Raw genomic sequence first — 57671 nt, 5'->3', positions numbered from 1 at the left:
GTTTGGCAGCAATGGGCTAAAAATGAAGCAAACAGCGGATGGAAACGCCACCAATTGTCTTCAGCATTAATTTGTTGCAAGAAAATACCTTGTTTTTCAATTGCTTCTAATCTTACTCGGCTATTTGCCACGCCGGTTACTTGGCGTACCAAGGTTTCGTTCATGGAGCGCAAGATGGAACAACGCAACACAAATTTGCGGGTTTCATCGTCCACCTGATCGAGGACTTCATCATTCAAATATTCGTTAATATGAAAATTATTCCGTTTTGATAGCCTTTTGGCGGCATCTTGCAACGGCGTTTTATGCTGTTTGGCGGATAAGCTGATTAATTGCAGTGCAGTTGGCCAGCCTTCCACTTCGTCACAAAGTGCGGTGATTTCCGGCTCGGTTAAATGTTGTCCCAAGCGGGATTGAAAAAAAGTAATACTTTCTTGGTGATCAAAGGAAAGTTGATGTACGTCGATTTCTAAAATTTGCTCCTGCACGCGCAAACCGGCAATGCCCAGCGGCGGCACGGAACGTGAGATAAGAATCAGCGTCATGGACGGTGGTTGATGGCGGATCCAATATTTTAACGCCTCATGAATTTCTTCATTTCCGATAATATGATAGTCGTCAATGATCAAATAAATATGTTGTTGCAGATGAGAAAGTTTCACTAATTGCTGATTGAGACTTGCCAAGAGATTGGATTGACGAGGCAGACTGTCTTCTTCCGGCAGTTCTTGATGAATGGCGTAATGTAATGCGGAACAAAAATAAGAGGCAAATCGCTCTGTTTGATTGTCGCTTTCATCTAACGCATACCAGCCAACATTTTTTTGTTGCATCGCCCATTGGGTAATTAAGGTCGTTTTGCCATAGCCTGCCGGCGCGTTGACTAATACTAACGGATAATGTTTTGCTTTATCAAGTCGTTGTAACAGTACCGTGCGCTCAATACTATTTTGCAGTCGGTTTGAACACATCAATTTTGACGGGATCAACATACTTTCTCAGCCTCTCGGATTAGGATAGGAGGATGTCTCCTCCCTAAAAATTCAAATTACTTCTTATCTATCATACCGCAAAGATTATAACAGGGAGGATAAGGTTTTTGTGCAATTACTCATAATAAAACGCAAGAAATTTTATCTTCATCAAATCTTTCCCCGAAAGGAGTGTTTATGTCTCAGTTTAATCTTAATGATATGGCGTTATTTGACAAAAATGTACACAAATATTGTCGTTATTTTGACGTCGCATCACCGAAGCAATTCTCTTTAGCACAATGGTATCAAATTATTGCTCAAACTACGTTGGATATAACTTATGAAAAACCGGCGGTAAAAGGTCAAGAAAGCCGTCATGTCAACTATTTATCTATGGAGTTTTTAATCGGTCGTTTAACCGGAAATAACTTAATGAATTTAGGTTGTTACGAACAAATTAAAAACTATTTGGCAAATTTCAATGTAGAATTGGCGGACGTATTAGAACAAGAACGCGATCCGGCATTGGGCAATGGCGGATTGGGACGTCTTGCAGCTTGTTTCTTAGATTCAATGGCTGCCTTAGGGCAAAATGCCACCGGTTACGGATTGTATTATCAATACGGATTGTTCAAACAATCTTTTGAGAACGGTGAACAAAAAGAAAGCGCCGACACTTGGAATCGCAACCAATATCCATGGCATAGCTACAACCGATCAAAAACACAAAATATCAATTTTGGCGGTAAAATCAAACCTATCAAAGGCGATAAATACGAGTGGATACCAAGTTTGACCATTCAAGGTAAAGCCTTTGATTTACCGATTGTCGGCTATCAAAACAACATTATCCAACCGTTACGTTTATGGCAAGCGGACAGCGAGCAATCCTTTGATTTCGCCAAATTTAATGACGGGAAATTCCTCAATGCGGACAAAACTATCGTCAATGCGACCGCACTTACCCAAGTGTTATACCCGAATGATAATCATAAAGCCGGTCAGAAATTACGCTTAATGCAACAATATTTCCATTGTGCCTGCTCGATTGCGGATATTTTAGCGCGTCATTTTGCCGAAGGCTACGAATTAAACGAGTTGGCACAGCGTCAAGTCATCCAATTAAATGATACTCACCCGACGCTTGCCATTCCGGAATTAATGCGCTTGTTGTTGGATGAATATGAATTAAGCTGGGACGAGGCTTGGGCAATTTGTTCCAATACCTTTGCCTACACCAACCATACTTTGTTACCGGAAGCCTTGGAGCAGTGGGATCAGCGTTTATTTAACCAATTATTACCGCGCCATTATCAAATTGTGGAAAAAATTAACCATCTTTTCCATGAAAAAGTAAAAGCGCAGTTTGGGGATGATGCCAAAGTTTGGGAAAAATTGGCAATCCTATTTGATTACCGTGTGCGCATGGCGAACCTTTGCGTGGTGACCTGTTTTGCGGTAAACGGAGTGGCGCAAATTCACTCCGATTTATTGGTAACGGATTTATTTCCGGAATATCATCAATTATTCCCAACCAAATTCTGCAACGTAACCAACGGGATCACGCCGCGTCGCTGGATTCGCCAAGCAAATCCGCAATTAAGCGATTTATTGGATCGTACCCTAAAAACCGATTGGACTAAAGATTTGGAACAATTACGCGGCGTAGAAAATTTTGTGAATGATCCCGGTTTCCGCGAGGAATATCGTCGTATCAAACAAAGCAATAAATCGGTTTTAGCGGATGAAATTGAAAAAACCTTAGGTTTTTCCGTGAACCGAAATGCAATTTTTGACGTACAAATTAAACGTTTCCATGAATACAAACGTCAACATTTGAATTTATTGAACATTATTGCGACCTATCAATCCCTTAAAGACAATCCGAATCAAGAATATACTCCGCGTGTTTTCGTGTTTGCGGGTAAAGCGGCGCCGGGGTATTACTTAGCAAAAAATATTATTCATGCCATCAACAACGTGGCGAACATTATCAATAACGATAAACAAATGAAAGATTGCCTGCAAGTTGCGTTTCTGCCGGATTATCGCGTGTCTTTGGCGGAAAAAATCATTCCGGCGGCGGATGTGTCCGAACAAATTTCCATGGCGGGGAAAGAAGCCTCCGGTACGGGTAATATGAAATTAGCCTTAAACGGAGCTTTAACCTTGGGAACCTTGGATGGCGCGAACGTTGAAATTGCGGAAACGGTTGGCGAAGAAAATATCTTCTTATTCGGTCATACAGTTGAAAGCGTACGTGAATTATTGGCGAAAGGGTATGATCCGAAAGTCTATTATCACCAAGATCCGGTATTGAAAAGTGCGGTGGATTTTTTAGCTGAAGGTAAAGCGTCGCAAGGACATAAAGATACTTTCAAATTGATGTTGGACAGCTTGTTGGAACGCGATCCGTTCTTAGTGTTTGCGGATTTCGACAGCTATTTACAAGCGCAAAAACGTATCGGCGCGGCATATTTGGATCAAGAGGCTTGGTTACATAGTGCCATGTTAAATACCGCTCGTTTGGGGATATTCAGCTCCGACCGTTCTATTCGTGACTACCAAGCGCGTATCTGGTTGAAAAAATAACATTTCAAATTCCCGCCTGCGGGCGGGATATTCAAGCAAGGAGCGATTATGGCGCATGTACAACAAAAACAATTTGCTCAAGCAGGCATTATGCCGGATTTTTTGGATGCCGGCGGAATTCGAAAAATCATACCAAGCACCATCAAACAACGACTTTATCAAACTTTCAACGGTAACACCCGCAGTCGCCAATCTTGGCTGCCGCCGGTTAAAATTCTTTATGAAAATCAACCGCACTTTTTACCGCTCAATCTTGTGGATAAAAAACACGCGGTGCATGGAACATGGGTTTTGCAGTTGGAAAATGGCGAATGCCTGACGGGACGAGTGAAGCGCAATCAAATTGAATTGCCGCGCGATTTGCCACAGGGTTATCACCAATTACAACTGCGTTGTGAGAAAAAATCGCTTGCATGTCGCCTGATTGTGGCGCCGAGGCGTTGTTATCAACCGACAGAACTTACCGAACGCAAAAAATTGTGGGGAGCCTTTATCCAGCTTTATACCTTGAAATCAGCCCATAACTGGGGTATCGGGGATTTCTCCGATCTCAAAGATTTTCTACAACATATTCAACAATATGGTGCGGATTTTGTGGGGCTTAACCCAATTCATGCGTTGTTTCCGGCAAATCCGGAGGCGGCAAGTCCCTATAGCCCGTCTTCGCGCAAATGGCTGAATATTATTTATATTGATGTGGCAAGTTTACCGGAGTTTCAACAAAGTTCGCCGGCGCAACAATGGTTTAATCGTCCGGAAGTGCAAGCGAAACTGAGCAAAGTGCGCTCAGAAAATTGGATAAATTATGCAGAAGTGATGGCGTTAAAATTGCAAGGACTTTCCTTGGCATTTGATGAATTTGAACAAAATCCGACCGCACTTCGTCAACAAGCCTTTGTCGATTTTCTGGCGCAAGGCGGCGAAAGTTTGCAAGTGCAAGCGACCTTTGACGCTTTGCATCATCATTTAAGCCGGCAATTCGACAACCAATGGGGCTGGGATTTTTGGGATAAAAAATATCAAGATTATCACGCCGACGCGGTGCAACAATTCCGGCAAGAAAAAGCGCAAGACGTGCGTTTTTATGCTTGGTTACAATTTTGCGCCGCGCAGCAATTTGCTGCTTGTAATGACCTGTGCAAAGCACAAAAAATGCCTATTGGCATGTATCGTGATTTAGCGGTGGGCGTGACCAATAATGGGGCGGAAACGTGGAATAATAAAGATCTCTATTGTTTAAATGCCTCTGTCGGCGCACCGCCGGATATTTTAGCACCGCAAGGACAAAACTGGGGATTATCGCCGATGAACCCGCACGTACTGAAACAACAGGCGTATCAACCGTTTATTGAGTTGGTACAAGCCAATATGAAAGATTGCGGCGCGTTGCGCATTGACCATATTATGTCATTGTTGCGCTTGTGGTGGATTCCCAAAGGCGACAGCGCGGCAAACGGAGCTTATATTCGTTATCCGGTGGATGACTTGATTGGTATTTTGGCGTTGGAAAGTCAGCGTCACCAAAGTTTGATTATCGGCGAAGATTTAGGCACGGTACCGAAAGAAATCGTCAGTAAATTGAGAAATGCCGGTATTTTGTCATATAAAATTTTCTATTTTGAATTTGACCGACAAGGCGAAAGTCGCGGCTTGCAAGATTATCCATATCAAGCGATGACCACCTTAAGCACCCATGATTTACCGACGATCAACGGGTATTGGCGCGGTTATGATTTTGAATTAGGGCAACGTTTCGGCGTGTACCCGAATTCAACCGTGTTGGCGATGTTGCAACAGGATCGGGTGAATGCCAAAGCGAAAATTATCAAACGCTTACAAGAAAATGATATTGAAATTGAGGTGGGTGTGGATGAAAGTTTATCTTCTAAAGTGACGCTTAAATTCAATCATCAATTGCAATCTTATGTCGCGGGCGTAAGCAGTGCGCTGTTCGGTTTACAGCCGGAAGACTGGTTGGATATGAGCGAACCGGTTAATATTCCGGGAACCGCTACGGAATATGCCAACTGGCGACGTCGTTTAAGCCAAGATATCGAAAATATTTTCGCGGATAAATCGGTACAAGCGTTGTTAACCCAAGTAAATCGTACGCGAAAAGCCTAAATTCGGGTTACTGCCGAACAAACCCCGTTAAGATGCGTTAACGGGGTTTCTTTTTTCTGATAACAATCATCCATAACGTCGATGCCGTATTCCTGTTTCTATCCTCCTCCCCCGTTTAAGGCGAGATAACCCAAAAAAACGCTTGAAAGTCGGGGGGGGTGATAAGATTCCAGTTATTTTTCTTTGCCGACCGCACTTAGGTTCGGCACAACGCAATTACTATTCAATAAGAGAATTTCTATGAACAAAATCTTCAAAACCAAATACGATGTTACTACAGGTCAAACCAAAGCCGTTTCTGAATTAGCCAACAACCGCCAAGTGGCGAGCCGTGTTGAGGCGGCTGGAAGTCAGCCGAAGTGCGGTGTGTTTTTAGGCATGTTTAAGGTCCTGCCGTTGGCGTTGGTGATGTCGGGATTGTTGTCGAGTGCGGCGTATGGGGGTAGTGTATGGCTTGATCCCAATACAAATCCTAGTGGTAATCTTAGTAGTGGGGATAACTTGTCTACAACTGTTTGGTCTGATGACTCGGGAGGAGTTGGTGTTAAGCCAAACGAAGTAGTTATATTAGCTCATAAGGATAGTAAGACAGGAATAAATGCTTTATATAAGAATAAAGACTTTAAAAGAACTGTAGTTATAGGATCGCGTGCAGTAGGTGGAGGTAGTGACACAACTGCTATAGGTTACCGTGCTATTGTAGGTAAAAACCTTAGTACAGAGAATCCAAATCAAAGTCATCAAGGAACGGCAGTGGGATATAGAGCCTTTTCGTACGGTAATGAGGCAGTGTCGCTGGGGAACGATACCGTGGCTTATGGGGAGTCGAGTATTTCGATAGGATCGGATAATGTAGGTAAAGGAATAGGAAAATATAGTCAAAAAGGATTAAGTTATGAGATATGGAAATTATATCGTCAAAATGGAGCGAAGTTTAATTATACGGGTGAATATGCAGCAATAGATGGAGCTAGAGATAACGTTGATGAGACTGAATATAATAACTACTTAAAACAAAGGGATTCTAGAAAACCTTTTTATAAAACGCATAACTGGGCTTATGGAGACTCATCAATAGCAATTGGGAGTAGAAACGTAGCTTATGGACATGGTTCTACTGCTATTGGGACATTGTCAGTTGCAAAAGGAGACTATTCAACCGCATTAGGTACTGCTACTCTGGCATTTGGGGAGTCTTCTGTTGCTTTAGGAAATGAAAGTTATGTATATGCAAGTAATTCAATTGGTGTAGGTAATAGTGTACAAGCAATTTCAGTTGGGTCTATGGTATATGGATATCAATCTTATGCAGGAGGAGCTGGTTCTATAGCAATAGGTAAAAGGGCGTTAGCTAATGTTGAGTCATCAGATCATTTTAAACAAACTGTAGAGGATTTTGGAAATCTATGGTATGAAGGAGCAAGTACGGGAGAAGCATTAAATAAGTTAGATAATCCAAATCTTGGTGGAAAATATACAACTTTAGATACATATTTTTCACCTAAAACAGATACACAATTAGGAACAGGTGAAGACAAGGCAAAGAGAAAAAATGATGGAGCAGTAGCCCTAGGATATTACGTATATGCTCTAGGAGAGAACTCTATTGCATTAGGAAGACAAGCTTATTCTAAAGGAGATAGAGCTATTGCAATAGGACCTTATGCTTATGGTGGATATGAGAAAACAATTGCAATAGGATATGGTGCTAAGGCTCTTGCTGATCAATCTTTTGCTATAGGAAGTTTATCTCGTGCAGAAGGGAAAGATTCTATTGCATTTGGAGTTAACTCTAAAGTTTTAAAGGACAAACACAGTACTGACTTAAGTGGACAAAACTCAATAGCTTTAGGGAATGATTCAGAAGTTACTATGAAAAATTCAGTAGCAATCGGTAATATGTCAAATACGAGATATTATTACAAAGGAAATAAAAGTACTCCTATCCCTTCTATTACTGATACTAATAATAAGGCTATAACATTGCTTCCATATATACCTAAAGGAACAAGTTATAGTTATACATCAACTTCAGAAGATGGTGTTGTTTCTGTTGGTGGTTGGGATAAGAGCGGGGATATAGGACGTAGAAGAATAATCAATGTAGCACCCGGAGCTTTAGATTCAGACGCAGCGACTGTAGGGCAATTAAAAGCATTAGAATATGCATATAAAGAGGGAGTGGTTGCTTATTATACGGTAGAAAATGGTAAAAATTATAAAGTAGTAAAGCATACAGACGGTAAATTTTATAAGGCAAATACAGAAAATGGAACACCGTTAGATACTAATGCAATAGATGCCAATAATGTTTTTGTAGGTCCGAAAGGAGCAAGGGAACAAACAAGATTGGAAAATGGCAAAAATATTATTGATATGGGCGACAAAATTAAATTTGCACATATTAAAGATGGAGAAATTAAAGACAATTCAGACCATGCTATCACAGGGAATCAGCTTAAAAATGTTGGGGATATTTTAGGGATATCTATAAACAGTAATAATACAAAATTTGCTAATCCTAGTTTTGCAGATGTGAAATATGTTGGAGGAAATAAAGGCGCGCAAAACACTTTTAAAGATGCAATAAATGAACTTATTGCCGCAGTGAATAAAGGGTATAAATTTGCTGCTAATACAAACCAAAATAACGACACTTACTTTTTGGGTTCAACAATAAAAATTGTTTCTGGAGCGGTTGATACTGGTTATTCAGGTAAAAACTTAAAAACGAAATTTACGAAAGAAGGTACATCAACTGCTAAATTTGAAATTGGTTTAAGCGAGACGCCTGAGTTTAAGAAAGTAACTGTTACAGAGATCCCTACAGACAACAACCACGTTGTTAATAAAAAATATGTTGACGACAAATTAAAAGACGCCGGAAAATCTCATTATTTATCGGTAAAAGAACCAACAACAAAAGCTGCAAACTACAATAATGACGGAGCTAAAGGAGCTAATTCTGTTGCAATAGGGGTTGATGTACAAACTAAATCGGACGCCCATTCTGCGGTAGCAATCGGGCACAATCTGAGCACGGACGTAAAACACGCCGTGGTGGTTGGATCGAACATTAACATTGAACAAAATAACTCAGGCGACAAAAATAAAAAAGATGCGGTGGTTGCAATTGGTAGCGGGCTGAAACTGAAAAACGCGAAAAGCTCTATCGTGCTTGCTGCGGTGGACGAGCGAGGCAATACAAGCGACACCGAAGAAGGAAGAACTGTGGTTGACGGTGCGTCGTGGGCGGTGGTTATTGGTAACAAAACCAAAGTCAAAAACGGGACGGATATCGTGGCGTTGGGGAATAATATCAACGTAAGCGACAGCAATAACAACAGTTTGGTGATATTAGGTAACCAAGCGACAGCAAGTAGTGCTTTTAACTCTGTAGTTTTGGGTTACAAAGCATCAACAACTTTAAACGACGCGATAGCGTTGGGAAGTAACTCTGTGGCGAATACTAATGCGAATATTGTTGGATTTGATACGGTAACAGGGAGTGAAAGAGCAAGCGTAAATGATTACGGAGCATGGAAGTCTAAATATGCTGCTTTGTCTATTGGAAATGGAAATAACACACGTCAAATCACAGGACTTGCTGCTGGTAGACAAGATACGGATGCAGTGAATGTGGCACAACTTAAAGCGGCGACAATGCATTTTGTTTCAATAAATGGTGGAGGTAATACTGGCGGAAACTATGCTAATAACGGTGCGACTGGTGCTAATGCAATAGCAATAGGTGTTGAAACAAAAGCTCAATCAAATTCTGGTATCGCCATAGGATACGGTACGCAAGTACTAGGTGGAAGTAATAACTCTATCGCTATCGGTGCGGTAAGTGGCGGATCGCCAACGAAAATAGAAAACGCCGAATGGACGGTAGCTATTGGTAACAATACAAAAGTTACAGGTGGGAATGATATTCTTGCCTTAGGATCGAATATTAATGTGACGAAAACCAAGACTCAAAATAATGAAAACGGAAGTTTAGTAATTCTTGGTAATAATGCTACAGCAACAAACGCTGCAAATTCTGTAGTAATTGGTAAGGGTGCAAGTACACAAGCACAAAGTGCGGTGGCTATTGGAGAGGGTGCTATAGCAAGCGTTGCAAATAGTGTTGCAATAGGTAAAGATTCAAAAACAACGGGAGATATCTCGACAAAAGGATATGATCCATCAACTAAGAAAGCTTACGCAGGAAATGATAATGGAAGTGCATGGCTACCAAACAAAGGAGTTTTTGCTGTAGGTGATGGCTCAACAAGCACTAGAAGAATAACAGGAGTGGCAGCAGGGTCTGCTGATACAGATGCGGTAAACGTGGCACAACTTAAAAAAGTTGTAAGTGGTGCGGCTACTTTAAAATATAAGGCGAATGCAGGGGCTGAACAAAGTATTGACCTTACAAAAAATAGTTTAAATTTCACAAATGGAACTTATACAGAAGCTACTGTCGGAGTTGATGGTGTTGTTACTATTGGTTTAAATACAGCTACTAAAAATAAAATTGATGGTGCACTTCAAACAGCAGATGCAAATACTCAATATGCAAAAATAGATGCCTCTAATATAGGTGGAAAAGAAAGTACATGGAGAACTCAATTAAATGTGTACGATAAAGGAGAAACAGATGCCGCAATAGCAAAAGCAAAAGAAACGGTTGAACAGGGAGATGGGATTAATGTTACACCATCAGAGTCAACAGACGGAGCTAAAAAGTTTACTGTATCGTTGGATAGTAATCTTAAAACAAAAATAGACAGTATAGGTACTGGAGAGGTAGCACAAAATAATGATAATACTGTAACGGGTGCTAAAGTTCATACTGCTATTGAGAGTGCTAAAACAGCATTAACTGGACAAATAAATAAAAAAGTTGATACAACTACTTTTGAGGAAGCTAAAACACAGTTAGAAACTAAAATAAATGGAAAAGCTGACAAGAATTTAAGTAATATAGATGACGCCGGTAAAAATGTTATTAAAAATTTAATAACTGTAGAAGGAGAAGATAAAATTGAGGTTACAACTATTAATGGTAATACGGGTAGTGCAAAAACATTCACAGTAAAATTAAATGAAGATACAACAAATAAAATTAACAGTATAGGAACTGGAACTGTAACGAATAGTGATGAAAAAACTGTAACAGGTAAGGCAGTATACGAAGCGATCAAAAATTCTAAAGTAACTGTAAAAGCTAATGATAATGATTCATATATAACTGTAAATGGAAATAAATCGGATGATATATCAGGTAATGAATTTAAAATAGGATTGGATTTAAATGCATTAACAACGAAATTAGGAGAAACATTCTCTAAAAAAACGGATACATTTGGGTTAATAGGTAATGACAGTCAAGCAGTCACTACAACATTAAATAACACTTTAAAAATTGAAGGAAGCGAAAGTGTTGCTTCTAGTCAGACAAATATTTATGTATCTAAAAAGGATCAAAACGGTTTAGAAATTAAACTTGGAGAGACTTTAAGTGGTATTAGTTCTATTGGAAAAGATGAAAATAATAAGATTGGTTTTAATACAGATAATGCTAAGAATGAGATTACATATACTGTAGGAAATGCGACTGGAACTGCAACATATAAATTTGGTAAAGATGGACTAGATTTAGGAAGTAAGAAAATAACTAATGTTGCAAGTGGAATTGGAGACGTTGGTGGCACAACAACTAATCTTGATAACGTATTAAAAGGTACTCCTGAAGAAACGTATAAATTAAACGCTGCAAATGTTGAAGATCTAGCGAAAGTTGCTGCTGCTATTATTACAAAAGGTCTTGAATTTGAAGATGGTAATGGTAATAAAGTAAACAGAAAACTAGGAGAAACTTTAAAATTAGTTGGAGAAAAAGGAGCAACTGTTGCTTCAAATAGTTCAACGACTGTAGCAACTGCACCAGATAATATTACAGTTGTGGCTAAGAAAAGTAAGACTGGAGATTCAGAGCCTAATGACACATTAGAAATTAGATTGGCTAAAGACTTAAAAGGAATTGCAAGTATTGAAAATACAAAAGATAAATCAAAAATTGAACTAAAAGATAATGGAATTGATTTAACTACAAGCACAGGTAAAACTGTTAAGGTTAAAGATAATGCATTAGAGGGCGTAAATAAAATAAGTGCTGTAGGTGATGCTGATGCAAATTCTATTGATTTAGCAAAAGATAGTAATGGAACTAAAAATATTGAGATAACAAGCGGTGGAAAAACATTAACTATCGCTAAAGATGGAACTAATGGAAAAGAAGGAATATCATTAACAGGACTAGTAGATAGAAAAGTTGATGAGACAGGTTATGGAACTAATGGTAATGCCGGTAGAGCAGCAACAGAATCAGCATTATTAGACTTGAAGACAAAAGGGTTGACTTTTGAGGCTAATCAAAATAATAGTACTGAACCGAAAAAACTTCAAACAGCATTAGGTGAAACATTAAAAATAACTGGTAAAGATGGTGATATTACAGACTTTGATAGTAAATATTCATTAGAAAATGTTGCAACAAAAATTGATGTCGCAAATAAAGCGATTAGAATAGGGTTATTAAAAACTCCAAGATTTGATGCTTTAGAATTAGGTGCTGACAGTACTAAGAAAATATCATTAACACCAAATACTACTGGAGATACATTAGAATTGAAATTAACAGGAGCAGGAAACGATACAAATGTTAAAATTTCTGGTGTTGCAAATGGTACAGGTGATAATGACGCTATTAATAAATCGCAACTAAATTCTGTTGTAACGGCTTTAGGTGGCAGTGCTACTATAGAAACTGACGGTAAAGTTACAGGACCTACTTATACATTGGCTAATGGAGGGACTAAGAATGCGGTTGGAGAAGCGTTAACAGCACTTGATACTGCGATAACTACAACAAATAGTTCAATAACTACATTAGGAAATGCAAGCATTAAATTTAGTGATGGCATTAATGAGTTTACTAGAGCAAATAATGAATCAGATAAGACAGTTAAAATTGTGTCTGGGTCAAATGTTACGGTATTATTAGATAATAAAGCAGATAGTAATAAGACTGGTAAATTTACTATATCACTAAATAAAGAATTAACAGATATTAATTCTATAACCCTAAAAAGTAGTGGTGATGCTAACAGCAAAACAGGAAAAATTACTGTTGATACTACTGGAAATGTTAAAGTTCAACATGGAGAGGGAGCGGCTTCTAAAATAGTTGCTGAAAGTGATTTTAATGAGTTAAAAACTAGTGACGAAATAACTGTTACTGGTGGCGGAAAAGTATTTGGTGGAGAAACAAAACTTAGTCTAAACGATAACTCAATCGCTGGAACGAAGTTGAAAAATGCGACAATTAGTGAGGCTAAATTAGATTCTGCATTGTCAGATAAGATTAATAAAACATTTATGGTTAAGGCTGGAAATGATACTAGCGGAAACCTAATAGGAGATACTTTAGAATTTGCAAAAGATTCTAATTTAACTGTTGTGTTAGATAGTGCTAACAAGAAAATCACTTATGGATTAAGCTCAACATTAACCGGCATTACTTCCATAGAATCTGCTGCTGAGAATGGTGCAAAATCTAAAATCACCTTAAATGCTGATCATATAGTATCAGATAAGGATATATATGTAGGCTCAAAAGGAAATGATGAGAGTAATAAACTAGTTAAGAAATCAGAATTAGATACTTTAAATCAAACTTTAAATCAAACATTAAATAGTAACCAAACTAATATAACAAAAAATACAGCTGATATTGCTAATTTATCTAATAATAAGTTAACTTTTAAAGCTGGTTCAACAGAATTTGAAAGAGCAAATAATTCTAATAAAACTGTTGAATTTAAAGGGGAAGGTAACTTAAATGTTAAATTAGATACTGATATAACTAAAAACACAGGGACATTTACAATAAGTGTTAATGAAACAAGCTCAATTAATGTTGAAGCTGGAAAACAAAAAGAAGATGGAAGCATTACTGTAGAGGATAGATTAACAACAGAAAAAGCCGTTGTTGACTACGTGAAAGAGAGAACGTTCAAATTAGCTGGAAATGATGGAACGGCAGTATCAAGCGTACTTGATGGAACGATTAATATTAAGGGAGATGCAAGTACAACATCAGATCAAGGTAATATTTATGTTTCTAAAGGTACTAGTGATAGTGAGTTAAAAATACAATTAGGTAAAAACTTAACTGGAATTGAAAGCATTAAGAAAGCAGCTGATAAGGCTTCATTAACATTAGGAGATGATAAAATTGAATTAAGTCCAGTAAAAGATGTTAAGGTAACATTAGAAAAAGATGGAGAAAAATCAACTGTTAAAGCTACAGGGTTGTCAACTATTGGAAATGATGGTGACAATGCTTTAGTATTTAATACAGATAAGAGTGATAATACAACAGCAACTTTAAAAGTTGGTGGAAGTGATTTAACATTCACTAAAGTTAATGGTGGAATAAAACTTTCTGGATTATCAGATGGAACAATCGAAGATAAATCAAAAGATGTGATTACTGGAAATCAATTGAATGAATTAGGTGCAACGCATTTAGGATTGACAGTTAATGGTGCAAAAACAGGATTTGATGCTCTATCATTTACAGAAATTAAAGGATCAGATAATTCTAATAAAAAACAAACTACATTTAAAGATGCGATTGATGACTTGATTAGTGCCGTGAATAAGGGAATGAAATTCCAAGGAAATGATGAGCAAGCAGTTACGGTAAATCTTGACGGAACGCTAAAAATCGTAGGAAAAGGAAGCGATGCTAAGAATATCGACGTTGCGGACAATAATATTAAAGTGTCCCAAAATACAGATGGTGACGGGCTGGAAATCGGCTTATCGGATACATTGACCGGCATTAAATCCGTCGCCAACGGTGAGAATGCCAAGATTGCTTTAGGCGGAGAGAATGAAAAAGATAAAACCATTACTTTCACCTCAGGCGATAATAAAGACAATGTGACTTTAAAAGGAAGCACATTTACCGGCGTGTCTGAAATTAATAAAGAAGCGAATAAAGGTGCGTTAAAACTCGATAATGCTACCGCCACTTTAGAAAGTGCCAAAGAAAAGTCAAAACTTGAATTGAAAGATAGTGAAGCCAAATTAGAAAGCGTGAAAAACGGTTCAAATTTGGCATTGGATAATACCGGTGCAACCTTAAGTGCGGGCAATGGTAAAGGAAGCATTAAAGTTGCTACTGGCTCAGGTGATGGTGCTAACAAAATCGAGTTAAGTCCGGAAAACGGCTTAACCGTTATGTTGGAAAAAGACGCGACAAATGGCGGAGTGCAAGCCACCGGCTTATCTACCATCGGTAAAAATGATAGAAACGCCTTAGTGTTTAATGGCACCGGAAACACCGCGAAATTAAAAGTTGACGGAAATGAGTTGACCTTTACGAAATCCGATAGCGGAAATACCGTGAAAATCTCGGATGTGGCGGACGGTAAGCTGGAGAATAGTTCATCAGAAGCCATCACGGGCGGACAACTTCACGATTTAGCAAGTAAATTGGGTGTTGCGGTTGAGAATGGAAAAACTACGTTTACAGCACCATCATTTAATGCGATAAATGGCGGTACAACTCAAACAACCTTTAAAGGAGCGATTGATGATTTAATCACCGCCGTGAATGGTGGTTTGACATTCAGGGGGAATGATAATGGTAGCACCCCAAGTTCAACCACATTGCAGTTAGGCGGTACGTTGACCATTGATAGCTCAACGGTTGGTAGCGGTGCGAATGGAGCAAGTGGAACGACTGAAAAAGACATCACGGTAACATTAGCACCATCTAATGGTAGCGATCCTCAAAGTGCGGGTACACTTACGCTTACTTTAAATAAAGCCACGGCTGTTTCTGACAAGGACGAAAAAGTCATCACTTCCAAAGCGGTAGCGAAAGAGTTGACAAAATACACTACAACAGAAACTTTGGATAAAGACTTCTTAAAAGTTACCGGTGAGAATATCGGTGATACTGAAGAGAAGAAAGAACAAGGTAGAAAAACCTTTGGCTCAAATGTCGGTATTGCTGAAATTAAATTGGCTGATCCCGATAAAAGTTCAACGGAATTAGTACAGGCTGATGCGGTTATTAAGTATCTAAAAGGTACAGGTAAAAAATCAGTTAAAGTATCCGATAATCCAGAAACTAAGGCTGAAGGAGAGGGTTCTATTGCCATCGGAGATAAAGCCATTGCACAAAATGAAGGGGCGATCTCCATCGGTCAAAATTCCGGAGCGAAAAATAACGGAGCAATCTCTATCGGTAAAGGCTCTGATGTTACCGAAAAAGACGGCATTGCCATCGGAACAGGAACTAAAGTTTCAGGGCAATCATCAGTGGCACTGGGCGAAGGTAATAAGGTGAGCGGTGTTCAATCCTATGTCATCGGGTCGGATAACGATATCAAAGGGAGAGAAGTCGTTGCCATCGGTTCTAATATAACGGCGGATGAAAAAATTCACGATGCGGTTATTTTAGGCAACCGTTCAACAGGTGAGGCGAAAACTGTATCCGTGGGGAGTAAAGATACCAAAAGACGGATTATTTTTGTCGATACGCCAAAAAATGAGTATGACGCCGTTAATAAAAAATATGTTGATGATTTGACATTAACCTATAAATCGAATGGTGAAGACAAAACTAAACAAACCATTAACCTCAAAAATGGTGCATTGGACTTTGTGAAGTCTGAAAATATCTCTGTCTCTGTAAAAGCGGATGGAAAAATTACGCATACGCTGAATAATGAGCTTAAAGAGATTGGAAGTATTAGTGCTACCAAAGATGACGAAGGGGCTAAGATTACTTTATCAGATGGTAAAAATGGAAAACCTAAACAAGTAGAACTTAATGACGCTAAATTGACAGGTTTATCAGACGGTGACATTGATAAGGACTCAAAAGAAGCTGTTACAGGTAAACAACTCGCCGATTTAGCGGGTAAGTTGGGTGTTGCGGTTGATAAGGATAAAACGAAATTTACTGCTCCAATCTTTGAATATCTGTCTAATGTGGATGGCTCATTCAAAGAGAAGAACCCAACCACATTGAAAGGTGCTATTGACGAAGCAAGAGCGAAGTTAAACGAGGGCTTGAAATTCGGTGGTGATGTTCCAACAGGTACAAATAACGGCACCCACTACCTAGGCTCGACCATTAACATTGTTAGTTTAGGTACGCGGACAGGGACAGGTGCGGTAGCTCCAACATCAACCGATAGTTACAGCGGTAGCAACTTAATCACGCAATACACCAACGATAACGGCAATGCCAAGATCGAAATCGGTTTTAAAGACAAACCGACATTTAGCAAAGTCACGCTATCTCAAGAGCAAAAATATGGTGATAGTAAAGTTGGCAACGAAGACGTAATCACCAAGTCCTACCTTGAACAAGCATTAAATAGCTTTAAATTTAATGTGGAATATGGTGCTCAGAAAGTCCAAATCGGTCGCGGCGATACCTTGAAATTTGCAGATGGTTTGAATATTCAAGGTAGCTTGAAGCAAGAGGGAGCAACACTAGCCGCTCCTGCTCCGACACCGACAGCTCCGACGCCGGCTAATACAGCAACTGCAAGCACAACGCCAACTGCTCCGGCAAGCGGTGCGACAGGTGGCACAGCGGGTACCGTATCGAATGCTACAGCGTTGGTAACGATTGGCACAGCCGAGGCGTTAAAAAATATCACCTCGATTTCTTCCAAACCTAAAAACGAAGCGGGCGGAAATGGTACTGATACAGAAGTTACCAAACTGACTTTAGACGCAGAGAAAGGAGCCACATTCCAAGTAGGTAATCAGGGGTCGAAAGTGAGTGTAAATAGCGACGGTATAGCCCTCACACCGCAAACGAAAGGTACCGGTACAGGCAATCCATTTGCTGATCAGCCATCGATTACGATTAAAGCCGGTGCAACACCGGTAGATCCAAACAATTTAGACTTGGTTGATCCTAATAACGAACCTTCAATAGCGTTTGCAGCCAAAGGCGGTAGTAATGGTTCAGCAAAAGAAGGAACGGGGACGATTAAATACCTCAAAGACAGAACTGTTAGCAAAAACAATAGCAACGGCGATAAATACGGTGAGGGCGATAACAAAGGCAACGCTGCCACAGAAGGAGCGGTGAAAGAGCTTTATGACTCCGGCTTGAAATTCGCCGGCAATGACGGTCAAGATGTTCACAAAAAACTGGGTGAGACCTTGTCTATCAAAGGTGAAGGTAGCGTGGGGGCAACCGCGGCGGATAATATTGTGGTGAGAGCCAAAGACAATGGGCTTGAAATCGGTCTGACCAAAAATATTCGCAATATCGACACCATTGCTATCGCCGGCACAGGGGACGATAGCGGTAAGGATATATTTATTGATGCCGAGGGCATTACGACTACCGCCAAACTTGATGATGGTACAGTGTTAGTCAATGACCAAACGGCCAGTGGCAATGTGTTACGCAACGGTACTCACCAAACCGAGGTGAAAGCCGGCGAGGTCGCGATTAAGGATAAGAGCGGTCAAGAAGTAGTGAGTTTGAAAGTGGCTGAAGATGGTCAAGACGGCAACGCTCAATCTGCTACTCTTACTTTTGCTAAAGGGGCGGACGGTAAATCAGGCACAGGCACGATCACCGGCTTGGCGGACTTAGCGGACGATGCTGACGGCACCAGTGCGACCAATAAAAACTATGTTGATGGTAAAATGGAAGATTTGAACAATAACCGTCCGTTTGATTTCTATCTCGGCGATCAAAAAGTCGTCAAAGGTCAAGATGGTCAATTCTATAAGCCTGACGAGCTGAAAGGTGCGAAGTATGACGCAAACTCTAAAAAGTATATGAAAGAAGGCAAAGAAATTACGTCAACTGTAAAAGATCAAAACGCTGTTGTGATCAAAGCGGCACCTGTGGAAAGACCGATGACCGTGACCAATATTAAAGACGGGGATTTAACCGATAAGTCAACTGATGCGGTCAACGGTTCGCAATTAGTGAAAGCCACGGGGGCGAAGTTGATTGACGATCCAAGTTCTAACACTGATCCGAAAGCGAAGAAAATGGTCTTTGCGGACGGTAAAGATGGATTGTCAGGTCTTGAAACATCATCAAACGGCAAAGAACCGATGGCAAATAAAGGCTTAACCGCTAAAGATGGATTAAACGGCAAAAACGCCAATGACAAAGCGAACGCTTTACGCAATGGCGAAGCGGGAACGGTGGTATTTACAGATCATCAAGGCAATAGATTAGTCAAAGCCAATGATGGTAAATACTATAAAGCAGGTGATGTTGAAGACAATGGCACACCAAAAGCCGGCAGTGCGGTGGCAAAACCACAACTTTCGTTAGTAAACCACGAGGGCAATACAACGACACCAACTGTGTTAGGTAACGTGGCGAGCGGTTTGGGACTACCTGCCCCTGAAACTGATCCTGCTAAAGCAAAAGAAGCAAAAGAAAAAACAGCTCAGCTAGCAAAAGCGGCGGAAAATAAAAAAGCAGAGGTGAGTGACAAAGCCAAAGCACTTTCGGATAAAGCAAAAACCTTTACCCGTTTAACCTTAGCCGTGAACGATTTGGAACAAGCGGCAAATGCTTTACCGGATGGTAAGGCGAAAGCACAAATCGAAGCTCAGTTAAAAGAGACTCAAGAGGAACTTGCTAAGGCTCAAAAAGCACTTGAAACAGCTAAGACTGACTTACAAACAGCACAAAAAAGCTTGAAAACAGCGAATGCTGACTATGAAGCCAACTATGACGGCTATGCGAAAGTGGCTGACTTAGTCAGTGCTGATAGCACCGCCGTTCTTAGCAACGTAGCCACTATTGCTGACGTGCAGGCGGTAGCGAAATCCGGCATGAAGTTTAAAGGCAATGATGGTGTTGAAGTGCGTAAACAACTCAGCGAAACCTTAGCAATTACAGGCGAGGGAACATTTAACAGCGACCTCACCGCCGCCGGCAATATCAAAGTGGAAATGTCCCAAGACGGCAAAGGCTTAGAAGTTAAATTGTCCGATAAGCTACAAAACATGACTTCGTTTGAAACTCGTGAAGTTGAGGGTAGAAAATCTACTTTAGACAGCAACGGCTTGAGAGTGGTTGACCAAGACAGCGAAGCAGTAGTGACGGCACAAGGTACCCGTATTGCGGGCAAAGGAAATCATGCCGGTCAATCGGCAAGTTACACCCTTGACGGCATTGCGCTCAAAGACAAAAACGGCAAAGACGCCGTGAGCTTGAACGCGAAAGCCCTTTCCTTTGCCGTGACACAGGATCAGGCAGGCGCACCTGTCGGCACTGGCGTAATCACGGGCTTGAAAGACCTAGATGCCACTGCTGACGGTTCAAGTGCGGCGAATAAAAACTATGTGGATGAAAAAGTGTCCGATTTGGACAGCAATCGTCCGTTTGACTTCTATATCCAAGAGGGCGATGACTATACCAAAGTTGTCAAAGGACGTGATGGTAAGTTCTATAAGCCTGAAGACTTGAAAGGGGCGAAGTATGTCGCTGGTACGGCTGATGGTGATAAAGGTAAATACACCAAAAATGGTCAAGATGTTAAATCATCTATAGCGGACAAACAAGCCGCTGTGGTGATTAAGGCTGAGCCGACCACATCACCGATGACCATCACCAATGTCAAAGATGGGGATTTAACAAATACTTCGACCGATGCCATCAATGGGGGACAGCTTGTCAAAGCGACAGGGGCGAAATGGATTGATGATCCAAATTCTTCTGAAACTGCTCCAAAACCGAAGATAATGGTCTTTGCGGACGGTAAAGATGGATTGTCAGGTCTTGAAAAAACATCAGACGGCAAAGAACCGATGGCAAATAAAGGCTTAACTGCTAAAGATGGATTAAACGGCAAAAACGCCAATGACAAAGCGAACGCTTTACGCAATGGTGAGGCTGGAACTGTGGTATTTACCGATAAAGACGGTAATCGTTTGGTCAAAGCCAACGACGGTAAATACTATAAAGCGACTGACGTGGACGATAAAGGTAACGTGAAATCTGCTGCTAATGGTCAAGTTGCACCAAAAGCAGTGGACAATCCGCAACTTTCGTTGGTGAATACCGGCGGTGAAATCAATAAACCGGTGGTCTTGAGCAATGTCGCCAGCGGCTTGGGGCTTACAACACCAACAGATGACAAAAAAGAGACGTTAAACAAACTTGCCGACACAGTGAAGGAAAAAGTGAAGGTGTTAGGCGAAAAAACAAAAGAGCTTTCCGAGAAGGCAACAAAACTCGCTGATTTAGAGTTAATGGTGGACAGTTTAAAACAAACTGTTGATACCCTGCCTGATGGAGAAGCAAAAGACAAAATACGTGAAGAGTTGAAAAACTACGAACCGCAATTGTCAGCAGCCAAAGAGGCTAAAGAGAACGCTAAAAAAGCCGTGAAATCAGCACGCGACGCACTCATTGCAGCCAATAAGGATTATAAAAAGCAATATAACGACTATTCCAAAGCAACAGAAAAAGTCGCCGACTTAGTCAAACCGGACAGCAAAGCGAACCCGACCAACGTCGCCACTGTAGGCGATTTACAAGCTGTAGCTAGAGCGGGTTTAAACTTTGAAGGTAATGACGGTATCGCTGTGCATCAAGATGTAGGCGAGACGTTAACATTAAAAGGCGAGGGCGAGTTTAACAGCGACAACTCCGCCGCGGGCAATATCAAAGTGGAAATGGCTAAAGACGGTAGAGGCTTGGAAGTCAAACTGTCCGACAAGTTGAAAAACATGACGTCTTTTGAAACTCGTGAAGTGGACGGTAAAAAATCACGCTTGGACAGTAACGGTTTGAGAGTGGTCGACAAAGACAGCGAAGCGGTAGTGACGGCACAAGGTACCCGTATTGCGGGCAAAGGAAATCATGCCGGAAAATCGGCAAGTTACACCCTTGACGGCATTGCGCTCAAAGACAAAAATGGCAAAGACGCCGTGAGCTTGAACGCGAAAGCCCTTTCCTTTGCCGTGACACAGGATCAGGCAGGCGCACCTGTCGGCACGGGCGTTATCCGTGGTCTGAAAGACTTGGATGCACATGCGACGGGCGATATGGCAGCCAATAAAAACTATGTGGATGCGAAACATCACGAGTTGCGTCATGCGCTCAACCACTCAAATAAAGAGTTGCGAGCAGGGATTGCAGGCGCTAATGCAGCGTCAGCATTGGCATCCGTATCTATGCCGGGTAAATCCATGGTCGCGGTTGCGGCTGCAGGATATGATGGCGAAAATGCGGTGGCGATTGGCTATTCTCGGGTCAGTGATAGCGGTAAGGTGATGTTGAAACTACAAGGCAACAGCAACTCCCAAGGTAAGGTTGCCGGCGCGGTATCGGTAGGTTATCAATGGTAATCTATCAACACAGGTGAATCTGCCCGTATCCTAAAACCCCGTCCTTGAGGGCGGGGATATAAGGCAAAAACGACGAAACCGTTTCATGCTAATTTATCTGGTGTTTGTTGTTGCTCGATGAATTGATGAATAATTGAGAACGTGTATACGGAAAATGCCGATGTGGTGCATTAAATGTAGTAGCCTATGGGCAAGCAGTTTTTCAGCTTAAAATAAATCAGGGCGAAACACGACTTGAGTGGCGATGAAGTAAATCTCACAAGAAAATTGGCAGTAGAAATCCGTTGAGAATAGCCCTCGCAAAACGTGGGATCTGATAGGAACTCTCCCCAGCCTTAGGCGGGGAGGATGTCAATGTAAGTCTGTCGCGATAAAAGTGCGGTAGAGAAATTAAAGTTTTTCAACTAACTCAATGGCGGCGCCGATATAGGTTGCCGGAGTGAGTTGTTGGAGACGTGCTTTTTCTGCTGCCGGAATTTCTAATTTTTCGATAAATTCGCGCATAGCTTGTTCATCAACACGTTTTCCGCGCGTTAACTCTTTTAATTTTTCATAAGGTTTTTCAATACCATAGCGACGCATCACGGTTTGGATCGGCTCCGCTAACACTTCCCGGTTTTGGTTTAATTCATCACGTAAATGCGCTTCGTTAACTTCCAATTTGCTGATGCCTTTACAAGTGGCTGCGTAGGCAATTAAGCAATAGCCTAAACCGACGCCGAGGTTGCGTAATACGGTGGAGTCGGTTAAATCACGTTGCCAACGGGAAATAGGTAATTTGGCGCCTAAATGGGACATGATGGCGTTAGCAAGCCCCAAGTTGCCTTCGGAGTTTTCAAAATCAATTGGGTTGACTTTGTGCGGCATAGTCGAGGAACCGATTTCACCGGCGACAGTACGTTGTTTGAAATGATTTAAGGCGATATAACCCCATAGATCACGGTCAAAATCGATGATGATGGTGTTAAAACGAGCCACGTTGTCGAACAGTTCAGCGATATAATCATGCGGTTCGATTTGCGTGGTGTACGGGTTCCAAGTGATGCCTAAAGAGGTGACAAACTCTTCGCTGAACGTGTGCCAGTCAATTTCCGGATAGGTGGCTAAATGGGCATTGTAATTGCCTACCGCGCCGTTAATTTTACCAAGAATTTCAGTTTGTTGCAGTTGTTTGAATTGGCGTTTTAGACGGTAGACAACGTTTGCCATTTCTTTACCGACGGTGGTCGGTGATGCCGGTTGTCCGTGGGTACGAGACAGCAGCGGAATGGATTTGTATTCGTTTGCCAGACGGGTAATTTCGTTAATTAATTTTTGCCATTCCGGTAAAATGACTTCTTCCCGCGCGGTTTTGAGCATTAATGCATGAGAAAGGTTGTTAATATCTTCCGATGTGCAAGCGAAATGGATAAATTCGCTGATAGCCGCCAATTCCGGAAGTGCGGTGGTTTTTTCTTTTAAAAAATATTCGACAGCTTTAACGTCGTGGTTAGTGGTACGCTCGATTTCTTTAATTCTTTCGGCATCTTGTAGGCTGAAATTCGCCACAATGCGATTAAGGTAATCGTTTGCTTCTCCGGACAACGCAGGAACCTCGGTAATTTGTGCGGTCGCCGCCAGTTTTTGTAACCAACGAACTTCAACGGTTACACGGAATTTTAATAATCCGAATTCACTAAAAATTGAGCGCAAGGCGCCGGCTTTGTCTTGATAACGACCGTCAATCGGGGAAAGTGCGGTTAAGGCGTTAAGTTGCATATTAAGATTGCTCCTCAATTAAAGAGATGAATAAATTTGTTGTGCGGTGGCGACGAGTTTGCGTCGGGAAAATAGTAGTTGCCATTTGGAACCGCCCACTTGGCGCCAAAGTACAGCGGAACGAATTCCCGCCAGTAAACAAGCACGAATACGGTTGTGTATACCTAATTGTTGCAAATATTGCGACGAGCCTTTGACTTGAATGCGACTGCCTAAAGGGCTTATCACATCCACGTAGATGGAAGCTAATGTAGATAGCATTTGTTCGTCAAATAAATCGTAATGGACAAGTTGGGAGGGCAAATATTGGATACGCTTTGCTAATTCGGCTTTCGCTTGCGGATTTTTATTCAACTTTCCTTCTAATGCTAATAAACTTAACCAGTAACGACCGACATCCGCTTCGCTACCATTAAGTTGTTCCATTAAAATTTGTAAACCTAAAGCTAAATTTTGTTCATGGTTGCCATAAACCGAGAGCGTGTTTTCCGGTTGGATTTGTAATAGGCTGTTTAGACTGGCACGAAAAGCAGGCTCATCGGCTTGACCGTTAAGGGCGAATTGTTGTACTAATTTTGCGGATTGACATATGCCGGCAAGAGCGAGTGTTGCGTCGTAGTAATTTGCCATAATTATCGGTAAAATTGTCGAGCTAAAACGAAAAAAGTGTGAGCAATATAGCATTTTTCCATTTTTTTGGAAAGTACAATGACGAGTGATTATATCTTTCATGAGGATAAATACTATTGAAAATAGTAAAAACCGGTTTAATTTTAACCGCACTTTTGCCGCTGAATTTATGGGCAAAGGTAGTGGTGGGAAATGCGGTCATTTTGGGCATGATTTCCAACCCTATGTTTTGGCATAGGGTTGAATTTTTTAGGTAAGTTTTATCGTTTTGCGCGTAAAACTCGTAAGGTGAAAATACCTATTCCGGCGACAAAGATGATTAAACCTAAAATTTCTGCGGTCGTTCCCCAGTTTTCCAAGTTTAAAGCAAGCGGCGCGTCGGAACCGCCGGAGGTGACGGAAGCGGCGATAATAAAGGCTAAAATCACGCCAATCAAACTTTCGCCGACAATTAACCCGGCGGCAAAGAGCGTTCCGTAACGATCGGCTTTTTTCTGCATATCCTGCACGTTTTTACCGTTTCGTTGAGCAAAGCCGGTGAGGTGGCGGTTAATTAACCACGCCAAAATTGCCCCAATAACGATAGGCATATTTACAGACGGTGGCAAATAAATCCCCATGCACACCGCTAACGCCGGTAAAGCCAGACGATTTTGGCTGGATTTTTTCAATATGGCGTCAATGATGATCAAGCCTAATCCCAAGGCAATCCCCATGAAAATATAAGTCCATTCCAAATTATTGGAGAAAATCCCCTTGGCGATAGCGGTCATCAAGGTGGCTTGTGGCGCGGATAAGGCTTGTGACGGATCCATATCCGGACGCGGCATTGCGCCGGCAAAACCATAAGCATGATAGAGAATTTCCAATACCGGCGCGATCACTAAGGCACCCACGATACAACCGATAATAAGGGCTACTTGTTGGCGCCATGGTGTTGCTTTGACCAATAAACCGGTTTTTAAATCTTGCAGGTTGTCGTTGGAAATTGCTGCCGTACTGACGACAATTGAGCCGGAGAAGATGGTTAATGCGGTCAAAAATTGTTGTCCTTCTGCGCTATCTAATAAGCCGGATGCTTTGCCGATAAGCATTAATGTGATGGAAATTAATACTACGGAAATAATGCCGATACCGGAAATCGGGCTGGAAGAGGAGCCGACAAGCCCCGCCATGTAACCGCAAGCCGCGGCGACGAAGAAGCCGATAAGTACAGCCAACAGGGTGCAGGCAATAATTAATAGCATGGATAATTCTGCCGAAATTGGTGCGTCGGCGACGAAATTATGTAATGCCAAGACGATTAATAAGATAGCGGCTAAGGTGATATAAATCATGGTTTTCGGCGATAAATCCAACTGGGTGCTGTCTTTTGGGCGTAAAGTCGGATCTTTTAAGGCACGGAATGATTGAGCCAGCCCTTGAATCATTGGTTTCATTAATACCAATAATGTCCAAATAGCGGCGATACCGATCGTCCCTACGCCGATAAATCGCACTTTCCCGGACCACATGCTCAAGGCGTGATTAACTATATCGGCATCCGGTGTCATTGGGAACAGGGTGGTGAAATAAGGGACGCCGACTAACCAGGTTAAGGCGATACCGATTAAAATTGCGATTCCGCCGACAATCCCAACCAAATAACCGGCACCTAATAAAGCTAAAGAGAAACCCATCGGGATTTGGAATACCGCATTGCCGCCTTTAAACCATAAGCTGGCGCTGTCGGCGACCACACGCAATCCGTTAGTCAGAAAGCCGATAAGTGCGGCAATCACACCGCCGGTGGCAATTTCTTTAATCCCACTTTCGCTATTTTGACCTTCGGCATGATTACCGGCTTTTAAAATTTCTGCGGCGGCAACACCTTCCGGATAAGGCAGATCGCTTTTAACCACCATCACTTGGCGTAATGGAATGGTGAAAATCACGCCCAAAATCCCGCCGGCAGTACAAATTAACAGAGTTTGCAGGAATGGAAAGCCTTGCCAATATCCCATCATTAATAAACCGGGGATGACAAAGATCACAGAAGACAAGGTTCCTGCCGAGGAGGCTTGGGTTTGTACCATGTTATTTTCGAGAATATTCGAGCCGGCAAACATTTTTAACACTGCCATGGAAATTACAGCGGCAGGAATTGATGAAGCAAATGTTAAGCCGACTTTTAAACCAAGATAGACATTGGAGGTGGTGAAAACTACCGTAATTAATGCACCCAGTAACATTCCGCGGAACGTGAGTTCTTGCAAAGTGGGTGCTAAGTGAGATTTTTGCATAATTTCCTCTAACATAGCAATTGTTATAAAAGGGTTAACCATCTTACCGCACTTTCTCTAAAATAAAAGTAATTTGAGTGGAAGAAGTTACTAAAAGTGCGGTTAAATTTTATGAAATAACATAAAAAGATTATTTTTTTAGATAATCTCTAAGGGCATAAAGTGCGACCAGATTACGGGCTTCGCTGAAATCGGGATTTTGCAATAAGTCGTCGAGATCGCGCAAGGGATAGCGCACCACTTGCAAGGGTTCAGGTTCATCGCCCTCTAATTTAGATGGATAAAAATCTTGCGCGATAAATATGTGCATTGGGCTGTGCATAAAACTTGGCGCCATATTGACCGTGCGTAAATAGGTTAATTTCTTGGCGGCTAAGCCGATTTCTTCTTGTAATTCACGATTGGCACTTTGTTGTGGCGTCTCACCCGGATCCATCAATCCTTTGGGAAAACCCGGCTCGTAACGTTCGGTTCCCACCGCATATTCGCGCACCAGCAACAAAGTATCCCCGTCTAACGGCAATATCAGAACCGCGGCGCGAGTGGAGGGTTTAAGGCGTTCATAAACACGATATTCATTGTTGGAGAATTTCAGTTCAACACTTTGAATTTCAAAGATGCGGGATTTTGCCGCCACGGAAACGGACAAAATCTCCGGTTTTTTTAGCTCTTGCATATCCACTTCTTGTAAAAAATGATGGAATAACGATACCATAAAGCGTAACGAGTGAGAACGAAAAAGGAAAGCAAATGAAGAAAATAAATTGGACGCACATAGATACCGTGATTTTGGATTTGGACGGTACGCTCATTGATCTTTATTTCGACCACTATTTTTGGCGTTATCATGTGTCGCAATATTATGCGCAAAAGTGCGGAATATCGCCGGAGCAAAGTCAGCGCCAATTAAAGCAACGCTATGATGCCGTTGAACATAGTATTAATTGGTATGATATTGATTTTTGGGCAAAAGAATTAGATTTACCGCTACGCGAATTGTTGTTGGAACGTGGATCGCAGGTGCAAGTGCGGGAGGATGTGTATCCGTTTTTGGATATTTTACAACGTAAAGGTATTCGTCGTATTTTGTTAACCGACAGCCATCCATTTACGCTGGAAGTGAAATTAAAACATTGCGATTTAGCACCGCACTTTGATTTGTTATTATCCAGCCATCAATTTGGTGCGCCGAAAATTGAGCGGCAATTATGGCATAATTTGCAAAAAGCATATCCTTTTGAACCGGCGAAAACCCTGTTTATTGATGATACGGAAAAGGTGCTGGACAGCGCGCATCAATTTGGTATTGCTTATACTATTGGCGTGGAAAATCCCGACAGTTCCTTAGCAAATAAAACCTTTTTACGCCATGTCAGCGTGGATAATTATATGAAGTTGGTGAGTGAAGTATGACGAAACAAGCACATAAAGCAGAACCTAAAGACGAGGGTGTGCGTCTGGATAAATGGCTATGGGCTGCGCGTTTTTATAAAACCCGTACTATCGCGAAAGAGATGATTGATGGTGGAAAAGTGCATTATAATCAACAACGTACAAAACCAAATAAGATGGTGGAAATTGGTGCGTTGATTAAATTGCGTCAAGGTAATGAAGAAAAAGAAGTAAAAGTGACCGCACTTTCTGTTCAACGACGAGGTGCGCCGGAAGCGCAATTGTTGTATTGTGAAACCGAAAGAAGTGTTGAGATGCGGGAAAAATTAGCGATAGCGCGTAAAAATAATGCGCTTTCCATGCCGCATCCGGAAAGACGTCCGAATAAAAAAGAGCGGCGTGATTTACTCAAGTTTAAATATCAAGAATAGGGTTGTGATTTTTAAATTTACTCCCATATAGAGAAGCATTCGCATAGGGCGAGAGTAGAAAACATAGGAAATAAAATGAATTACAACAATGATAACGACAAACTTTACCGCTATTTATTCAAAAATCGCGCGGTACGCGGCGAGTGGGTGCGTTTAAATCAATCATTTTTAGAGACATTAAACACCCACCATTATCCGGCAGCGGTACAGAATTTGTTGGGTGAAATGATGGTAGCGACGGTTTTGCTGACCGCGACATTGAAATTCTCCGGTAATATTACGGTACAAATTCAAGGGGACGGTCCGCTTAAATTGGCGTTGGTTAACGGTTCGGATCAGCGGCAAATTCGCGCGTTGGCGCGTTTGCAAGGGGAAATTCATGACGACATGACCTTGGCGAAGATGGTCGGTAAAGGGGTATTGGTGATCACTGTTGCGCCGGAAGAGGGGGAGCGTTATCAGGGCGTGATCGCGCTGGATAAACCGACAATTACGCAATGTTTGGAAGATTATTTTGTCCGTTCGGAACAATTGGATACGCAATTGCTCATTCGTACCGGTGAATTTAACGGCCAACCGGTAGCGGCGGGTATGCTGCTACAAATTATGCCGGATGGTTCCGGCACGCCGGAAGATTTTGAACATTTGGCAACCTTAACCGCCACGGTAAAAGACGAGGAAATTTTCGGCTTAAATGCGGAAGAATTGTTGTATCGTTTGTATCATGAAGAAACGGTTGAGATTTTCACGCCGCAAGATATTGCGTTTTTCTGTGGTTGTTCGCAAGAACGTTCCGGTGCGGCGCTATTATTGTTGCCGGATGAGGAAATTGATGAAATTTTAGCTGAACATAACGGGAGCATTGATATGCAATGTGAATGTTGCGGTACCCATTACCTGTTCAATAAAGCAAGCATTAATCAATTAAAAACCGAACAATAATCGCGTTTGAAAAAGTGTTAACTTGATAACAAGTTAACGCTTTCCTTTATTTGGCTTTTTCTTCTTTTTTCACTTCATCCCATAGCACATCCATTTCCGGCAAAGAGCTTTGCTCAACAGATTTACCTTGTGCTTTCAGTTTTTGCTCCACTAAACGAAAACGTCGTTCAAATTTTAAGTTGGCTTGGCGCAAACTTTCTTCCGCGGAACAATGTAAATGGCGACTTAAATTGACGGTAGCAAATAATAAATCGCCTATTTCTTCAGCAATTTTTTGCGGATCTTGTGGGAATTTCTGAAATTCCGACCGCACTTCATCCAATTCTTCTTTCACTTTGTCAAATACAGGCTCAATTTCCTGCCAATCAAAACCGACTTTGGCGCAGCGTTTTTGCAATTTTTGCGCGCGCATTAAAGCAGGAAATGCCGACGGCGTATTGTCTAAAATAGACTGATGTCCTTTTTGTTGATTTTCGCCTGCTTTAACCGCATCCCAATTTTGCAAAGCTTGCGCGGCATTTTGTGCTTTTTGTTCGCCGAAAACATGAGGATGGCGCCGAATAATTTTACGACTGACATTATCGACCACATCCTCAAAGGTAAATTTTCCTTCTTCGCGGGCTAATTGGCTTAAAAACACCGCTTGTAATAATAAATCGCCAAGTTCTTCTTTTAAATCATCAACTTGCTCTTTCTCAATGGCGTCAACCACTTCATAACTTTCTTCCAATAAACAGGGGATCATACTGCGATAATCTTGTGCTAAATCCCAAGGACAACCGTTTTCTTTATCACGAAGTTGCGCAATTAGCCGGATAAAATCTTGTATGCTATGTGACATATTTTCATTCCGAAATGATAGACTATGGCGGAAATTTTATCCTAATCCGGCTGGAAGGCAAAATAAAGATGAAAAAATCTAACCTTTTTTTCGAAAACGTGATCAAGGGCATATTTTTTTTACAGGAAGAATGCTACTATGATTTCAACAAGAGGTAATTAAGTCCAAGATCAGATAAGGAGTCGATTATGTATAAACATGTATTAGTAGCCGTAGATCTTTCTGAAGAAAGTCCGTTTTTGTTGGAAAAAGCCGCCGGTGTCGCTGAAAGACATGAGGCGAAACTTTCAATTATTCATGTAGATGTCAATTTCTCTGATCTTTATACCGGATTAATTGATGTGAATATGTCTTCGATGCAAGATCGTATTTCAACGGAAACGCACCAAGCGCTAGTTCAATTAGCGGAAAAATCCGCTTATCCGGTATCTGAAAAACTAAGCGGTAGTGGTGATTTAGGTCAAGTTTTATCTGATGCAATTGAGCAATATGATGTGGATTTATTAGTGACCGGACATCACCAAGATTTTTGGAGCAAATTGATGTCTTCCACACGTCAAGTGATGAACACTATCACTGTTGATATGTTAGTTGTCCCTTTGCGTGAAGAATAAACGAGCTTTGAGTTATTAGATTTGAATAAAAATCCGCATATTTATTACGTGCGGATTTTTATTTGAAAAGCTTAAAACTATTTTCTTGCCAATGGCGGGACAAACGTAACTCCCATATCCCAAGGTTGTTCAATCCAAGTATTTTGTGGAATTTCTACCACAAAATCATCTACTAAGTTTTCACCGGCAGGTTTGGCAAAAACGGTGACAAAGCGCGCATTAGGATACAATTCACGGATTGCACGCGCGGTATTGCCGGTGTCTACTAAATCATCAACTACAATAAAACCTTCCCCGCCATTTTCTACTTGTGCGGCGTGTAATACGGTTAATTCACCTTGTTTGTTGTGATCATAGCTGGAAATACACACGGTATCTACGTGGCGTAAACCAAGTTCGCGCGCTAAAACTGCTGCAGGAAATAATCCGCCGCGGCTGACAGCAATAATTCCTTTCCATTGTGTTGCGGGAAGTAAACGTTCTGCTAATTTGCGGGCGTGCATTTGAAACATATCCCAAGTTACCACATATTTTTCGCTCATAATTCACCTTAAATAAAATGTAGGTTGATAACCGACTGATAAATAAAATTGCAATAGGATAACTCGAAATACATTTTTATGCTATTATTTTGACGAATTTTTTCACATTTTAAGGAGAAAAAAATGTCTGAAATTACACAATTACAACCAAAACTGTTGTGGCAATGGTTTGAGCAAATTTGTGCGATTCCGCATCCCTCATATCATGAAGAAAAACTGGCTGAATTTATTGTCGAATGGGCAAAACAAAAACAATTTTTTGTACAACGTGATGAGGTGGGGAATGTGTTAATCCGAAAACCGGCAACAGCCGGTATGGAAAACCGCAAATCAGTAGTGTTGCAGGCACATTTGGATATGGTGCCGCAGGCAAATGAAGATACTCAACATGATTTTACTCAAGATCCGATCCGACCTTATGTTGATGGTGAATGGGTTCGCGCCAAAGGGACGACCTTGGGTTCCGATAACGGTATTGGTATGGCGTCGGCGTTGGCGGTGCTTGCCGGCGATGATCTGGCGCATCCGGAGTTGGAAGTTTTATTGACCATGACCGAAGAACAGGGCATGGAAGGTGCGCTGGGATTGCGTCCGAACTGGTTACAAAGTCAAATTATGATCAATACGGATACCGAAGAAAACGGAGAGATTTATATTGGTTGTGCCGGCGGGGAAAATGCGGAGTTAACGCAGCCAATTGAATGGGAAACCAATGGATTTACTCACAGTTACCAAGTGAGCTTAAAAGGATTAAATGGCGGACATTCCGGTTGTGATATTCACACCGGGCGTGCCAGTGCAATCAAATTGATGGCGCGTTTTTTAGCGGAATTGCAGCAGAAACAACCGCACTTTGCTTTCGCGTTAAGTGAAATTCGTGGCGGTTCCGTACGCAATGCCATTCCGCGCGAAGCCTTTGCGACCTTATGTTTTGATGGGGACATTGAAATTTTGCAAAGTGCGGTGAAAAATTTTGCGGTGTTATTGCAAAGCGAATTAGCGTTAGTGGAAAAAAATCTTGCCTTAACGCTACAACCTTGTGCAAAACCGGTTCGAGTTTTTTCGGCGAAAACGATGGTATCAGCAGTGAATTTATGGAATTTGCTGCCAAATGGCGTTATTCGCTATAGTGATGTGGTTGAAGGTGTGGTGGAAACGTCGCTAAGTATTGGTGTACTTAAAACCGAGGAAGATCGCATCATCGGTACTATTTTGCTGCGTTCATTAATTGAAAGCGGACGTGAGTATGTGGAGTCTTTATTACGCTCTTTAGCAACTCTTTCCGGCGCGCAGGTGAGTTTTTCCGGTGCATATCCGGGCTGGGAGCCGCAAAGAGAAAGCGAAATTTTAGCCTTGACCGAACAGTCTTATGCGGAAGTGTTAGGCTATACTCCCGCGATCAAGGTTATCCACGCCGGATTGGAATGCGGATTATTGAAAAAAATCTATCCGGAATTAGACGTGGTTTCTATTGGACCGACGATTGTAAACGCACACTCACCGGATGAAAAAGTGCATATTCCGGCGGTACAAACCTATTGGCAATTATTGACCAAATTACTCGCCAATATTCCGCATAAATAATGCAAAAGACGACTTTGTCGGTAAAACCGGCAAGGTTTTTTCATCTTTGTTTATAGTACTTCGGCACGATAAACCAAAGGCGCAGGTGATCATAACTCCAATTGGAAATAAAACTCCACCATCAATCATCTTAAACTTGTTCAGAATTGACCGCGCTTTTGGCTTTTTTGTTTGCTTTTTCAGCGATATTGGCCTTTTCTGAATGTGCATTTTCAACGCTTGGTTTGCGACGTTTTCCGATATTTTTACTGTCTTTATGGCGAATTTTCACTTTTTTCTGTTTCGCCTTTTTCTTTTCTTCGCGTTTTTCTTTTAGACGCGCTTTTTGTTTTTTGCTCACGGTTTTGATTTCACCATCTTTTGGCGGTTTGGTTCGTGGCTCAAGTCCTTCCAAGATGCGCGCTTTTAAAATTTCCTGCGTATAACGTTTAATTTTTCCCAATAATTTATAATCATGAGCTTCCACAAAGGACACCGCTGCGCCTTTTTTACCGGCTCGCGCAGTACGTCCGATACGATGCAAATAAGTATCTGCGCTATAAGGCAAATCGAAATTCATCACGTGGCTGACATCTTCAATATCAATTCCGCGCGCCGCTACATCCGTTGCTGCCAAAACGGTCACCACGCCATTTTTCAGTTTATCGATAGCATTGTTGCGCTGGGTTTGCGCCATTTCGCCTTCCAAATACGTACTGCGAATTCCACGTTTGCGTAAGGTTTCCGACAGTTTGCGCACATCTTCCCGCCGACGCACAAACACAATACCGCGCGTCACCTGTTCTTGTTCGATAAAACGTGCCAGCAATTTGATTTTATGTTCTTGGCTGTCGGCGTGATAATACCATTGCTGAATTTTTTTGCGTTCACGACGACTGGGTTCTGCATCAATTTCAAGAGGATCGTTAAGTAAACGCGCGGCAAAATCGGTTAATAATTCGCCCTCTAACGTAGCGGAAAATAAAAACGTTTGTTTGCGCCAGCGAGTTTCGGCAGCAATTTTTTCCGCATCTTGCCCAAAGCCCATTTGCAGCATTCGATCGGCTTCGTCAAAAATTAAAATTTCCACGGCGCGACAATCAAAATTTTCTTCTTTGATGTATTGCAACAAGCGTCCTGGTGTGGCGACCACGATATCTTGATTATGGTTAAAAATTTCACCGTGATTTTGATAAGCCACGCCGCCGGTAATGGTGGCGATTTTTAATGAGGTAAATTGTGCCAAATCTTTAGTTTGTTGTGCGACTTGCATTGCCAATTCACGTGTCGGCGTGAGGACTAATACGCGCGGTGCACCGGGTTTGCGACGAGGATAATCGAGCAAGTGTTGCAGTGCGGGCAATAAAAACGCCACAGTTTTTCCCGTTCCGGTTGGCGCAGAACCTAAAATATCGCGCGCCTCCATTGCCGCTGGAACGGTTTGTGCTTGAATGGCGGTGGGGCGAGTGTAGCCTTTTTGTGCAATGGCGCGTAATAATTCCGGCGCTAAATCAAAATCTTCAAATTGTGTTATGGTCATATTTCTTGTTACTATAAGGTCAAATTTGACCCTGATTATACCGCACTTTGCTGATAAAGTGCGGTGGATTTTTGAGATATTTATGCACCAACCAAAAAGCGGATTTCGCTTTAAACAATTTTATGTTAATCATCAGTGCTGTGCTATGAAAGTGGGAACGGATGGGATTTTACTGGGCGCTTGGGCGGATATTACGCCGGGCGAACGGTTATTGGATTTGGGTTGCGGCAGCGGATTGATTGCTTTAATGTTAGCGCAACGTACGTCGGAACGTGCCCGTATTAGTGCGCTGGAATTGGATACTGACGCTTTTTTGCAAGCCCGAGAAAATATTCAGGCATCGCCTTGGGCAGAGAAAATGGCATTGTATCATCAAGATATTAACGATTTTTGCCAAAAGTGCGGTCAAAAATTCGACGTTATTGTGTCCAATCCGCCTTATTTTCCGCCGGCGCAACCTTGTGCCTCCTCGCAACGAGCGCTAGCGCGCTATACGCAACAAAGTCATGCCCATTGGTTGCAATTGGCGGCAAATTGTTTGAGCGAGCAAGGGCAAATTCATGTTATTTTGCCTGTTGATGCCGGCGAAACGTTAATAAAACAGACCGCACTTTCTTGTTGGCGACGTTGCGAGGTGATCACTAAACAAGGCAAAACGCCACAACGCTTGTTGCTCACCTTCGGTTTGCAACCCAAACCCACGCAACGATCGCAACTTTATATTTATAACGCGGAAAATCAATATACAGATGAATTTATGCAACTGACCAAGGCGTTTTATTTGAAGTTTTAGCAAAATTTATCTAAGAAGCGATAATATTGTGTCCCAATACGAGTTGCCACTTTTTTTATCCATTTTCCTCCATAAATAGAAGGTACTTTTAGCATTTCAAATATTCTTAGTCGTTCATCGTTACCAAGTATCGCTTCCGCGATAATACGTCCGGCCAAACCGGTTAATGCTACGCCATGACCGGAATAGCCATGAGCAAAATAGACATGAGGATTAATACGGCCAATATGAGGATTGGCATTTAAGGTCATATCAATTGGGCCTCCCCAACCGTAATCAATTTTAACTTGTTCTAAATGTGGAAAAACGTGCAACATATTTTTTCGCATTATATCGATCATGTGATGATCTGAGCTGGAATCGCTACCAAAGAGTAAACGGTTATCCGCACTTAATCGGTAATAATCAAGCAGATAATTGTTATCGCAAACAGACATTCCGTTGTTGATAATAGAATCTGCGACGGTTTGCGACAATGGTTCGGTGGCGATAATAAAACTTTCTACCGGCAAAATCTTTGTTGCAATACCTTGATGCAGAGCTTTAGGTAAGGTGGTAATATAGGCATTTGTTGCTAAGACGACATCTTTTGCAACGACGGAGGCAGAAGTGGTTTTTACGGTGATTTTGGATGTTGCAATATGTAAATCAACGACAGGCGATTGCTCATAAATTTGGACGCCCGATTGTAAACAGGCTTTAGCCAGACCTAAACAATAATTTAAGGGGTGAAGATGACCGGAATTACTATCAAATAATGCACCTTGATAAATTTTACTGCCTAAATGCTGTTCTAAGCGTGATTTATCCCATAGTTGCATATGAGGGTAATCAAATGCTTCACGACAGACTTGCTCAATGGCAATGAGATCGTCCATTCGGCGAGAATTAAGTGCCAAGGTAGCATATCCTTTTTTCCAGTCACATTGAATGTCGTATTTTGAAATTCGTTCATCAATGATGTCGATAGCTTCTAACGACATTTCCCATAACTTACGGGCGTTTTCAAAGCCGACTTGGGTGATATAGTCGTCTATACCGTCTTCAAACCCGTTAATCGCTTGACCTCCGCTACGGCCTGAGGCTCCAAATCCGACTCGTGCACTTTCTAATACAATAACGCTTTTTCCTTGTTCTGCTAATTCAAGTGCGGTAGATAAACCACAAAAACCGGCACCAATGACACATACATCGGCTGTTTGATTGTGTGTTAATGTAGGCTGTCGTAAGGACAGATTTCGAGTATCAAAATAATAGGATTTTATATGTTCTTGATAAGAGGATAAAAGTTTCATAAGCCTGTCTTGTTGCAAAGGGTGAAATGTTACACCACTGTAAAATATGTGAAATCTTCCACTATGAAAGGGGCTAAGATCTGCTATACTTGAGCGGAACATTATAGTCGTTCGCAGTAATTTGTAAAATTACTTTTTAACTACACTTTTTATCATCACAGCCTGTGATAAGGGAGAAATTTAAATTGAAAAAATCTATTTTTCGTTTACTTCAGTCGCTTTTTTGTATTTTTGTCTCTTTTTTTCATTATCCGGTTTTGCTAATGAAAAACTTTATGTATATAACTGGACAGATTATGTTCCCTCTAATCTAATTGCTCAGTTTACAAAAGAAACCGGTATAGAGGTTATCTATTCTACTTTTGAGAGCAATGAAGAAATGTATGCTAAATTGAAATTGCTGTCGAATAACGCCGGTTATGATTTAGTATTTCCGTCGAGTTATTATGTAGGGAAGATGGCAAAAGAAGGAATGTTGCAACCGCTGGATCATTCTCAATTGAGTAATTTTAATCAAATTCCAACTTACTTATTGGGCAACGATTTTGATCCACAAAATCAGTATTCTTTGCCTTATATTTATGGGGTGACAGGTATTGCTGTAAATAAAGAATATGTTCCGGTAGAAAAAGTGCAAAGTTGGGCTGATTTATGGAATCCTGCTTATAAAGGCAACGTTTTATTAACCAGTGACTCGCGAGAAGTATTTCATATCGCATTGTTATTAAATGGAAACTCGCCTAATACAACGAAAGAGCCTGAAATCAAAGCGGCTTACGATCGGTTACTTCAATTGTTACCTAATGTCGCAGTCTTTAATTCCGACTCTCCTGAAGTTCCCTATGTACAGGGCGAGGTATCACTTGGTATGATTTGGAACGGATCAGCTTATCTGGCGGAGAAAGAAAATCCAAATTTGGCATTTGTTTATCCAAAAGAGGGGGCGATTTTATGGATGGATAATTATGCAATCCCTAAGGGGGCTAAAAATGTACAAAATGCCTATCGCTTTATCGATTTCTTGCTCCGTCCGGAAAACGCCAAATTGATTATTGAACGTATGGGCTTTTCAATGGCAAATGAGGGGGTAAAAGCATTGTTATCGCCTGAAATCGTGCAAAACCCGGTGCTTTTCCCACCGGAAGAAGAAATCAAAAAAGGAGTTTTACAAGGCGATGTCGGAGAAGCGGTGGATATTTACGAGAAATATTGGAATTTACTGAAAGCGCACTAATATCAACTAATAAACTGTCGATAAAAATAAGCGTTAAGCTGATTAACTTCGTAAATTGAGTGCCTAACCGGCACTCAATTTTTTGATGTTTCTATTTTTGCTTTATAATGTTGGCGACAGACAGATAGATAACGTTCGTTACCACCGATTTGAATTTGTTCACCGTCTTTGACGACTTCACCTTGTGCATTGAGGCGCAATACAAAGTTGGCTTTGCGTCCGCAGTAGCAAATGGTTTTTAGCTCTTCTAATTGATCTGCCCATGCAAGTAAATACCGGCTTCCTTCAAATAATTCCGCTTGAAAGTCGGTTCTTAGTCCGTAACAAAGAACCGGAATACGCAATTTATCCACCACGTCACTTAACTGGTAAACCTGTTCTTTAGTTAAGAATTGCGCTTCGTCCACTAAAATACAATGCAGTTTTTGTTGTTCCAAATGGGTGGTGATTTCTAAAAATAAATCGGTGTTTTTGTGAAATAAATTGGCATCTTGATGAATACCGATGCGAGAAGTGACTTGCCCTTGTCCAAAACGATCGTCGATCGCGGCAGTGTAGACTAAGGTGTTCATGTTGCGCTCGCGATAGTTGTAATCTGATTGCAAAAGCGTAGTGGATTTGCCCGCGTTCATGGTGGAGTAGTAAAAATAGAGTTTTGCCATAATGTTGTTTGCCCTAAGGTACGGTCATTTTTACGCCGATTTTAACGGGAGAAGGTCGGTCATTATCCAGCGTGGTTTAACGTCGATTTCTAACGGTGTTCGTTCGCCTTGTTTTAAGCGCAAAAAGCCGGTGTAAGCAATCATGGCGCCATTGTCGGTACAAAATTGTGGTTGCGGGTAAAAGACTTCGCCACCCAGTTGTTGCATTAATTTTGCTAGGGATTGGCGCAGTTTTTTGTTGGCGCTGACGCCACCTGCGATAACTAAGCGTTTAAAACCGGTTTCTTTTAATGCTCGGCGACATTTAATCGCCAAGGTTTCGACCACCGCTTGTTGAAAAGCGTGCGCAATATCCGCTTTGCTTTGCTCGCTTAATTCGCCTTCTTGTTTGAGCGTTTGGGCGATAGTATTGGCAGCGAAGGTTTTCAGACCGGAAAAACTAAAATCCAATCCCGGGCGATCGGTCATTGGACGCGGAAATTGAAAGCGGTTTGGATTGCCTTTTTCTGCCAAGCGGGAAAGCGCTGCGCCGCCGGGGTAATCAAGTCCCAGTAATTTAGCGGTTTTATCAAAGGCTTCGCCTGCGGCATCATCAATACTTTCACCTAATACTTGATATTGTCCGACCGCATCTACGCGGACTAATTGGGTGTGACCGCCGGAAACGAGTAAGGCAATAAAAGGAAAGTGCGGTGCATTTTTTTCTAACATTGGCGCTAATAAATGCCCTTCCATATGATGCACACCAACTGCCGGAACATTCCAAGCATATGCGAGCGAGCGAGCGATGGTGGAGCCGACCAACAGTGCACCGACAAGACCGGGACCGCAAGTATAAGCAATACCGTCAATTTCTTGCGCGGTTAAATTAGCTTCTTGTAATGCCGCTTGGATCAAGGGCGCAGTTTTGCGGATATGATCTCGTGATGCCAATTCCGGTACCACGCCACCATAATCTGCGTGCAGTGAGATTTGGGTATATAATTGATTGGCGATCAAGCCACGATCTTCGTCGTAAATCGCCACGCCGGTTTCATCACAAGATGTTTCAATGCCTAAAATTCGCATTTTATTTCTCTTTTTCGTTGTTTATCAGTTAAAAATTTGTCGCTGATTTTACCGCGTTTTCTTCTTTTTCTCTAGTTGAGCACGGGGTTGTAATAAAAAGATCAATCTTTTCTTTACTTTTTACCGCTATTTAGATTAAAATTGCGACCCTTATTAAGTTATAAATAAGCCGTTTATCAAAACGGTCACTAGATTTTGCAAAATATTAATCCAATTGAGGTGATGGCTTATGCCTGTAATTAAAGTACGTGAAAACGAATCCTTTGACGTAGCATTACGTCGTTTTAAACGCTCTTGCGAAAAAGCGGGTATTTTAGCGGAAGTTCGCAGTCGTGAATTCTACGAAAAACCAACAACTATCCGTAAACGTGAAAACGCAACGCGCGCAAAACGTCACGCAAAACGCGTAGCTCGTGAGAATGCACGTAATACACGTTTGTACTAATTAAACATTCGTTCCATAACTCGAGTTAAACAAACCGTGAAACCGTTCGGAATCACGGTTTTGTTTCTTTTCAAGTTCAGCTTATAATTCTTCATATTTTCTCGACATGAGCAGAGGTGAAATTCGATGGCTGGTCTTATTCCACGATCATTTATTGACGATATTCTTGCCAGAACGGATATTGTTGAATTAATTCACAGCCGAGTGAAACTCAAAAAGGCAGGGCGTGATTATCAGGCTTGCTGCCCATTTCATCACGAAAAAACACCGTCGTTTACGGTAAGTCCGAAGAAGCAGTTTTATCATTGTTTCGGTTGTCACGCACATGGTAATGCGATTTCATTTTTAATGGAATATGATAAGTTAGAATTTATTGATGCGGTTGAAGAATTAGCGGCCATGCATGGATTAGAAATTCCTTACGAAAAATCACCGCACTTTGCCGGAAATTCTGTTAAGAATAAGCGTACATTATATGAATTAATGCGGGAAATTGCACAGTTTTATCAGCAACAATTGTTAAAGCATATTCCGCCACAACATTATTTGCAACAGCGCGGGTTATCGCCGGAAATTATTCAGCGCTTTCAAATCGGTTTTGTACCGAATACCTCTAATGCGGTGTTGCGAAAATTTGGCGCTAATGTCGAATTACAACAAAATTTATTTGATGCGGGGATGCTATCGCGCAATGAGCGTGGTGATGTTTATGATCGTTTTCGCCATCGCATTATGTTTCCGATTCGGGATCGGCGCGGGCGTTATATTGCCTTTGGTGGGCGGGTGTTAGGTGATGAAAAGCCGAAATATTTGAACTCGCCGGAATGTACGATTTATCACAAGGGCAATGAATTGTACGGTTTATTTGAAGCGTTGCAGGTCAACGATAGTCCCGAGATGTTGTTGGTAGTGGAAGGGTATATGGATGTGGTGGCGTTGGCGCAATTCGGGGTAGATTATGCGGTGGCGTCTTTGGGAACCGCGACGACGCCGGAACAAATTCAGGTCGCCTTTCGTGCCACGGAACAACTCGTGTGTTGCTATGATGCGGATCGTGCAGGGCGTGATGCGGCATGGCGTGCGCTAGAAAATGCCTTGCCTTTTTTAGAAGACGGTCGCCAGTTAAAATTTATTTTTTTGCCGGACGGTGAAGATCCGGATACGTTTATTCGGCAATATGGTAAAGCGGCATTTGAAGATTATTTGAAAAATGCACAATCGCTGAGTGATTTTTTATTTGCAACCTTGAGTGCGCAAGTGGATTTTTCTTCGCCTGAGGGGAAAACCAAATTGGCGGCGTTGGCGGTACCTCTCATTAAAAAAGTGCCGGGCGAGATGCTGCGTTTGTCATTACGCAATATGTTGGCACAAAAATTAGGGATTTTTGATCAATCACGATTAGATCATCTTATCCCACAGGCGGCTGATTCGGTTCACGTAGCAGAGGAGAAAAAATCCGAAGTGAAACGCACGCCGATGCGGGTGCTGATTGCGTTGTTGCTGCAAAATCCGCATTTAAGTCAGCTGGTACCAAATTTAGCACCATTGCGGGTGTTAAACGAGCCGGGGCTGGATTTGCTGGAAAAATTAACCGCACTTTGCCTGCAAAAAGTGGGGATTACCACGGGGCAAATTTTGGAATACTGGCGCGACGATAAAGAATATGGCTCGCCCCTTGAAATTCTGGCAGTTTGGGATCATTTAATTGATGATGACAAAGTTGAAGATACATTTCGTGAAACGCTGAAATATTTTTATCTTCAATTAATTGACAAAAATATTGAAAGGTTGATTGCTAAAGAGCGCGCTGAAGGATTGGAGCTAAACGAAAAGCAGGAATTGGCTCAATTATTGATGAAAAAACAGCAAAATAAATAGTTAATCAACGTTAACAATGGTAGAATCAAGCGTATTTTATCTTCCACAACATTATGAATCAAGGCGGATATTTGTATGGAGCAAAACCAACAATCTCAATTGAAATTGTTAATCGCACAAGGTAAAGAGCAGGGTTATTTGACCTATGCGGAAGTAAATGATCATCTCCCTGAGGAGTTGGTTGATACGGATCAGATCGAAGACATTATTCAGATGATCAATGATATGAGGATTCAAGTGCTTGAATCTGCCCCTGATGCGGATGATTTAATGCTAAATGAAGCGATTGCTGATGAAGATGTGGTTGAAGAAGCAACGCAAGTGTTGTCCAGTGTGGAAGCCGAATTGGGAAGAACAACAGATCCTGTGCGTATGTACATGCGCGAGATGGGGAGTGTCGAGCTCTTAACGCGTGAAGGTGAGATTGATATTGCAAAACGTATTGAGGAAGGCATTAACGAGGTACAAAGTGGTGTTGCCGCTTATCCTGAGGCGCTAAATTATTTGTTAGAACAATATGATTTAGTGGAAGAAGGCGGAATGCGTTTAGCGGATTTGATTACGGGCTTTGTCGATCCTAATGCGTTGACCGATACGGATATTGATGAGTTGGAGAAAGTACTTTCCGATGATGAGGATGAGGTCGGCGATATTGCTTTGAAAGACGACGAAGAAGAGGAAGAAGAAAGCGAAGAAGAGAGCGCAGATGATTCTGACTCGGATAATTCCGTGGATCCGGAAGTGGCGCGTGAAAAATTTGCCGAATTAAGATTACAGCGCCAAAAAACGCTGGAAGCTATTCAAAAACACGGTAGAAATAAAAAAGCAGCGAAAGATCAAATTCAAATTTTAGCAAATATTTTTACGCAATTTCGGCTTGTGCCAAAGCAGTTTGATGCGTTGGTGCTTTCAATGCGAAATATGATGAAACGGGTTCGTAATCAAGAACGTTGTATTCAAAAGATGATGGTTGATTATGCCAAAATGCCAAAATCAACATTCCAAAAAGAGTTTATTGGACATGAAACAACTGATATTTGGTTAGTGAAAGCGTTGTCATCAAGTAAATCTTGGTCGGATAAAATTGCACAATATGAAGATCAAATTCGTCAATGTATCGAGAATTTAATCCAAATTGAGCAGGATACAGGTTTAACGGTTCAGCAAATTCGTGATATTTGCGAACGTGTTTCGCAAGGCGAACTAAAAGCACGTCGTGCGAAAAAAGAAATGGTAGAAGCCAACTTACGTTTAGTGATTTCTATTGCGAAAAAATATACCAACCGCGGGTTACAATTCTTGGATTTAATTCAGGAGGGTAATATTGGTTTGATGAAAGCGGTGGATAAATTTGAATATCGTCGCGGTTATAAATTCTCCACTTATGCGACTTGGTGGATTCGCCAAGCGATTACACGTTCTATTGCGGATCAAGCAAGAACGATCCGTATTCCTGTGCATATGATTGAAACCATTAATAAATTAAATCGAATTTCCCGTCAGATGTTACAAGAAATGGGGCGCGAGGCTTCCCCGGAAGAATTGGCAGAACGTATGGGAATGCCGGAAGATAAAATTCGTAAAGTATTGAAAATCGCAAAAGAACCGATTTCAATGGAAACGCCGATTGGTGATGATGACGATTCTCACTTGGGGGATTTTATCGAAGATAGTACTTTGGAATTGCCATTAGATTCAGCGACCGCACAAAGTTTGAAAGCAGTGACTCACGAAGTATTGGAAGGCTTAACGCCACGCGAAGCCAAAGTATTACGTATGCGTTTCGGTATTGATATGAATACGGATCACACCTTGGAAGAAGTGGGTAAACAATTTGATGTAACGCGCGAACGTATTCGTCAAATTGAAGCTAAAGCCTTGCGGAAGCTACGCCATCCAAGTCGCTCTGAGCCACTAAGAAGCTTCTTAGACGAATAATTAAATGGGTCAGCAATGACTTAATCTGGTTATAGCTGACCAAAATTTAATCTGATAAACATTGTAATATAGACTTTATTTATATATTCCTCTATAATTTTCGCACTTTATTTGCCCCTATAGCTCAGTTGGTCAGAGCAGTCGACTCATAATCGATTGGTCACAGGTTCAAGTCCTGTTGGGGGCACCAATTTAACTTTCTTCCTCTTATTTTTTCTTTCGTTTTCTTAAACAAAACCCTTATTATACAAAGCATTATCTCATTTCTTCTTGCGTTTTATTGCGCGTTTTTATGTTTACAATCATTTATTTTAGTAGTGCTCTTAGTAGTCCTGTCGCACCTCGATCTCGTTTTCCTTTGCGACGACCACCAAAATAGCTTTCATCCACCTCAATTTTTCCTCAAAAATTTCGTGAGCTTCAATGGCTAAATGATGTTCAATGCCCAACCTGATTTTATGATAAAACAGGGCTGCAGTATTGGGTTGTATACTCGGCAAATCAGCAGCATTTCCGGCTGTTACTTCAGCAACAAAAAACTCAAGGAGCTTTTCTGCAAAGAGTTCTTTAATTTACAATGGATTATCTTCATTTTTGTAGTATATCAGCTATGCTAATCTGCTACAGTCTCAAATAATAATTCATTTTTTATCTAGAATTTCGGTATTCGGATGGATTAAGACCAGTATGACGCTTGAATAAGCGAGAAAAGTAGAGTTGATCATCATACCCTAATTGTCTAGCTATATAGTAAATTGGTGCATTTGACGTGTGTAACAGATGTTGTGCTTTTACCATTCGTTGTTCTTCTCTCCATTTTATAATACTAGTACCTATTTGCTGGCTAAATAAATGAGCAAGTCGGGATGGGGATATATGAATATGTGTGGCTATTTCTGCAATACTATGATTTTTATCTAGGTTATCTGTAATAAAATGGCAAGTTGCAAGAATTCGATGATCTAACATTGTTTGTTTATTTGAGGGATCCAACTTAAAACATTTGATTAATAATTGTTCTAATAAACACATGGACATTTCTTCTGAGAGTAGATCGTCAGAATTATATTCTTTTTCGATTTTTTGAAATAAAGTGAGAATATCTTGATACATCTTCTCGTTAGGAATACGTAAACGTCCGACATGATTAATGGTATTGCTCCAAACAAGCCAATTAAACCATAATCCACGCGGGCGAAAATATATCCATTGATGATGCCAGTAATTACAATCTTCTGCACGATGGTAGTAGTGGATAGCGTTAGGAGGAAATAGTAAAAGATCACCGATATGACAATCAAAAGTATTTTTATCATTAAAGACAGTCCCTTTACCTTTGATTGTGAGATTAATAATATAGCCTTTCATGCCATTCGGGCGATTTATGACAAAATCAAGCTCTTCACCTTTTTCGATTGGAGTACATCCTGCAACTAAATAGGCATCAAAATTATAACCGGGTAATAATGGGTTGGGCTGTTTATTAATCTCACTTTTGGGCATTGAGAAAACCTATGCTTTAATAATCTTTTGTTTATATTTATCAAAAATTACTGCAATAAGCAAAATTAGTCCTCTTACGACATATTGGGCAAAAGGTGAGATATTAAGTAAATTCATTGCATTTTCAATTGTACCTAGAATAAGAACTCCGGCAATGATAAAGGATATTTTAGCAACCCCTCCATTTAATGATACACCGCCGAGTACACAAGCTGAAATAGCTACTAATTCAAATCCAATGGAGGTCATTGGTTGACCGCTAGTCATTCTCGCTGCTAGAATGATTCCTGCTAGTGCAGAGACAATACCTGAAGCAATAAAGATGATTAATTTTGTTCTATCTACGTTAATCCCGGCTAGACGTGATGCTTCTTCATTACCTCCGATTGCTAACGTATTACGTCCATAAGTTGTGCGATTTAATAAGAAGCCAAAAATACCAATGCAGAAGATCGTAAATAATATTGGTAGAGGTATACCTAGTACGGTTTGGTAACCTAAATCGAAGAATTCTTCTGTTGTTATACCGACTGCTTTACCATCGGAAATAATATAACCTAATCCTCTAGCAATTTGCATGCTGGCTAAAGTGGTAATGAGAGAGTTAATTTTAAGCTTTGCAATAACAAAACCGTTAATTAAACCGATAAACGCACCTAACGAAAGTCCTGCGCTTACTCCTAGGAAAATACTTTGTGTCGTATTTAATACAACAGCAGTAACGACGCCTGCACAAGCTATGACAGAGGCTACTGAGAGATCAATTTCACCTGCCGCTAAGCAAAATAACATACCACAGGCAACCATACCGCTCATAGAAATAGATAATCCTAATCCTTTCATATTTATTATTGTTGCAAAATTAGGAATAAAAATGCAAGAGCCAATAAAAATAACAAAGAAAATTAATAAAATACCATAATGGTTCCAAATTTTGGTTAATGGACCTACAGTATTTTTTTGTGTTACATTTGCTGCATTCATATTACATCTCCTCAATTACGCCACTTTGGTTTCGACTATAGCAAGTTTTAAAATTTGTTCTTCTGTTGCATCTATACGAGCAATTTCGCCAGTAATTTTTTGATTACGCATAACCATGATACGATCTGAAAGACCAATCACTTCAGGCAAGTCACTAGATACTACAATAATGGCCAGTTTTTCTTCGGCAAGTTTAAAAATAAGATTATAGATTTCGGACTTTGCACCAATATCAATTCCTCTTGTCGGTTCATCAAGTAGAAGAACTTTTATATTTTCAGATAACCAGCGGCCGAGAATTGCTTTTTGTTGATTGCCACCGGATAAGTTAACAATTAACTGTTCAATTGATGGTGTTTTAACATTCATTTGCTGACGCTGTTTTTCAGCATTTTCTTTTTCCCATTTTTCATTAATGATAAATTTAAAGAAATTGTGTGAACGTCTAGCACTAATATTGATATTTTCTCCTACTGTTGCAGTAGGAATAATGCCTTCTTTTTTTCTATCTTCAGGACAGAGTACGATTCCCATTTCTATAGCTTCTTTAGGTGAGGTGATTTTTTGTGGAATACCGTCAAGTTTAATATTCCCCTTTGTCATTGGATCTGCACCAAAAATAATTTTAAGTAATTCTGAACGGCCTGATCCAACTAATCCGAATACCCCGAGTATTTCTCCTGCTTTGACTTCTAAAGTGAAGTTACCTTTTAACTTTGTACCAGACAGTGTAGTAATTTGTAGCCGAGTTTTATCTAACTGGCGAGGGTGATAATTATAAATATCTCCTAAATTTCGTCCGACCATACTGCGAACGAGGATATCATGATTAATTTGGGTTAAATCAGAAAATGTTTCAACAAATTGCCCATCTTTTAGTACAGTAATTGCATCGCTAATTCGGAAAATTTCTTCCATACGATGTGATACGTAAAGAATAACTTTTCCTTCCGATTTTAACTCATTGATGACACTAAAAAGTTTTTCAATTTCCGGTGCGGATAAACTGCTTGTCGGCTCGTCAAAAGCGATAATTTTAGCCCCTCTACTAAGTGCTTTAGCAATTTCAATCATTTGCCATTGACCAATAGAAAGCTCTTTAAGAGGCGTTGATGGATCTATATCAAGTTCTAACTTATCTAGATATTGCTGTGTTCTTTTAACAAGGTCAGATTTATTCACTATGCCGAAAGCATTTGGCAATTGACCTAAGCACAGATTTTCTGCAACAGTCATTTCAGGTATAATATTTAACTCTTGATAAATAATTGCGATACCGGATAAAAGAGCTTCTTTTGTATTTTTAAATGTAAGCGTTCTGCCACCGATATGCAATTTTCCTTTTGTGGGCAAATAATTGCCACTTAGAATTTTTAATAAAGTTGATTTTCCTGCCCCATTTTCTCCCATGAGAGCATGAACCTGCCCCTCGTAACATTTAAAGGAAACATTTTGTAGTGCGTTAACTCCAGGAAATGTTTTACTAATATTATCAAACTCTAAATAAGGAACATGCATGGTTAATTCTCCTTAATGAACTGAGTAAAAAGCTGTTGGTAACATTAATTTTGTGAGCCAACAGCTGTGCAGATGGATTATAGTCCTTTTTTTGCAAGTTCTTTTTTAAAATTGTCACGTTTTAAGAAAACAACATCTTGAACTGCAATGAATTTTTCAGGCTCTACACCATTTTTCACCCATTTGTATAGCATTTCTGTACTACGATAGCCGTGTACGTCCGGACTTGGTAATAATGAACCTAGGAATCCTGTTGGATTGGGTTTTGATAGCTCATTTACAGCATCCACACCATTGATGCCAATCCCAACTACATTTTCAGGTTTAAATCCTTGTCCTTCTGTAGCTCTAATACCACCTAATACGGTATTATCGTTCATGCCAACAATGAGCCAATTTTTTACTTCAGGGTGTTGTACTAACATTGAGTTGGCAGCATCAAATGCACCGGGAATATCATTACTTTTGGTTGGAGATTTATAAATTTTTTTTTCAGGGAAACCGGATTGAATAAGTGCTGAAATAGAACCCTCGGTACGTCTGCGGGCAGTATCGAGTTCATCTGCAGTAATTGCTAATACAGCAGTCTCATTTACATTCCAACCTCTGTTTTGCATTTCTTTGTATAGTTCTTGCCCTTGTTTTTTTCCAATTTCTGTTGCAGCCATCATAATGAGTGGTACTTTGAGCATTGGTTCGCCAGCAGCATTTAAAAATTGGTCGTCTACGGCAATGACTTTTAGATCATATGAATGAGCCTTAGCCATAATAGCCGGTCCAAGTTTTGGATCAGGAGTACAAATTACAAATCCTTTAGCACCGCTTGCAGCTAAATTATCAATAGCGTTAAGTGTTTTTTCTCCATCAGGAACAGCAATTTTTATAATTTCAACATTGCCAAGATCCTTAGCAGCTTTATCTGCAAATGCCCATTCAGTTTGAAACCAAGGTTCCTCCGGTTGTTTAACCAAATAGCCTAATTTTATTGTTTCAGATGAGCTGGAATATACTGGATTTGCGCTTAGTCCGGTGATGATACATACCGAGGCTGCAAGGACTGATTTGATAAATGTTCTTTTGTTTAGTTTCATATTTGCAACTCCTAGCTTTATTAATTTTTATTTCAATCAATAAGATAGCTTATTAATTAAATAGTTTTTGCACTTGGCAAAGAAATTTTAAAGAGTTTGCAAATAAAAAATTCGATCTGGATCACATTATAAATTTATAGCATAAAAATCCATGTATTTAGCTAATCAGTACTATTAATGACAAGAAAGAATATAATTTTAGATAATAGAAATTATCTCTCCTTTTCACCCAATATCGATAAGGGCTTTTCCATCTTTCAATAGCAGGATGATTAATGAAGAATGAATTCAATTAAAAGGACTGGGTTCGATACAACGTCGAAAACAATCCTTTGAATGATTGTCTAACTTTTAGAGTCAATTCCGTACTTTTTGTTGTCAATTAATAATTTTTTGACTCTGTTTTATCGACGACGACAGGCTTTACATAGAAAACTTCAGGGATTTCTTCTTTGTTGATTTGTTTTAAGGCGTATTCGATCGCTGTAGCTACTTGTTTTTTCGGTAATTGATCAATAGTATTTTGTAATTTACCTTGTTTCACATATTCAATGGCGAGTGGAATTCCATCATATCCAGTAACCAATACTTTGCCTGCAAGATTTGCATTTTCAACTGCGGTAACTGCACCGATTGCCATATTATCATTAGCGGCAAAAATACCTTTTATATCAGGATTTGCAGTTAAGATATTACTGGTGACGTTAAGCGCTTGTTCAGTTTCCCAGTATGCAGATTGAGAAGCAACAATTTTAATTCCTGGGGCTTCTGAAAAGGCTTTTAAGGCACCGGCTTTTCGTTGTTCGCCATTATCTACTCCAGGGATTCCTTCAAGTATTGCAACATTTCCTTGTCCTCTCAAAGCTTGGACTAAGTTTTTTGCAGCTAGATATCCGCCTAAGAAATTATCAACCCCTACGTAGTTGAATTTTAATCCTGCTTTTTCTGCTGCTTTAGCATCAAGTCTTACATCTAAATCAATAATTGGAATACCTGCCTTTTGTGCTTTTTGGAACGCTGGGATAAAAGCAATGGAATCATTTGGAGTAACAATGATAGCATCCACTTTTTTTGCAATCATATTTTCTACTAAACCAACAAGTTGCTCTGTAGAATCTTCTTTTTCTGCGACTTGAATGGTTAAATCCACGCCCATTTTGGCAGCTGTTTCTTCTGCACCTTGTTGCATAGAGATGAAATATTCATTACTTAATGTTTTCATCAATAATGCAATTTGAGGTTTGTCCGTAGCATTGACAGTACTTGATAATGCAAAAGTTAATAATCCGGCCTTAATAGAATTCAGAATAAAATTCTTTTTCATAATTTACTCCTTTCGGTATGAGGTTTCATATATTTAATACTAGTGTTTCATTTACTTCGCTAGTGTTTTGAATATAACATTTTTTAGTATTTTTATTGTGATCGTTATCACATTTATCAAAATAAAACTCGTAATTATTTATTTTTAATTTTTTTGTGATCGTTATCACATTTTTTGTTATGGAAATAACTTATTCTAAAAATAGGTTCTCAGGTTTGTTTAGTTTTAGTGGAGATGAGTATGAATGGTGAGAAGCAAGCGATACTTGAGCTACAAAACGTAAATAAAAGTTTTTTGGGGTGGAGATCCTGAAAGATATTAATTTAAAAATTTTTCCTGGAGAGGTGCATTGTTTAGTTGGTGAAAATGGGGCAGGAAAATCAACATTATGTAAAATAATTTCAGGTATTTATTCTCGAGATAGTGGAAAAATATTTTATCAAAATAGTTACTTTTTGCCTAAAACTGTTAAAGAGGCACAGGTTCTTGGTATTGGATTTATTCATCAAGAATTAATGTTAGTGCCACAATTAACAGTTTTAGAAAATATGTTTCTAGGGAAAGAAATAAGGTTGCCTTGTGGAGGGATGAATTGGAGGGCTATGAAAGAAAAAACAAAGGCTATTATTGATGATTTGGAATTAGATATTATACCTGATGATCTTGTTACTAATTTATCTGTGGCACAGCAACAAATGGTCGAAATTGCTAAAGCTATTTTAGGAGAGTTTAAAGTAATTATATTTGATGAACCTACAGCCTCTATTTCTAGAAAAAATACAGAAACATTGTTTAGGATTATTCATCGACTTAAGAGAAAGAATGTTGCGATGATTTATATTTCACATCGTTTAGAGGAATTTAAACATATTGCAGATAAAGTTACGGTCTTAAGGGATGGAGAAATTACAGGTACGAGACGTTATCAAGATATCTCTATGGAAGATATAGTAAAACTAATGGTTGGACGGGATGTTGATTTTACTAAATATCAACGAAATGTATTATTTCAGGAAGAAAAGTTAAGAGTAGAAAATATTAAAAACACAAATTTGCATGACATCTCTTTTTCTTTAAAAAAAGGTGAAATATTAGGGTTTGCTGGTTTAGTAGGGGCTGGTAGAACTGAATTATTAAGAGCGATAGTGTGGAGGCAAGGCACGACAGGGGATAGGTTTTTTTTTTTTTTTCCTATCCCCTGTGTGCCTTGCCTCCCACGACTAGCGATTTATGGAGCAGATGAATATACAGGAAATATATATATTAATAATAAAAAAATTATCATAAAAAGACCGGAACAAGCAGTTGATGCCAAGATTGGTTTTATTACTGAAGATAGAAAAAATCAAGGGTTAATATTGGAATTAAGTATTAGGGAAAACATTACGTTGCCGATTTTACAACGTTTTTGGAGAAAATTTTATTTAGATAAAAAAGCCGAAATGGAGGTTGCAGAAGATAATAGAAGAAAACTGAAAATAGTATCTCATAGTCAAGAACAAAAAACACAAACTTTATCAGGCGGAAATCAACAGAAAGTGATTATATCTCGTTGGTTAGAAAGTGGGGTTGATATTTTATTATTTGATGAACCTACACGAGGAATTGATATAGGAGCTAAGTCAGAGATTTATGATCTTATGAGAGAGTTTGTTGAGAAAGGGGGAAGTATTATCATGGTGTCTTCAGATTTACCAGAACTAATTACGATGTCTGATCGAGTTATTGTAATGAGAAATGGCAAAAAATTAAAGAAATTACTGATAGAGTGAAAATAACGGAAGAAAATTTAATGCATTTAATGATTGGTATTTAATGATATGGAGATGAATTATGTTTAAGTTTAATAATATGATTTCAAAACTAGGTATTGGAATAGTTTTATTTGCCATGATTGTTGGGATGTCATTGAGTTCGGATGTTTTTTTATCAACGAATAATATTCTGAATATTCTTTTACAGGTTTCCGTCATTTGTATTATTTCTATTGGGATGACTTATGTTATTTTGACTGGCGGAATAGATCTTTCTGTTGGGGCAATTGTTGCACTTTCTGCAGTATGTCTGGGAATTTTTATTCATACGGGGTTGGATTGGTTAGGTGAGTCTCCATCTGAATTAGCTGTTGTGGGTATTGTTTTTCTTTCTGTCATCGGTTCCATTTTCGTTGGGGCAATGTGTGGTTATGTAAATGGGTTAATTATTGTTTATGGAAAAGTAACTTCATTTATTACAACTCTTGGCATGATGGGAATTGCAAGAGGATTAGCCTTAACTTTATCTGATGGGAAAACAATTTATAATTTTCCTGACGCATTGCGTTTTTTTGGAAATGGGCAAATTTCTATTACTGAAACGGTACGTGTTCCTATCCCTGTTATTATTGCCTTAATCGTTGTAGTTGTTAGTTATTATGTTTTAACGCAAACTATTTTTGGGCGACAAGTTTACGCATTAGGTGGTAATCGAGAAGCAGTAAGATTATCTGGTATTAATATTAATAAATTAGAAATAAAAGTTTATGTAATTAATGGGGCGTTGGCAGCAATTGGTGCTGTTATTCTTGTTGGTCGCTTAAATGCGGCGCAGCCTATAGCAGGAAATGGTTATGAGTTAGATGCAATTGCGGCGACAGTTATTGGTGGTACAAGTTTAATTGGGGGCGTAGGTTCAGTTATTAGTACATCTATAGGGGCGTTAATTATGGGGGTATTACAGAATGGATTAACATTATTAAATGTAACATCTTATCTGCAACGTTTAATAATTGGTTTAGTAATTATTCTTGCTGTATTTTTAGATCAAGTACGCCGTGGTACAGTTTCTACTAGTCAATTAAAACGAATCTTTTTCCGAGAATAATCTTGCAGGAGTATAGTAATGGCATATTTAGGGATTGATTGCGGCGGCACGTTTATTAAAGCATTATTAATAGATGAGTATGGTAATCATCTTGGTTGTGTTAAGCGTAATATTGGTATTCTAAGTAAGCAAGCCGGATATGCTGAGCGTGACATGAAAAAGCTATGGGATGTTTGTATTGAGGTTATTCAAGATGTTATTAATGTAAGTAAGATTGATAACCGAGATATAAAGTCGATTGGTATTTCTGGGCAGGGGAAAGGTGTATTTTTATTAGATGAAAATTTAGAGCCGTTAGGTAACGCAATTTTATCTTCAGATCAGCGAAGTATTGATATTGTGAAAATGTGGGAGAAAGAAGCTATCCCGCAGAAAATTTATCCAATTACAAACCAAAGCCTTTGGGCTGGACATCCGGTATCTATTTTGCGTTGGTTAAAAGAAAATGAGTTTGCTCGTTATCAAAAAATTAAGCATATTTTGATGTCTCATGATTATTTACGTTTTTGTTTAACAGGAAATATTCATTGTGAAATTACCAATATATCCGAATCTAATTTATATAATATCCATACTAAAGAGTATGATGTTAAGTTGGCAGAGTTATTTGGGATTGAGGATATTTTTGCTTGCTTTCCTCCTATTATCCAGTCCAGACAAATTGCTGGCTATGTTACAGAAGAAATTGCTAAAAAAACCGGATTATTTACTGGAACGCCTGTTGTTGGAGGTTTATTTGATGTCATTTCAGGTTCATTATGTGCAGATTTGGATGGTGAGGAATATCTTAATGTTATTTTAGGTACATGGACGATAGTAACGGGGAAATCTTCTCACGTAAAAGAAAACGATATTTCATTAATTCATTGTTCCGATGACGATGCGTTTATTATCCATGATGATAGTCCTACTTCAATTGCAAATTTGGAGTGGTTTTTAAAACAATGGACTACGGTTGGTTACGACAAAGCGAATGCGATGGTTGCGGAACAATATTCAAAGATGAACTCAATTCTATTTATTCCTTTTTTATATGGTTCTAATTCTAAGATTGGTATGCCTGCAACACTTTATGGATTACAAGCCCATCACAGTCAAGGTCAGCTTTTGAAAGCTGTTTATGAGGGGGTAATTTTCAGTTTTATGCATCATTTTGAACGTATGAAAGTCGCATTTCCATCAGTGCATATTTTGAGGGTACAAGGAGGGATAGCGAAGTCAGATATTTGGTTGCAAATGATGGCAGATATTAGTGGTTGTCAATTAGAAGTTTTAGATATAGAAGAAATAGGATGTTTTGGTGCCGCTATTGTTGCGATGCAAGGTATTGAGGTTGATATTAAGAATGTAAAAGAGCGGTTGCATTTAAATAAGAAAATTTTTGTACCTGATCAAAATCATTTTATTCAATATCAAGAGAAGTATAATCAGTATTTGCAATTAGTAAATGCCATGCAAGTACTTGCTTGAGGTAAATGGAATTTCAATTTGATTTTATATTTATTGATAAAGTTTTTTTAGTAAATCAAAATTTAGGGATAATAGAGAATATATATTATGAGTGATATAAAAGAGCGTGCTCGTTTGCAGAAATTAGAATATTTACTTAAACAGCTTGATAAGATTCATGTAAGAGATGCCGCAGAAATATTAAATGTTTCAGAAATGACCATTAGACGTGATATTAGCAATAGTCGAGATACATTTGTTTTACTTGGTGGATATATTATAAAAATATCGCAAAAAAGTAATAATTATTTTTTGCTTGAGCAACAAGATAAAAATTTTTTTTTTTTTTTAAGAAATTAAAAAAAGCCGCTTTATGACTTATTTGCGGCATACGCAAGGGCTTTCTCAAGCAAAAGCGTTTTGGGAGCAAGTTCGTGCGTTGCATCCGCAGGCAAGGCATCATTGTTGGGCAGCAGTAGCAGAGCGACCGACGAATTCGCAGGCGTTGGGTTTTTCTGATGATGGTGAACCGGCTGGAACCGCAGGGAAGCCAATGTTAAATGCGTTATTGGGCAGCGGGATTGGTGAAATTAGTGCGGTAGTCGTGCGTTATTATGGCGGTATTTTGTTGGGAACCGGTGGTTTGGTTCGTGCTTATGGTAATGGTGTACAGCAAGCGTTAGCGTTGTTAGAAACTCAGTTGAAAATTGAACGTCAATTTTATGCTTTAGTGTGTGATTATACGCAAGTCAAGAATATATTAACATTATGTGAGCGTCATGATGTGGTGGTGGAATCACAAGATTTTCAGGAAAAAGTGCGGTTTGTTTTGGGTATAAGTGGTGATACACTAGTGTCATTTACACAAGATTTGACAGAGCGTTCAGCCGGTCAGTTGCGCTTAACGTTGATTGAGTAAGAGAGTAATCTGTGCATATTTTATCTATCGTTCGTATTGTTGGCATTTTGGTGATGTGCTTTTCTGTCACTATGCTGGCGCCGGCTTTTGTTGCTTTGTTATATGGTGATGGCGGTGGGAAATCCTTTATGCAAGCCTTTGTGATAAGTCTGGTTGCCGGCGCTTTATTATGGTGGTGGTCGCGCCAACATAAAGAAGACTTGCGTTCACGCGAAGGTTTTTTAATTGTGGTGCTGTTTTGGATAGTGTTGGGGTTGCTTGGAGCAATTCCGTTTATGCTGTTTGATATGACACATTTGACGTTTGCCGATGCAGTATTTGAAGCTTTTTCAGGATTAACCACAACGGGTGCGACAGTAATGTCAGGATTAGATTCTTTACCGAAAGCGATTTTATTTTATCGACAATTTTTGCAGTGGATCGGTGGTATGGGGATCATTGTTTTAGCGGTTGCAATTATTCCGTTGTTGGGTATTGGAGAGAGTCAATTGTATCGCGCTGAATCTTCCGGTCCATTAAAAGATCGTAAAATGCGCCCTCGTATAGCAGAAGTAGCGAAATTATTGTGGTTTACCTATCTATTTCTGACTATTTTATGTGCGGTGGCTTATTGGGTCGCCGGTATGGAAGTGTTTGATGCTATTGGACATAGCTTTTCGACGATTTCCAATGGTGGATTTTCTACCCATGACTTGAGTTTAGGCTATTTTAATAACTCCATGATTTATATTATCACTGCATTTTTTATGTTAATTGGCGGTTGTAATTTCAGTTTGCATATTGCGTTGATCTCTAATTTTCGACGTACCGGCATATGGGGTAATTATTATCGTGATCCGGAATTTCGCTTTTTCTTTTTTTGCAAATTTTGTTTATTACGATTTTTTCCCTCGGGTTATACATGAGCTATGATTTGAGCCTTTTTGATGCTTTTGCCCAAGGTGCGTTGCAGTTGTCGTCAATGTCAATGACCGCCGGTTATACTCTTTTTGATTTAAATGCCTTACCCGCATTTTTATCAATGTTATTAGTGGTTTCCGCTGTCATTGGCGGATGCGCCGGCTCCACCTCCGGCGGGCTAAAAGCCATTCGTGTATTAGTGCTTAGTTTGCAGGCAACACGAGAACTTAATCATTTGGTACATCCGAATTTAGTGCAACCGATTAAATTTGGACGCAATATTTTGCCGCAGCGCGTGGTGGAAAGTATTTGGGCATTTTTGATCACGTTCTTATTTGTCTTTTTAATTTGTGTATTCGCGGTTATCTTATGCGGTATGGAGCCTTATGATGCCATTGGTGGCGTATTAGCTACATTGACGAATGCCGGACCGGGCTTGGGGGCAACGAGCCAAACCTTTGCTCACGTGCCGGACAGTGCAAAATTCGTATTTACTTTTGCAATGGTGTGCGGTCGTTTAGAACTTTTTTCGTTACTTGTTTTATTCACCTCTGCTTTTTGGAAAACCTAACATGAAAACCTTAATTTTATATGCGACCCATGATGGACAAACAAAAAAAATTGCGGAATTTATTGCGAGTTTATTAGAGGGAGAAGTGACGCTTACTTGTTTAGCAGATTCAGTGTCATTAATAGAATTTGATCGAATTATTATCGGCGCATCTGTCCGTTATGGGCATTTTGATCGTGCATTGTATGAATTTGTGCAAAAAAACACCGCACTTTTACATCAAAAAAGTTCGGTATTTTTTGGAGTAAATTTAACCGCTCGTAAAGCTGGTAAGGATAGCGCCGAAACCAATGCGTATGTCAGAAAATTTTTACAACGTATTGACTGGAAGCCAACATTCGTGGCGGTTTTTGCTGGCGCATTGTTTTATCCTCGTTATACTTGGTTCGATCGGGTGATGATTCAATTTATTATGCGCATTACCGGAGGTGAAACGGACACAAGCAAAGAAATTGAATATACCGATTGGGAAAAAGTGAAAGCGTTCGTTCAAAAAATTCAAAAAATGAATTAATATTCATAAATTGTATTCTTTTTATGCATTTTGATGTAATTTGTTCAATAAAAAATCAATTAAAAAA

At 40.0% G+C, this 57671-nt stretch carries 35 protein-coding genes, 1 tRNA gene and 3 pseudogenes (1 of these 39 running past the window's edge); 22 read left to right on the top strand and 17 right to left on the bottom strand.

The genetic code is table 11. The features are described from left to right. Positions 1-992: the 5' portion of an HTH-type transcriptional regulator MalT gene (gene malT, locus CFY87_RS07770; protein WP_094946645.1), read on the bottom strand. 1711 nt of this gene lie to the left of the window's left edge; the window shows 992 of its 2703 coding nt (coding positions 1-992); it begins with the start codon at positions 990-992; the stop codon falls past the left edge of the window. Positions 993-1169: 177 nt separating this feature from the next. On the opposite strand from malT, the gene glgP reads away from it, so the two are divergent. From glgP to CFY87_RS07755, 3 genes are all read left to right on the top strand, one after another. Further along, a complete protein-coding gene (glgP, locus tag CFY87_RS07765; protein ID WP_094946644.1) occupies positions 1170-3566 on the top strand; it encodes a glycogen/starch/alpha-glucan family phosphorylase in 2397 nt (798 codons plus the stop codon). A gap of 48 nt (positions 3567-3614) precedes the next feature. Next, positions 3615-5690, top strand: a complete 2076-nt coding sequence (malQ, locus tag CFY87_RS07760; protein WP_094946643.1) for a 4-alpha-glucanotransferase — start codon at positions 3615-3617, stop codon at positions 5688-5690. A gap of 240 nt (positions 5691-5930) precedes the next feature. Beyond that, a complete protein-coding gene (locus CFY87_RS07755; protein ID WP_094946642.1) occupies positions 5931-22121 on the top strand; it encodes a YadA-like family protein in 16191 nt (5396 codons plus the stop codon). A 390-nt stretch (positions 22122-22511) separates the two neighbouring features. On the opposite strand, the gene purB is transcribed toward CFY87_RS07755, so the two are convergent. Together purB and hflD are read right to left on the bottom strand one after the other, a co-directional pair. Continuing rightward, entirely contained in the window at positions 22512-23879 is a 1368-nt protein-coding gene (gene purB, locus CFY87_RS07750) for an adenylosuccinate lyase (protein WP_094946641.1), read from the bottom strand. An 18-nt stretch (positions 23880-23897) separates the two neighbouring features. Further along, positions 23898-24509 (bottom strand): high frequency lysogenization protein HflD, encoded by a 612-nt coding sequence (gene hflD / locus CFY87_RS07745; RefSeq protein WP_094946640.1) that lies wholly within the window; start codon positions 24507-24509, stop codon positions 23898-23900. A 116-nt stretch (positions 24510-24625) separates the two neighbouring features. Here hflD and CFY87_RS11720 point away from each other — a divergent pair, with 116 nt between their 5' ends. Continuing rightward, positions 24626-24766, top strand: a complete 141-nt coding sequence (locus CFY87_RS11720; RefSeq protein WP_158216624.1) for a hypothetical protein — start codon at positions 24626-24628, stop codon at positions 24764-24766. 3 nt (positions 24767-24769) lie between these two features. Here the strand turns inward: CFY87_RS11720 and CFY87_RS07740 are convergent, their stop codons facing one another. Then, positions 24770-26791 (bottom strand): OPT family oligopeptide transporter, encoded by a 2022-nt coding sequence (locus CFY87_RS07740; protein WP_094946639.1) that lies wholly within the window; start codon positions 26789-26791, stop codon positions 24770-24772. A 130-nt stretch (positions 26792-26921) separates the two neighbouring features. Further along, positions 26922-27467 (bottom strand): ADP compounds hydrolase NudE, encoded by a 546-nt coding sequence (gene nudE / locus CFY87_RS07735; protein ID WP_094946638.1) that lies wholly within the window; start codon positions 27465-27467, stop codon positions 26922-26924. 74 nt (positions 27468-27541) lie between these two features. Here nudE and yrfG point away from each other — a divergent pair, with 74 nt between their 5' ends. The 3 genes from yrfG (at position 27542) to hslO (ending at position 29556) form a co-directional block, all read left to right on the top strand. Beyond that, positions 27542-28204: a GMP/IMP nucleotidase gene (gene yrfG / locus CFY87_RS07730; RefSeq protein WP_094946637.1), complete on the top strand. Its 663-nt coding sequence runs from the start codon at positions 27542-27544 to the stop codon at positions 28202-28204. Beyond that, positions 28201-28614 (top strand): ribosome-associated heat shock protein Hsp15, encoded by a 414-nt coding sequence (hslR, locus tag CFY87_RS07725; RefSeq protein WP_094946636.1) that lies wholly within the window; start codon positions 28201-28203, stop codon positions 28612-28614. Before yrfG ends, hslR begins: the two co-directional genes overlap by 4 nt. Before the next feature lie 75 nt (positions 28615-28689). Beyond that, positions 28690-29556: an Hsp33 family molecular chaperone HslO gene (hslO, locus tag CFY87_RS07720; protein WP_094946635.1), complete on the top strand. Its 867-nt coding sequence runs from the start codon at positions 28690-28692 to the stop codon at positions 29554-29556. 46 nt (positions 29557-29602) lie between these two features. Here hslO and mazG read toward each other — a convergent pair whose 3' ends face one another. Next, entirely contained in the window at positions 29603-30397 is a 795-nt protein-coding gene (gene mazG / locus CFY87_RS07715; protein WP_094946634.1) for a nucleoside triphosphate pyrophosphohydrolase, read from the bottom strand. Between the two features lie 188 nt (positions 30398-30585). On the opposite strand from mazG, the gene uspA reads away from it, so the two are divergent. Then, a complete protein-coding gene (uspA, locus tag CFY87_RS07710; RefSeq protein WP_094946633.1) occupies positions 30586-31011 on the top strand; it encodes a universal stress protein UspA in 426 nt (141 codons plus the stop codon). 77 nt (positions 31012-31088) lie between these two features. On the opposite strand, the gene gpt is transcribed toward uspA, so the two are convergent. After that, positions 31089-31553: a xanthine phosphoribosyltransferase gene (gene gpt / locus CFY87_RS07705; protein ID WP_094946632.1), complete on the bottom strand. Its 465-nt coding sequence runs from the start codon at positions 31551-31553 to the stop codon at positions 31089-31091. A 123-nt stretch (positions 31554-31676) separates the two neighbouring features. On the opposite strand from gpt, the gene CFY87_RS07700 reads away from it, so the two are divergent. Next, positions 31677-33137 carry an aminoacyl-histidine dipeptidase gene (locus CFY87_RS07700; protein WP_094946631.1) on the top strand — a complete coding sequence of 487 codons (1461 nt, stop codon included), beginning with the start codon at positions 31677-31679 and terminating at the stop codon, positions 33135-33137. 130 nt (positions 33138-33267) lie between these two features. Here the strand turns inward: CFY87_RS07700 and srmB are convergent, their stop codons facing one another. Then, positions 33268-34656 (bottom strand): ATP-dependent RNA helicase SrmB, encoded by a 1389-nt coding sequence (gene srmB / locus CFY87_RS07695; protein ID WP_094946630.1) that lies wholly within the window; start codon positions 34654-34656, stop codon positions 33268-33270. Between the two features lie 82 nt (positions 34657-34738). Here srmB and CFY87_RS07690 point away from each other — a divergent pair, with 82 nt between their 5' ends. Further along, complete coding sequence (locus CFY87_RS07690) at positions 34739-35449, top strand: tRNA1(Val) (adenine(37)-N6)-methyltransferase (protein ID WP_094946629.1); 711 nt, start codon at positions 34739-34741, stop codon at positions 35447-35449. Here CFY87_RS07690 and CFY87_RS07685 read toward each other — a convergent pair. Next, positions 35446-36744 carry an NAD(P)/FAD-dependent oxidoreductase gene (locus CFY87_RS07685; RefSeq protein WP_094946628.1) on the bottom strand — a complete coding sequence of 433 codons (1299 nt, stop codon included), beginning with the start codon at positions 36742-36744 and terminating at the stop codon, positions 35446-35448. The genes CFY87_RS07690 and CFY87_RS07685 overlap by 4 nt on opposite strands. Positions 36745-36937: 193 nt before the next feature. Here CFY87_RS07685 and CFY87_RS07680 point away from each other — a divergent pair, with 193 nt between their 5' ends. Further along, positions 36938-37978: an extracellular solute-binding protein gene (locus CFY87_RS07680; RefSeq protein ID WP_094946627.1), complete on the top strand. Its 1041-nt coding sequence runs from the start codon at positions 36938-36940 to the stop codon at positions 37976-37978. A gap of 74 nt (positions 37979-38052) precedes the next feature. Here CFY87_RS07680 and CFY87_RS07675 read toward each other — a convergent pair whose 3' ends face one another. Both CFY87_RS07675 and tsaD read right to left on the bottom strand, forming a co-directional pair. Next, positions 38053-38640, bottom strand: coding sequence for a thymidine kinase (locus CFY87_RS07675; protein WP_094946626.1), 588 nt, complete (start codon positions 38638-38640; stop codon positions 38053-38055). A gap of 30 nt (positions 38641-38670) precedes the next feature. Next, positions 38671-39708: a tRNA (adenosine(37)-N6)-threonylcarbamoyltransferase complex transferase subunit TsaD gene (tsaD, locus tag CFY87_RS07670; RefSeq protein WP_094946625.1), complete on the bottom strand. Its 1038-nt coding sequence runs from the start codon at positions 39706-39708 to the stop codon at positions 38671-38673. A 229-nt stretch (positions 39709-39937) separates the two neighbouring features. Here tsaD and rpsU point away from each other — a divergent pair, with 229 nt between their 5' ends. From rpsU to CFY87_RS07650, 4 genes are all read left to right on the top strand, one after another. Further along, on the top strand, positions 39938-40153 hold the full coding sequence (rpsU, locus tag CFY87_RS07665) for a 30S ribosomal protein S21 (RefSeq protein WP_005717672.1): 216 nt from the start codon (positions 39938-39940) through the stop codon (positions 40151-40153). 126 nt (positions 40154-40279) lie between these two features. Continuing rightward, positions 40280-42031 carry a DNA primase gene (gene dnaG / locus CFY87_RS07660; RefSeq protein ID WP_094946624.1) on the top strand — a complete coding sequence of 584 codons (1752 nt, stop codon included), beginning with the start codon at positions 40280-40282 and terminating at the stop codon, positions 42029-42031. Between the two features lie 75 nt (positions 42032-42106). Further along, positions 42107-43969 (top strand): RNA polymerase sigma factor RpoD, encoded by a 1863-nt coding sequence (rpoD, locus tag CFY87_RS07655; RefSeq protein ID WP_094946623.1) that lies wholly within the window; start codon positions 42107-42109, stop codon positions 43967-43969. A gap of 113 nt (positions 43970-44082) precedes the next feature. Then, positions 44083-44159, top strand: a tRNA-Ile gene (locus CFY87_RS07650). 140 nt (positions 44160-44299) lie between these two features. On the opposite strand, the pseudogene CFY87_RS07645 reads toward CFY87_RS07650, so the two are convergent. The 6 genes and pseudogenes from CFY87_RS07645 to CFY87_RS07620 all read right to left on the bottom strand — a co-directional run. Further along, positions 44300-44561 (bottom strand): annotated as a pseudogene (locus CFY87_RS07645) (IS1595 family transposase); the annotation flags it as partial. Positions 44562-44617: 56 nt separating this feature from the next. Continuing rightward, the gene (gene araC / locus CFY87_RS07640; protein ID WP_094946622.1) at positions 44618-45472 is read right to left on the bottom strand and encodes an arabinose operon transcriptional regulator AraC; all 855 of its coding nucleotides are present in this window, start codon (positions 45470-45472) and stop codon (positions 44618-44620) included. A gap of 9 nt (positions 45473-45481) precedes the next feature. After that, the gene (gene araH, locus CFY87_RS07635) at positions 45482-46456 is read right to left on the bottom strand and encodes an L-arabinose ABC transporter permease AraH (protein WP_094946621.1); all 975 of its coding nucleotides are present in this window, start codon (positions 46454-46456) and stop codon (positions 45482-45484) included. A gap of 15 nt (positions 46457-46471) precedes the next feature. Beyond that, complete coding sequence (araG, locus tag CFY87_RS07630; protein WP_094946620.1) at positions 46472-47974, bottom strand: L-arabinose ABC transporter ATP-binding protein AraG; 1503 nt, start codon at positions 47972-47974, stop codon at positions 46472-46474. A 77-nt stretch (positions 47975-48051) separates the two neighbouring features. Next, a complete protein-coding gene (locus tag CFY87_RS07625; protein WP_094946619.1) occupies positions 48052-49065 on the bottom strand; it encodes an arabinose ABC transporter substrate-binding protein in 1014 nt (337 codons plus the stop codon). 382 nt (positions 49066-49447) lie between these two features. Then, the gene (locus CFY87_RS07620; protein ID WP_094946618.1) at positions 49448-50389 is read right to left on the bottom strand and encodes a sugar ABC transporter substrate-binding protein; all 942 of its coding nucleotides are present in this window, start codon (positions 50387-50389) and stop codon (positions 49448-49450) included. Positions 50390-50629: 240 nt separating this feature from the next. On the opposite strand from CFY87_RS07620, the pseudogene CFY87_RS07615 reads away from it, so the two are divergent. The 7 genes and pseudogenes from CFY87_RS07615 (at position 50630) to hemG (ending at position 57604) form a co-directional block, all read left to right on the top strand. Then, positions 50630-52205: pseudogene (locus CFY87_RS07615) on the top strand (sugar ABC transporter ATP-binding protein). Between the two features lie 17 nt (positions 52206-52222). After that, positions 52223-53251, top strand: a complete 1029-nt coding sequence (locus CFY87_RS07610; protein WP_094946617.1) for an ABC transporter permease — start codon at positions 52223-52225, stop codon at positions 53249-53251. Between the two features lie 18 nt (positions 53252-53269). After that, the gene (locus CFY87_RS07605; RefSeq protein WP_094946616.1) at positions 53270-54721 is read left to right on the top strand and encodes an FGGY-family carbohydrate kinase; all 1452 of its coding nucleotides are present in this window, start codon (positions 53270-53272) and stop codon (positions 54719-54721) included. An 87-nt stretch (positions 54722-54808) separates the two neighbouring features. Then, positions 54809-55060 carry a DeoR family transcriptional regulator gene (locus CFY87_RS07600; protein ID WP_094946615.1) on the top strand — a complete coding sequence of 84 codons (252 nt, stop codon included), beginning with the start codon at positions 54809-54811 and terminating at the stop codon, positions 55058-55060. Next, positions 55056-55619, top strand: coding sequence for a YigZ family protein (locus CFY87_RS07595; protein WP_272896450.1), 564 nt, complete (start codon positions 55056-55058; stop codon positions 55617-55619). The genes CFY87_RS07600 and CFY87_RS07595 overlap by 5 nt, the downstream gene beginning before the upstream one ends. Before the next feature lie 11 nt (positions 55620-55630). Further along, positions 55631-57090 (top strand): annotated as a pseudogene (locus CFY87_RS07585) (TrkH family potassium uptake protein). 1 nt (position 57091) lies between these two features. Then, the gene (hemG, locus tag CFY87_RS07580; RefSeq protein ID WP_094946613.1) at positions 57092-57604 is read left to right on the top strand and encodes a menaquinone-dependent protoporphyrinogen IX dehydrogenase; all 513 of its coding nucleotides are present in this window, start codon (positions 57092-57094) and stop codon (positions 57602-57604) included. The last annotated feature ends 67 nt before the right edge of the window (positions 57605-57671 follow it).

The sequence above is a fragment of the Actinobacillus seminis genome (genome assembly GCF_002263215.1).
GTDB classification, from domain to species: Bacteria; Pseudomonadota; Gammaproteobacteria; order Enterobacterales; family Pasteurellaceae; genus Actinobacillus_B; species Actinobacillus_B seminis.
Note: the sequence above shows the minus strand (reverse complement) of the source record. Positions and strands in the feature narration are given on the sequence as shown.

Excerpts from the sequence above, each read along its gene's own strand:
- CFY87_RS07600 (WP_094946615.1), top strand. The coding sequence starts at position 54,809 with ATGAGTGATATAAAAGAGCGTGCTCGTTTGCAGAAATTAGAATATTTA.
- hslR (WP_094946636.1), top strand. The coding sequence starts at position 28,201 with ATGACGAAACAAGCACATAAAGCAGAACCTAAAGACGAGGGTGTGCGT.
- CFY87_RS07700 (WP_094946631.1), top strand. The coding sequence starts at position 31,677 with ATGTCTGAAATTACACAATTACAACCAAAACTGTTGTGGCAATGGTTT.
- CFY87_RS07690 (WP_094946629.1), top strand. The coding sequence starts at position 34,739 with ATGCACCAACCAAAAAGCGGATTTCGCTTTAAACAATTTTATGTTAAT.
- dnaG (WP_094946624.1), top strand. The coding sequence starts at position 40,280 with ATGGCTGGTCTTATTCCACGATCATTTATTGACGATATTCTTGCCAGA.
- araH (WP_094946621.1), bottom strand. The coding sequence starts at position 46,456 with ATGAATGCAGCAAATGTAACACAAAAAAATACTGTAGGTCCATTAACC.
- CFY87_RS07605 (WP_094946616.1), top strand. The coding sequence starts at position 53,270 with ATGGCATATTTAGGGATTGATTGCGGCGGCACGTTTATTAAAGCATTA.
- uspA (WP_094946633.1), top strand. The coding sequence starts at position 30,586 with ATGTATAAACATGTATTAGTAGCCGTAGATCTTTCTGAAGAAAGTCCG.
- purB (WP_094946641.1), bottom strand. The coding sequence starts at position 23,879 with ATGCAACTTAACGCCTTAACCGCACTTTCCCCGATTGACGGTCGTTAT.
- rpsU (WP_005717672.1), top strand. The coding sequence starts at position 39,938 with ATGCCTGTAATTAAAGTACGTGAAAACGAATCCTTTGACGTAGCATTA.
- hslO (WP_094946635.1), top strand. The coding sequence starts at position 28,690 with ATGAATTACAACAATGATAACGACAAACTTTACCGCTATTTATTCAAA.
- gpt (WP_094946632.1), bottom strand. The coding sequence starts at position 31,553 with ATGAGCGAAAAATATGTGGTAACTTGGGATATGTTTCAAATGCACGCC.
- hemG (WP_094946613.1), top strand. The coding sequence starts at position 57,092 with ATGAAAACCTTAATTTTATATGCGACCCATGATGGACAAACAAAAAAA.
- araG (WP_094946620.1), bottom strand. The coding sequence starts at position 47,974 with ATGCATGTTCCTTATTTAGAGTTTGATAATATTAGTAAAACATTTCCT.
- CFY87_RS07610 (WP_094946617.1), top strand. The coding sequence starts at position 52,223 with ATGTTTAAGTTTAATAATATGATTTCAAAACTAGGTATTGGAATAGTT.
- araC (WP_094946622.1), bottom strand. The coding sequence starts at position 45,472 with ATGCCCAAAAGTGAGATTAATAAACAGCCCAACCCATTATTACCCGGT.
- rpoD (WP_094946623.1), top strand. The coding sequence starts at position 42,107 with ATGGAGCAAAACCAACAATCTCAATTGAAATTGTTAATCGCACAAGGT.
- CFY87_RS07620 (WP_094946618.1), bottom strand. The coding sequence starts at position 50,389 with ATGAAAAAGAATTTTATTCTGAATTCTATTAAGGCCGGATTATTAACT.
- malQ (WP_094946643.1), top strand. The coding sequence starts at position 3,615 with ATGGCGCATGTACAACAAAAACAATTTGCTCAAGCAGGCATTATGCCG.
- tsaD (WP_094946625.1), bottom strand. The coding sequence starts at position 39,708 with ATGCGAATTTTAGGCATTGAAACATCTTGTGATGAAACCGGCGTGGCG.
- glgP (WP_094946644.1), top strand. The coding sequence starts at position 1,170 with ATGTCTCAGTTTAATCTTAATGATATGGCGTTATTTGACAAAAATGTA.
- CFY87_RS07625 (WP_094946619.1), bottom strand. The coding sequence starts at position 49,065 with ATGAAACTAAACAAAAGAACATTTATCAAATCAGTCCTTGCAGCCTCG.
- mazG (WP_094946634.1), bottom strand. The coding sequence starts at position 30,397 with ATGTCACATAGCATACAAGATTTTATCCGGCTAATTGCGCAACTTCGT.
- CFY87_RS07740 (WP_094946639.1), bottom strand. The coding sequence starts at position 26,791 with ATGCAAAAATCTCACTTAGCACCCACTTTGCAAGAACTCACGTTCCGC.
- CFY87_RS07675 (WP_094946626.1), bottom strand. The coding sequence starts at position 38,640 with ATGGCAAAACTCTATTTTTACTACTCCACCATGAACGCGGGCAAATCC.
- hflD (WP_094946640.1), bottom strand. The coding sequence starts at position 24,509 with ATGGCAAATTACTACGACGCAACACTCGCTCTTGCCGGCATATGTCAA.
- CFY87_RS07685 (WP_094946628.1), bottom strand. The coding sequence starts at position 36,744 with ATGAAACTTTTATCCTCTTATCAAGAACATATAAAATCCTATTATTTT.
- nudE (WP_094946638.1), bottom strand. The coding sequence starts at position 27,467 with ATGCAAGAGCTAAAAAAACCGGAGATTTTGTCCGTTTCCGTGGCGGCA.
- yrfG (WP_094946637.1), top strand. The coding sequence starts at position 27,542 with ATGAAGAAAATAAATTGGACGCACATAGATACCGTGATTTTGGATTTG.
- CFY87_RS07755 (WP_094946642.1), top strand. The coding sequence starts at position 5,931 with ATGAACAAAATCTTCAAAACCAAATACGATGTTACTACAGGTCAAACC.
- srmB (WP_094946630.1), bottom strand. The coding sequence starts at position 34,656 with ATGACCATAACACAATTTGAAGATTTTGATTTAGCGCCGGAATTATTA.